This is a genomic window from Agromyces sp. NPDC055520 (assembly GCF_053619715.1).
In genome coordinates, this window is the sequence record NZ_JBSHJY010000005.1 from 42,228 (window position 1) to 98,818 (window position 56,591).

The 56,591-nt window shown below is 70.3% G+C and carries 55 protein-coding genes (1 of these 55 only partly in view); 16 read left to right on the top strand and 39 right to left on the bottom strand.

All coding sequences use genetic code 11. The features are described from left to right. Positions 1–211: 211 nt before the first annotated feature. Together ACWGST_RS04255 and ACWGST_RS04260 are read left to right on the top strand one after the other, a co-directional pair. On the top strand, positions 212–691 hold the full coding sequence (locus tag ACWGST_RS04255) for a hypothetical protein (RefSeq protein WP_452045399.1): 480 nt from the start codon (positions 212–214) through the stop codon (positions 689–691). After that, positions 688–1,254, top strand: a complete 567-nt coding sequence (locus tag ACWGST_RS04260; RefSeq protein WP_452045400.1) for a TlpA family protein disulfide reductase — start codon at positions 688–690, stop codon at positions 1,252–1,254. Before ACWGST_RS04255 ends, ACWGST_RS04260 begins: the two co-directional genes overlap by 4 nt. Positions 1,255–1,264: 10 nt before the next feature. Here the strand turns inward: ACWGST_RS04260 and dnaG are convergent, their stop codons facing one another. From dnaG to dusB, 3 genes are read right to left on the bottom strand one after another with little or no spacing between them, the layout of a single operon-like run. Next, entirely contained in the window at positions 1,265–3,163 is a 1,899-nt protein-coding gene (dnaG, locus tag ACWGST_RS04265) for a DNA primase (RefSeq protein ID WP_452045401.1), read from the bottom strand. 39 nt (positions 3,164–3,202) lie between these two features. Further along, positions 3,203–4,459 (bottom strand): deoxyguanosinetriphosphate triphosphohydrolase, encoded by a 1,257-nt coding sequence (locus ACWGST_RS04270; protein WP_452045402.1) that lies wholly within the window; start codon positions 4,457–4,459, stop codon positions 3,203–3,205. Between the two features lie 2 nt (positions 4,460–4,461). Next, positions 4,462–5,637: a tRNA dihydrouridine synthase DusB gene (gene dusB, locus ACWGST_RS04275; RefSeq protein ID WP_452045403.1), complete on the bottom strand. Its 1,176-nt coding sequence runs from the start codon at positions 5,635–5,637 to the stop codon at positions 4,462–4,464. 92 nt (positions 5,638–5,729) lie between these two features. Between dusB and ACWGST_RS04280 the strand changes: the two genes are divergently transcribed. Beyond that, the gene (locus ACWGST_RS04280) at positions 5,730–6,206 is read left to right on the top strand and encodes an aminoacyl-tRNA deacylase (RefSeq protein WP_452045404.1); all 477 of its coding nucleotides are present in this window, start codon (positions 5,730–5,732) and stop codon (positions 6,204–6,206) included. A gap of 34 nt (positions 6,207–6,240) precedes the next feature. Here the strand turns inward: ACWGST_RS04280 and ACWGST_RS04285 are convergent, their stop codons facing one another. Then, positions 6,241–6,396 carry a hypothetical protein gene (locus ACWGST_RS04285; RefSeq protein WP_452045405.1) on the bottom strand — a complete coding sequence of 52 codons (156 nt, stop codon included), beginning with the start codon at positions 6,394–6,396 and terminating at the stop codon, positions 6,241–6,243. Beyond that, complete coding sequence (locus ACWGST_RS04290; protein ID WP_452045406.1) at positions 6,393–7,073, bottom strand: DsbA family oxidoreductase; 681 nt, start codon at positions 7,071–7,073, stop codon at positions 6,393–6,395. The genes ACWGST_RS04285 and ACWGST_RS04290 overlap by 4 nt, the downstream gene beginning before the upstream one ends. A 231-nt stretch (positions 7,074–7,304) precedes the next feature. Here ACWGST_RS04290 and ACWGST_RS04295 point away from each other — a divergent pair, with 231 nt between their 5' ends. Both ACWGST_RS04295 and ACWGST_RS04300 read left to right on the top strand, forming a co-directional pair. Beyond that, on the top strand, positions 7,305–7,874 hold the full coding sequence (locus ACWGST_RS04295) for a PadR family transcriptional regulator (protein ID WP_452045407.1): 570 nt from the start codon (positions 7,305–7,307) through the stop codon (positions 7,872–7,874). 57 nt (positions 7,875–7,931) lie between these two features. After that, the gene (locus ACWGST_RS04300) at positions 7,932–9,641 is read left to right on the top strand and encodes an ABC1 kinase family protein (protein ID WP_452045408.1); all 1,710 of its coding nucleotides are present in this window, start codon (positions 7,932–7,934) and stop codon (positions 9,639–9,641) included. A gap of 31 nt (positions 9,642–9,672) precedes the next feature. Here ACWGST_RS04300 and ACWGST_RS04305 read toward each other — a convergent pair whose 3' ends face one another. Then, the gene (locus ACWGST_RS04305) at positions 9,673–10,479 is read right to left on the bottom strand and encodes an isoprenyl transferase (protein WP_452045409.1); all 807 of its coding nucleotides are present in this window, start codon (positions 10,477–10,479) and stop codon (positions 9,673–9,675) included. Continuing rightward, the gene (gene recO, locus ACWGST_RS04310) at positions 10,476–11,213 is read right to left on the bottom strand and encodes a DNA repair protein RecO (RefSeq protein ID WP_452045410.1); all 738 of its coding nucleotides are present in this window, start codon (positions 11,211–11,213) and stop codon (positions 10,476–10,478) included. The genes ACWGST_RS04305 and recO overlap by 4 nt, the downstream gene beginning before the upstream one ends. Positions 11,214–11,285: 72 nt before the next feature. Between recO and ACWGST_RS04315 the strand changes: the two genes are divergently transcribed. Further along, positions 11,286–11,978: a trimeric intracellular cation channel family protein gene (locus ACWGST_RS04315; RefSeq protein ID WP_452045411.1), complete on the top strand. Its 693-nt coding sequence runs from the start codon at positions 11,286–11,288 to the stop codon at positions 11,976–11,978. A gap of 19 nt (positions 11,979–11,997) precedes the next feature. Here the strand turns inward: ACWGST_RS04315 and leuA are convergent, their stop codons facing one another. From leuA to hrcA, 13 genes are all read right to left on the bottom strand, one after another. Further along, the gene (leuA, locus tag ACWGST_RS04320) at positions 11,998–13,773 is read right to left on the bottom strand and encodes a 2-isopropylmalate synthase (protein WP_452045412.1); all 1,776 of its coding nucleotides are present in this window, start codon (positions 13,771–13,773) and stop codon (positions 11,998–12,000) included. Between the two features lie 130 nt (positions 13,774–13,903). Further along, a complete protein-coding gene (locus ACWGST_RS04325; protein WP_452045413.1) occupies positions 13,904–15,301 on the bottom strand; it encodes an ABC transporter permease in 1,398 nt (465 codons plus the stop codon). Then, a complete protein-coding gene (locus tag ACWGST_RS04330) occupies positions 15,301–16,062 on the bottom strand; it encodes an ABC transporter ATP-binding protein (protein WP_452045414.1) in 762 nt (253 codons plus the stop codon). The genes ACWGST_RS04325 and ACWGST_RS04330 overlap by 1 nt, the downstream gene beginning before the upstream one ends. Positions 16,063–16,196: 134 nt before the next feature. Beyond that, on the bottom strand, positions 16,197–16,859 hold the full coding sequence (locus tag ACWGST_RS04335) for a response regulator (RefSeq protein WP_452045415.1): 663 nt from the start codon (positions 16,857–16,859) through the stop codon (positions 16,197–16,199). Continuing rightward, on the bottom strand, positions 16,856–18,046 hold the full coding sequence (locus tag ACWGST_RS04340; RefSeq protein WP_452045416.1) for a sensor histidine kinase: 1,191 nt from the start codon (positions 18,044–18,046) through the stop codon (positions 16,856–16,858). The genes ACWGST_RS04335 and ACWGST_RS04340 overlap by 4 nt, the downstream gene beginning before the upstream one ends. Before the next feature lie 113 nt (positions 18,047–18,159). Then, entirely contained in the window at positions 18,160–19,053 is an 894-nt protein-coding gene (gene era / locus ACWGST_RS04345; protein WP_452045417.1) for a GTPase Era, read from the bottom strand. Next, entirely contained in the window at positions 19,046–20,362 is a 1,317-nt protein-coding gene (locus ACWGST_RS04350) for a hemolysin family protein (RefSeq protein ID WP_452045418.1), read from the bottom strand. Before ACWGST_RS04350 ends, era begins: the two co-directional genes overlap by 8 nt. A 2-nt stretch (positions 20,363–20,364) precedes the next feature. After that, positions 20,365–20,826 carry an rRNA maturation RNase YbeY gene (gene ybeY / locus ACWGST_RS04355; RefSeq protein ID WP_452045419.1) on the bottom strand — a complete coding sequence of 154 codons (462 nt, stop codon included), beginning with the start codon at positions 20,824–20,826 and terminating at the stop codon, positions 20,365–20,367. Next, positions 20,823–21,842 (bottom strand): PhoH family protein, encoded by a 1,020-nt coding sequence (locus tag ACWGST_RS04360; RefSeq protein WP_452045484.1) that lies wholly within the window; start codon positions 21,840–21,842, stop codon positions 20,823–20,825. The genes ybeY and ACWGST_RS04360 overlap by 4 nt, the downstream gene beginning before the upstream one ends. 106 nt (positions 21,843–21,948) lie before the next feature. Further along, positions 21,949–22,311, bottom strand: a complete 363-nt coding sequence (locus ACWGST_RS04365; protein ID WP_452045420.1) for an HIT domain-containing protein — start codon at positions 22,309–22,311, stop codon at positions 21,949–21,951. 24 nt (positions 22,312–22,335) lie between these two features. Continuing rightward, positions 22,336–23,070, bottom strand: coding sequence for a 16S rRNA (uracil(1498)-N(3))-methyltransferase (locus ACWGST_RS04370; protein WP_452045421.1), 735 nt, complete (start codon positions 23,068–23,070; stop codon positions 22,336–22,338). Positions 23,071–23,083: 13 nt separating this feature from the next. Further along, a complete protein-coding gene (gene dnaJ, locus ACWGST_RS04375) occupies positions 23,084–24,184 on the bottom strand; it encodes a molecular chaperone DnaJ (protein WP_452045422.1) in 1,101 nt (366 codons plus the stop codon). 52 nt (positions 24,185–24,236) lie between these two features. After that, entirely contained in the window at positions 24,237–25,259 is a 1,023-nt protein-coding gene (hrcA, locus tag ACWGST_RS04380; protein WP_452045423.1) for a heat-inducible transcriptional repressor HrcA, read from the bottom strand. A gap of 188 nt (positions 25,260–25,447) precedes the next feature. Here hrcA and ACWGST_RS04385 point away from each other — a divergent pair, with 188 nt between their 5' ends. Both ACWGST_RS04385 and ACWGST_RS04390 read left to right on the top strand, forming a co-directional pair. After that, positions 25,448–25,837 (top strand): DUF4870 domain-containing protein, encoded by a 390-nt coding sequence (locus tag ACWGST_RS04385; RefSeq protein WP_452045424.1) that lies wholly within the window; start codon positions 25,448–25,450, stop codon positions 25,835–25,837. Positions 25,838–25,985: 148 nt separating this feature from the next. After that, positions 25,986–26,372 carry a DUF4870 domain-containing protein gene (locus ACWGST_RS04390; RefSeq protein ID WP_452045425.1) on the top strand — a complete coding sequence of 129 codons (387 nt, stop codon included), beginning with the start codon at positions 25,986–25,988 and terminating at the stop codon, positions 26,370–26,372. On the opposite strand, the gene hemW is transcribed toward ACWGST_RS04390, so the two are convergent. The 3 genes from hemW to lepA are packed head-to-tail and all read right to left on the bottom strand — an operon-like array spanning position 26,356 to position 30,163. Then, positions 26,356–27,621, bottom strand: coding sequence for a radical SAM family heme chaperone HemW (hemW, locus tag ACWGST_RS04395; protein ID WP_452045426.1), 1,266 nt, complete (start codon positions 27,619–27,621; stop codon positions 26,356–26,358). The two genes, ACWGST_RS04390 and hemW, sit on opposite strands and share 17 nt — an antisense overlap. Before the next feature lie 2 nt (positions 27,622–27,623). Then, positions 27,624–28,265: a DUF1990 family protein gene (locus ACWGST_RS04400; RefSeq protein WP_452045427.1), complete on the bottom strand. Its 642-nt coding sequence runs from the start codon at positions 28,263–28,265 to the stop codon at positions 27,624–27,626. Between the two features lie 44 nt (positions 28,266–28,309). Continuing rightward, positions 28,310–30,163, bottom strand: a complete 1,854-nt coding sequence (lepA, locus tag ACWGST_RS04405) for a translation elongation factor 4 (protein WP_452045428.1) — start codon at positions 30,161–30,163, stop codon at positions 28,310–28,312. Between the two features lie 79 nt (positions 30,164–30,242). Between lepA and ACWGST_RS04410 the strand changes: the two genes are divergently transcribed. The 4 genes from ACWGST_RS04410 to rpsT all read left to right on the top strand — a co-directional run bounded on the left by ACWGST_RS04410 (position 30,243) and on the right by rpsT (position 33,360). Next, on the top strand, positions 30,243–31,514 hold the full coding sequence (locus tag ACWGST_RS04410) for a sensor histidine kinase (protein WP_452045429.1): 1,272 nt from the start codon (positions 30,243–30,245) through the stop codon (positions 31,512–31,514). Next, complete coding sequence (locus ACWGST_RS04415; RefSeq protein WP_452045430.1) at positions 31,511–32,134, top strand: response regulator; 624 nt, start codon at positions 31,511–31,513, stop codon at positions 32,132–32,134. The genes ACWGST_RS04410 and ACWGST_RS04415 overlap by 4 nt, the downstream gene beginning before the upstream one ends. A 3-nt stretch (positions 32,135–32,137) precedes the next feature. Next, positions 32,138–32,968 (top strand): alpha/beta fold hydrolase, encoded by an 831-nt coding sequence (locus ACWGST_RS04420; RefSeq protein ID WP_452045431.1) that lies wholly within the window; start codon positions 32,138–32,140, stop codon positions 32,966–32,968. Positions 32,969–33,099: 131 nt separating this feature from the next. Further along, positions 33,100–33,360 (top strand): 30S ribosomal protein S20, encoded by a 261-nt coding sequence (gene rpsT / locus ACWGST_RS04425; protein WP_452045432.1) that lies wholly within the window; start codon positions 33,100–33,102, stop codon positions 33,358–33,360. Positions 33,361–33,784: 424 nt separating this feature from the next. On the opposite strand, the gene holA is transcribed toward rpsT, so the two are convergent. The 11 genes from holA to ACWGST_RS04480 form a co-directional block, all read right to left on the bottom strand. Next, positions 33,785–34,837, bottom strand: coding sequence for a DNA polymerase III subunit delta (gene holA, locus ACWGST_RS04430; RefSeq protein ID WP_452045433.1), 1,053 nt, complete (start codon positions 34,835–34,837; stop codon positions 33,785–33,787). A gap of 26 nt (positions 34,838–34,863) precedes the next feature. After that, a complete protein-coding gene (locus ACWGST_RS04435) occupies positions 34,864–37,314 on the bottom strand; it encodes a ComEC/Rec2 family competence protein (RefSeq protein ID WP_452045434.1) in 2,451 nt (816 codons plus the stop codon). A 1-nt stretch (position 37,315) separates the two neighbouring features. Beyond that, entirely contained in the window at positions 37,316–37,987 is a 672-nt protein-coding gene (locus tag ACWGST_RS04440) for a ComEA family DNA-binding protein (protein ID WP_452045435.1), read from the bottom strand. Positions 37,988–38,113: 126 nt separating this feature from the next. Then, positions 38,114–38,767, bottom strand: a complete 654-nt coding sequence (locus ACWGST_RS04445; RefSeq protein ID WP_452045436.1) for a response regulator transcription factor — start codon at positions 38,765–38,767, stop codon at positions 38,114–38,116. Beyond that, positions 38,764–39,816, bottom strand: a complete 1,053-nt coding sequence (locus ACWGST_RS04450; protein ID WP_452045485.1) for a sensor histidine kinase — start codon at positions 39,814–39,816, stop codon at positions 38,764–38,766. Before ACWGST_RS04450 ends, ACWGST_RS04445 begins: the two co-directional genes overlap by 4 nt. Positions 39,817–39,965: 149 nt before the next feature. After that, positions 39,966–42,539 carry a leucine--tRNA ligase gene (gene leuS, locus ACWGST_RS04455; protein ID WP_452045437.1) on the bottom strand — a complete coding sequence of 858 codons (2,574 nt, stop codon included), beginning with the start codon at positions 42,537–42,539 and terminating at the stop codon, positions 39,966–39,968. 74 nt (positions 42,540–42,613) lie between these two features. After that, positions 42,614–44,056, bottom strand: a complete 1,443-nt coding sequence (gene pabB, locus ACWGST_RS04460) for an aminodeoxychorismate synthase component I (RefSeq protein ID WP_452045438.1) — start codon at positions 44,054–44,056, stop codon at positions 42,614–42,616. Positions 44,057–44,065: 9 nt separating this feature from the next. Further along, the gene (gene cydC, locus ACWGST_RS04465; RefSeq protein ID WP_452045439.1) at positions 44,066–45,778 is read right to left on the bottom strand and encodes a thiol reductant ABC exporter subunit CydC; all 1,713 of its coding nucleotides are present in this window, start codon (positions 45,776–45,778) and stop codon (positions 44,066–44,068) included. Further along, on the bottom strand, positions 45,771–47,471 hold the full coding sequence (gene cydD, locus ACWGST_RS04470) for a thiol reductant ABC exporter subunit CydD (RefSeq protein ID WP_452045440.1): 1,701 nt from the start codon (positions 47,469–47,471) through the stop codon (positions 45,771–45,773). The genes cydC and cydD overlap by 8 nt, the downstream gene beginning before the upstream one ends. A 10-nt stretch (positions 47,472–47,481) precedes the next feature. Then, entirely contained in the window at positions 47,482–48,486 is a 1,005-nt protein-coding gene (gene cydB / locus ACWGST_RS04475) for a cytochrome d ubiquinol oxidase subunit II (protein WP_452045441.1), read from the bottom strand. 11 nt (positions 48,487–48,497) lie between these two features. Then, entirely contained in the window at positions 48,498–49,910 is a 1,413-nt protein-coding gene (locus tag ACWGST_RS04480; RefSeq protein WP_452045442.1) for a cytochrome ubiquinol oxidase subunit I, read from the bottom strand. Between the two features lie 116 nt (positions 49,911–50,026). Here ACWGST_RS04480 and ACWGST_RS04485 point away from each other — a divergent pair, with 116 nt between their 5' ends. From ACWGST_RS04485 to ACWGST_RS04495, 3 genes are all read left to right on the top strand, one after another. Beyond that, on the top strand, positions 50,027–50,401 hold the full coding sequence (locus ACWGST_RS04485) for a BlaI/MecI/CopY family transcriptional regulator (protein ID WP_452045443.1): 375 nt from the start codon (positions 50,027–50,029) through the stop codon (positions 50,399–50,401). 36 nt (positions 50,402–50,437) lie between these two features. Further along, positions 50,438–51,373 (top strand): M56 family metallopeptidase, encoded by a 936-nt coding sequence (locus ACWGST_RS04490; protein ID WP_452045444.1) that lies wholly within the window; start codon positions 50,438–50,440, stop codon positions 51,371–51,373. A gap of 84 nt (positions 51,374–51,457) precedes the next feature. Next, the gene (locus tag ACWGST_RS04495; RefSeq protein WP_452045445.1) at positions 51,458–52,219 is read left to right on the top strand and encodes a DedA family protein; all 762 of its coding nucleotides are present in this window, start codon (positions 51,458–51,460) and stop codon (positions 52,217–52,219) included. Here ACWGST_RS04495 and ACWGST_RS04500 read toward each other — a convergent pair. From ACWGST_RS04500 to ACWGST_RS04520, 5 genes are all read right to left on the bottom strand, one after another. Next, entirely contained in the window at positions 52,216–53,142 is a 927-nt protein-coding gene (locus ACWGST_RS04500) for an ABC transporter substrate-binding protein (RefSeq protein ID WP_452045446.1), read from the bottom strand. The genes ACWGST_RS04495 and ACWGST_RS04500 overlap by 4 nt on opposite strands. Then, on the bottom strand, positions 53,139–53,882 hold the full coding sequence (locus ACWGST_RS04505; RefSeq protein ID WP_452045447.1) for an ABC transporter permease: 744 nt from the start codon (positions 53,880–53,882) through the stop codon (positions 53,139–53,141). The genes ACWGST_RS04500 and ACWGST_RS04505 overlap by 4 nt, the downstream gene beginning before the upstream one ends. Then, the gene (locus ACWGST_RS04510) at positions 53,879–54,565 is read right to left on the bottom strand and encodes an ABC transporter permease (RefSeq protein WP_452045448.1); all 687 of its coding nucleotides are present in this window, start codon (positions 54,563–54,565) and stop codon (positions 53,879–53,881) included. The genes ACWGST_RS04505 and ACWGST_RS04510 overlap by 4 nt, the downstream gene beginning before the upstream one ends. Next, positions 54,562–55,374, bottom strand: coding sequence for an ABC transporter ATP-binding protein (locus tag ACWGST_RS04515; protein ID WP_452045449.1), 813 nt, complete (start codon positions 55,372–55,374; stop codon positions 54,562–54,564). The genes ACWGST_RS04510 and ACWGST_RS04515 overlap by 4 nt, the downstream gene beginning before the upstream one ends. Positions 55,375–55,479: 105 nt before the next feature. Then, a complete protein-coding gene (locus ACWGST_RS04520; RefSeq protein ID WP_452045450.1) occupies positions 55,480–56,154 on the bottom strand; it encodes a TetR family transcriptional regulator in 675 nt (224 codons plus the stop codon). Between the two features lie 105 nt (positions 56,155–56,259). Here ACWGST_RS04520 and ACWGST_RS04525 point away from each other — a divergent pair, with 105 nt between their 5' ends. Next, positions 56,260–56,591 carry the 5' portion of an App1 family protein gene (locus tag ACWGST_RS04525; protein ID WP_452045451.1) on the top strand. It continues 727 nt past the right edge of the window, so only the first 332 of its 1,059 coding nucleotides appear in the window; the start codon lies at positions 56,260–56,262; its stop codon lies off the right edge, out of view.

The window sequence follows — 56,591 nt, forward strand, 5'->3', positions numbered from 1 at the left end:
TAAACATTCGTCGCCTGCGTATTTTGTTTATAACACACTGGCGATGGGGGCGCGGGCAACGGTACAAACCCGTTCCGCGTCGCCCCGGTTCGGCGTCACTGCCGCAAGCCGGCACGAACCGCCGCTCCAGTACCAGAACCAGACCAGAACCAGTACCAGAACGAATGACCACGAACGACGCCCGCCGCACCGACGGGCACCAGGAGGCGCCATGACGTTCCGGCCCGCCCACCGCGCATCGCTCTGCGTCGCGCTGCTTCTGCCGATCGCGGCACTCACCGCGTGCGCATCCGCCGGCAACCCTGACGACGGGATGCAACTCGTCGTCCGCGACGGCCACCTGCGAGAGCTCGGCGCCTCGTGCGCCGGCGCACGGCCGTTCCTCGAGTTCCACAAGGGCGCCGAGCTCGCACTGCTCGACGACGGCGGCCTCGAGGTGTTCACCGCCGTGCTCGACGACGGCGAAGCCGTGAAGATCGACGACATCGACTACGGCAGGGCCCCGCGCATCCCGACATTCTGCCGATTCCAACTCGGTGAGGCAGCACTCGACGATGCCGAGACCTACAGTGTGAGCATCGACGGACACGTCGTCGCCGAGCACCGTGCAGACGACGGGGCGACCATGATCTTCGTCCCGGCGCTCGCCACGGTCGCCCCGGTCGCCCCGACCATCGAAGGAACAGAATGACCATCGCCCGATCCGCCGCGGCGCTGATTGCGACCGCCGCGCTTGCGTTCACCCTGGTCGCATGCGCCTCCGAACCCCGAGGCGGCGCCGATCGACTCCCCGGCCCGCTCCCCGAAGGCGCCTCGTACTCCCCCGCCACCGAGAGCCCGGCCGCGCCATCCCTCGACGGCACCCTCGTCGACGGCACCTCCGTCGACCTCGACACGCTCGCAGCCGGACGGCCGCTCATCGTGCAGTTCATGACGAGCTGGTGCTCGAACTGCGCCGATCAGCAGGAGGTGATCTCGAAGATCGCCTCGGAGTTCGGCGACTCGATCGCCATCGTGCACGTCTCCGGCGACCGTGACACCGAGGCGCTCAACGACTTCCTCGACGGCAAGCAGGTCCAGAACCCGGTGATCATCGATCCCGAGATGCAGATCTGGCGCTCGTTCGCGGTGACCGAGCCCCCGATGACGGCACTCATCGATTCCGAGGGCCACCTCGTGAAGCTCTGGCCCGCCGGCGCCGACGCCGAGAAGATCCGCGAAGAACTCGACCGAATCATCGTCAGCGTCGGCTGAACGTCGCCGCCTATTCGGCCCTGAGCGCCCGACGCTCGGTCTCGATCTCGACGAGCGCCCGCTGCAACGCTGCATACGCCGCGACATCGGCCCGGTCGGTACGCTGCAGCCTGCCGAGCAGTTCGGACTTCTGGCGCAGCAGCTCGCGGTCGACGAGCGCACTCACCACGCCCCGCACGTAGACCTCGAGCTCGCCCTCGCTGCGCTGCGGCACAGGCGCGACCGCGAGTTGCTGCACGAGTCCGGCGAAGGGCGCCGGCACCTCGGCGATGATGCGGTCGACGCGCACGACGGGGTCGTCGGAGGCCAGCACCGACGCGATGCCGTCGCGGATCACCGCGAGCGAGGGGTTGCCGAAGCGGCAGTCGATCGCATGGCGCAGCAGCTCGTCGCCGAGCGCGTCGGGATACTGCACCATGACCTGCAGCGCATCGCGCTCGAGACGGGTCGCGGGGTCGTTCGGCAATTGCGTGATCGAGAACGGGCGCTCGGGTGCGTCTGCCGCGTCGCTCCGGCCCGCTCCTGCGGTCGTTGCGCCGCCTGCGGTGACGGATGCCGCGGGGCGCGCGCCCCCCGCCTCGCCCGACTTCGGCCGACTCGACGCCGAACGCACGGCGCGCGTGACCTCGCCGAGCTCGACGCCGAGCATTCGGGCGAGCTCGCGGGTGTACCCGGGCCGCATCGCCGGGTCGCGGATCTCGGCGACCACCGGCGCCGCGGCCCGCAGGGCAGCGACACGGCCCTCGACGGTCTCGAGGTCGTAGCGGGCCAGCGTGTGCTTGATGACGAACTCGAACAGGGGCGTGCGCGACTCGATGAGCGTGCGCACGGCGGCGTCGCCACGGGCCAGGCGCAGATCGCAGGGGTCGAGACCGTCGGGGGCCACGGCCACGAAGGTCTGGGCGGCGAAGCGCTGCTCTTCACCGAACGCGCGCATCGCCGCCTGCTGGCCGGCCGCGTCGCCGTCGAAGGTGAAGACGACCTCGCCGCCCCCCGAGTCGTCGCCGAGCACTCGGCGCAGCACCTTGATGTGATCGACGCCGAAGGCGGTGCCGCAGGTCGCGATCGCCGTCGTGACCCCCGCGAGGTGGCAGGCCATCACGTCGGTGTACCCCTCGACCACGACGACCCGCTGGCTCTTCGAGATGTCGCGCTTGGCGAGGTCGAGCCCGTAGAGCACTTGCGACTTGTGGTAGATCGCCGTTTCGGGGGTGTTCAGGTACTTGGGGCCCTTGTCGTCGTCGAGCAGGCGTCGCGCGCCGAAGCCGACGGTCTGGCCCGTGACGTCGCGGATCGGCCACACCAGTCGGCCGCGGAAGCGGTCGTAGACGCCGCGGTCGCCCTGCGAGACGAGGCCGGATGCCGCGAGTTCATCTGTCGTGAATCCCCGACCCTTGAGGTGGTCGGTCAGTGCGTCCCAGCTCTTCGGCGCGAAGCCGACCCCGAAGCGACGGGCGGCCTCGGCGTCGAAGCCGCGCTCGCCGAGGAACCGGCGGCCGACCTCGGCGTCGGGCGCGCTGAGACGCTCGACGAAGAACTCGGCGGCCGCCTGGTTGGCGGCCAGCAGCCGGGCCCGGTTGCCGTGATCGGAGGCCTGCCCGCCGTCTTCGTAGTGGAGCTCGAAGCCGATGCGGCCCGCGAGACGTTCGACCGCCTCGGTGAACGAGACGTGGTCCATGCGCTGCAGAAAGGTGTAGACGTCGCCCGACTCGCCGCAGCCGAAGCAGTGGTAGTAGCCGAGGCCCGGTCGCACGTGGAAGCTCGGGCTGCGTTCGTCGTGGAAGGGGCAGAGGCCCTTCATCGAACCGACGCCGGCCGACTTCAGGCTGACGTGTTCGCCCACGATGTCGGCGATGTTCGTGCGGGCCTTCACCTCATCGACATCGCTCTGTCGAATTCGGCCCGCCATGGCCCTCATCCTACGTTCCTTCCAGCGGCCGGCGGCGGCTCACGGCTGCACGAGCCGCTCGTGCCAGGCGAGCGCCGATTGGTCGGTGAGACTCGCGACCTGGTCGACGACGACGCGCTTGCGCTCCGCGTCGTCGCCCGCCGCGCGCCAGTCTTCGGCGAAGCCCGCGTCGAGGTGGCGGTCACCGCCGGCGAGCAGCACGTCGGCGAGCGAGGCCAGCACCTCGCGCTGCTGGTGGTAGATCGGCTGGCGGGTGTTCTTCGACATGACGTACGCCGCGACGATTCCCTTCAGCACCGCGATCTCCGCCTGGATCTCGCGCGGCACGATCACGTCGGCGTCGAAGCGGATGAGGCTCGCGAGCGGGAACGCCGCGCGGGTCGCCGCCGTCGCGGCACGCGCGAACCGGCCGATGAGCTGGCTCGTGAGGTTCTTCAGCCGCCCCTGGTCGAGCCGAGAGCCGCTCCACGTGTCGAGCCAGCCGTCGAGCGAGTCGAGGCGGTCGAACGCGGCGATGAGCTCGTCGTGGGTGATCGCTCCCCCGATCCACTCGTACATCGAGCCGACGAGGCTCTCGTGGTCGACGCGCGCGCCGAGCGCGGCGACGTCGATGTAGCCGCCCACGATCGCGTCTTCGAAGTCGTGCACCGAGTAGGCGATGTCGTCGCTGAGGTCCATGACCTGCGCCTCGATGCAGAGTCGCCGCTCGGGAGCGCCCGCCCGCAGCCAGCGGAACACCGCGGTGTCGCTCTGGTAGAACCCGAATTTGGCGCGGCCCGACGGGTCGGCCACGCTCGTCGCCTCTGGCCACGGGTACTTGCAGCTCGCGTCGAGGCTCGCGCGAGTGAGGTTCAGGCCGTAGCTGCGCCCGTCGGCGCCGAACACCTTGGGTTCGAGCCGCGTGAGCAGGCGCAGGGTCTGCGCGTTGCCCTCGAAGCCGCCGATGTCGGCCGCCCAGACGTTGAGCGCCTTCTCGCCGTTGTGCCCGAACGGCGGGTGCCCGAGGTCATGGGCGAGGCACGCGGTGTCGACGACGTCGGGGTCGAGCCCGAGGCTCGCGGCGAGCTCGCGGCCCACTTGCGCGACCTCGAGCGAGTGCGTGAGGCGGTTGCGCGCGAAGTCGAGCCCGGCCGCCGGGCTCAGCACCTGCGTCTTCGCCGCGAGTCGGCGCAGCGCGCTCGAGTGCAGCAGCCGGGCACGGTCGCGCGCGAAGTCGCTTCGCCGCGAGGAGTGCTCTTCGGGAAGCCACCGTTCGGTGTCGGCGGCCCCGTAGCCGCCGAAGAGTGGTTCGCGCACGCTCAGCCGCCGCTCGTGTCGAGTTCGGCGTCGACGAGGGTGACGCGGTCGTGCCCGACGAGCTCTTGCGAGTCGAGCCAGCCGTCGGGTAGCGCGGGCCGCTTCGGGGTGCCGGCCCGCCCGCGCGGCCCCTCGGCCCCCTCACCCGGGTAGGGCATCGACCAGTCGAGCGTGCCGAGCAGCTCGTCGAGCTGTGCGAGCGACTCGACGGTCGCGAGTCGGGCGCGCAGGTCGCCGCCCACGGGGTACCCCTTGAAGTACCAGGCGACGTGCTTGCGGATGTCGCGGCACCCGCGCTCTTCGCTGTCGAAGAAGTCGGTGAGCAGCTCGGCATGGCGACGGAAGGTCTGCGCGACCTGGCCGAGCGACGGGCGGAACGGGGTTCCGGTCCCTGAGCCTGTCGAAGGGCCGCGGAACGCCGCGGCGAGATCGCCGAAGAGCCACGGGCGGCCGAGGCATCCGCGCCCGACGACGACGCCGTCGCACCCGGTCTCTGCGACCATGCGCAACGCGTCGTCGGCCGACCAGATGTCGCCGTTGCCGAGCACGGGTACGCTCGTGACCGTCTCTTTGAGCTTCGCGATGGCCGACCAGTCGGCCTGGCCCGAGTAGAACTCCGACGCCGTGCGGGCGTGCAGGGCGACCGCGGCCGCACCTGCCCCCTCGGCGATGCGGCCCGCCTCGAGGTAGGTGAGGTGATCGGCGTCGATGCCCTTGCGCATCTTCACGGTCAGCGGGATGTCGCCGGCGGCGCGCACCGCTCCCTCGACGATGTCGCGGAAGAGCCCGGTCTTCCACGGCAGCGCGGCTCCCCCGCCCTTGCGGGTGACCTTCGGCACGGGGCATCCGAAATTCAGATCGATGTGGTCGGCCCGGTCTTCGGCGACGAGCAGGGTGACCGCCTCGGCCACGGTCTTGGGATCGACGCCGTAGAGCTGGATCGACCGCGTCGTCTCGGACTCGTGGTGGGTGATCAGGCGCATCGACTCGGGTGTGCGCTCGACGAGCGCGCGCGAGGTGATCATCTCGCTGACGTAGAGGCCGGCGCCGAACTCGCGGCAGAGGCGGCGGAAGGCCGTGTTCGTGATGCCCGCCATGGGGGCGAGCACGACGGGCACATCGAGGTCGAGCCCGCCGATCGTCAGCGGGCCCGCGGGAATCGTGGTGGTGGAGGACATCACCCCGATTCTCCCAGAGTTCTGGGCCCCCGCGCCCGGTTCGCGCCGAGCGCACCTAGGATTTCGAGAAAGACGAGGCTGTGGAGGACGAGATGACGGAGCTCACGGGCGCAGACCGAGTGCGAGCGGATGCCGCGGCGCGCGGCCTCGACATCGAGATCATCGAGCGCCCGGCGGCGCGAAGCCTCGAGGAGGCGGCGGAGCTCATGGGCATCACGCCGGCCGACATCGTGAAGTCGCTCGTCGTCAAACGCAGCGACGGCGCGTTCGTGTTCGCCCTCGTACCCGGTGGCCGGAAGATCTCGTGGCCGAAGCTGCGCGCGCTGCTCGGGGTCAACAAGCTGCAGCTGCCCGACGCCTCGCTCGCGCTCGCCGCGACGGGCTACGAGCGGGGCACGATCACGCCGCTCGGCTCGACCACGGCGTGGCCGGTCGTCGCCGACGCGTCGATCGCCGGCCGACGGGTGTCGATGGGCGCGGGCGAGCACGGCCGCAGCCTGTTCGTCGACGCCGACCGGCTCGTCGAGGCGTTCGACGCGACCGTGGCCGACATCTCGGACCCCGAGTAGAGGGTTCGCAGGTCTCGATACGGCGGTGGCGCGCCTACTCGGTCACCGGCTGCGCCGGTGACTCGGGGATGTAGCAGACGTCGCCCTCGCAGACCATGGCCGACGGGTCGCCCGTGATCATCGCGAACGGCGCGGGCGCCGCGGCATCCGTCGTCGTATCGCTCTGCATCTCGCTGTCGGCGCCGCTCACGCCACGGCCTCGCGCTCGCCGGCGACCTGCGTGAGCGCCTGTGCGAAGACCTCTGCGGGCTGCGCGCCCGAGATGCCGTACTTGCCCTCGATGACGAAGAACGGCACGCCGTTGATGCCGTAGGCCTGCGCCTGGGCGATATCGGCCTGCACGTCCGCGGCGAAGCGGCCCGATTCGAGCGCCTCGCGCGCCGCATCGGCGTCGAGGCCGATCTCGGCGCCGAGTTCGACGAGCTCGTCGATGCGGCCGACGTGGCGGCCCTCGGTGAAGTAGGCGCGCAGCAGGCGCTCGGTGAGCTCGAGCTGCAGACCCTGCTCCTTGGCGAAGTGCAGCAGTTCGTGCGCCTTCAGCGTCTTGGTGTGCTGCAGTGCGTCGAAGTCGTAGTCGAGCCCGGCTGTCGCGGCGACACCCGTGACGTGCTCGAGCATCTGCTGCACGCGCTCGGCGGGCATGCCCTTGTGCTTGGCGAGGAAGTCGATCTCGCTGCCCTCGAAGTCGACCGGCGTGTCGGGTGCGAGCTCGAAGGAGTGGTACGTGATGTCGACCTCGGGCGCGTCGGCACCGAGCGAGGCGATGCCGCTCTCGAGGTGGCGCTTGCCGATGTAGCACCATGGGCACGCGATGTCGGACCAGATGTCGATCTTGATGGGGTCGCTGTTGATGGGGTCACTCTGCATGGCTTCGCTCACGATATATGCGAACGGATGCTTCGGCTGCCGTATTCCCGTCTGCCGCCGCACTCACGAGTTGCACGACGAATCGCCCGCCGCGCCGCGACGCCCTCGCGTGTCGCGATGCTCGTCGTGCAACCCGTGGACCCCCACCCACCTCCGACCAACGAGCCCTTCCCACGAGATGCCGAACGATATATCGTTGAGTATCGTTCGTTTGCACCTCGGGAGGTCGTCATGAACGGATCAGGCTCCACAGGAGACTTCGGCGCAACCGGTTTCGCGGGCGACGGGCCCGCTGCCGCGATCTGGGAGGCGATGCAGCAGTTGCGCTCGTCGTTCGAGCAGCGCCCCGGCCCGACCCGCATGGCGCGTGGTGACGTGCGCGCGGCCGTGCTGGCGCTCCTCAGCGAAGAGCCGATGCACGGCTACCAGATCATCCACGAGATCGAGGAGCGCAGCGGCGGCAGGTGGAAGCCGAGCGCGGGGTCGGTGTACCCGACGCTGCAGTTGCTCGCCGACGAAGGCCTCATCACCGCCGAAGAGCTGCGGGGGCGCAAGACCTATTCGCTCACCGACGCGGGCCGCGACGAAGCAGCCGCCGGTGCCGACCGCCCGGCACCATGGGCGGCAGTCGGGTCGCACGGTGGCGCAGGCCAGCACCGCGCCCTCTCGAAAGCGGGCGTCGAGCTCGCCGCCGCGGCCGCGCAGATCGCGCGCAGCGGCACGCCCGAGCAGGCCCGACGAGCGGTCGAACTGCTCGATGAGACTCGGCGCGGGCTCTACTCGATCCTCGCCGAAGGCTGAATCCAGGTGCAGGGCGCCGCCCGGCCCGGGAGTGCGCACGCGAGCGAGCACGCGAACGTGAACGCACGCGTGACCGCCGACGTGAACGCGCGCGCGCGATCGCGCCGCATTCTGCGTTTCGCCTCACGTCATCTCGCCGCGATCTGGTGGTTCGAGCTCGTACTGCCCCGCATCGGGCTCGGCCGCGTCGCCGAGCGCTCGCGAGCCCGACGGATGCGCGGCATCGCGCAGCAGTTCCGCGTGCTCGCGGTCGAGCTCGGCGGGCTCATGATCAAGGTCGGTCAGTTCCTCTCCTCGCGCCTCGACGTGCTGCCGCCCGAGATCACCGCCGAACTCGAGGGTCTGCAAGACGAGGTGCCGGCCGAGTCGTTTCCGGCGATCCGCGCCCTCGCCGAGGCCGAGCTCGGCGCCTCGCTCGAGCAGGTGTTCGCCGCGCTCGACGAGACCCCGGTCGCCGCCGCCTCGCTCGGGCAGGTGCATCGCGCGCGGCTCGCCGACGGTGACTCTGCCGACACCGGGCTCCTCGATGTCGTGGTCAAGGTGCAGCGGCCGGGCATCGATCAGGTCATCGCGGTCGATCTTGCGGCGCTCCGCCGCATCGCCGGCTGGGTGCAGCGCGTGCGCATCGTGTCCGATCGGGTCGACGCGCCGGCGCTCGTCGAGGAGTTCGCCGAGACCAGTCTCGAAGAGATCGACTACCTGCACGAGGCCGCGAGCTGCGAGCGGTTCGCCGAGGCCTTCGAGGGCGACGCCCGTGTCGCCGCGCCTGCGATCGTCTGGGAGCGCACCACCCGGCGCGTGCTCACGCTCGAAGACGTGACGGCGATCAAGATCAACGACACCGCCGCCCTGCGAGCGGCCGGCATCGCACCCGCGGAGGTCGCCCAGGTCTTCGCCGCGAGCATGTTCGAGCAGGTGTTCACCCACGGTTTCGTGCACGCCGACCCGCACCCCGGCAACATCTTCGTGACCCCGCGCTCGAGTGGCGCGGGCCCGGCAGCCCCGCCCTGGCGCCTCACCTTCGTCGACTTCGGCATGATGGCCGAGGTGCCGCCAGAGCTTCGCGGGGGCCTCCGCACCCTCGTCATCGCCGTCGCCGCGCGCGACGGCGGCGGCATGATCGACGCCGCGCAGCAGATCGGCGTGCTGCTGCCCTCGGCCGACACCGGCGAACTCGAACGCGCGCTCACCCAGCTCTTCGCGCGGTTCGGCGGCCTGGGCTTCGCCCAGCTGAAAGACGTCGACCCGCACGAGCTCAGGGACTTCGGCGACGAGTTCGGCGACGTCATGCGTTCGTTGCCATTCCAATTGCCCGAGCGGCTGCTCCTGCTGTTCCGCTCGCTCGCCCTGACCTCGGGCATGTGCAGCGCGCTCGACCCCGACTTCAACGTCTGGGAAGCCGTCGAACCCTACGCCACGAAACTCCTCGACGAAGAGCGCGGCAATCTGATTCAGGATGTCGCGGCGCAGGCCGCGACGAACGCCCGACTCGTCTGGCAGCTGCCGAACCGCATCGATGCGCTCATCACCAAGGCCGACGAGGGCAGGCTGTCGTTCGACACGTCACGGCTCGAACGACGCATCGACCGCCTCGAGGGGCTCGCTCGCCGCATCGTCTCGGGCGTGCTGTTCACGGCGCTGCTCATCGGCGGCGCCTTGCTCACGACGCCGAACCCTGTGCTCGGCACGACCCTCGTGGTGCTCTCGGTGCTGCCGCTGCTGCATGCACTCTTCGCCGGCGCCTTCTCGCGGCGTCGGCGACGATAGCCGCCGGGCCGGCAGCGTACTCGACCTGCGCTCAGCCGAAGGTCGGCGTGTCGACCGCGCCGCCGAAGCGACGATTGCGCCCCGCATAGAGCTCGATCGCCTGCCACAGGTCGACTCGCGAGAAGTCGGGCCAGAGCGTGTCGAGAAACACCATCTCGGCGTACGCCGACTGCCAGAGCATGAAGTTCGAGGTGCGCTGCTCCCCCGAGCTGCGCACGAAGAGGTCGACGTCGGGCAGCTCGGGCACGTAGAGCCGCTTGGCGATGAGCTTCTCCGACACGGCCGACGGGCGAAGGCGACCGGATGCCACGTCGTCGGCGATCGACCGCACGGCGTCGGCGATCTCGGTGCGCCCGCCGTAGTTCACGCACATCGTGAGGGTCAGGGTGTCGTTGCCCGCCGTCAGCTGCTCGGCGAACTGCAGCTCTTTGATGACCGAGGCCCAGAGCCGCGGGCGACGGCCTGCCCAGCGGATGCGCACACCCCACTCGTTGAGCTGGTCGCGCCGACGGTGCAGCACATCGCGGTTGTAGCCCATGAGAAAGCGCACCTCTTCGGGCGAGCGCTTCCAGTTCTCGGTCGAGAACGCGTAGACCGACAGATGCTTCACGCCGGCCTGGATCGCCCCCGCGACGACGTCGAGCAGCGCGACCTCGCCCGCCTTGTGCCCCTCGATGCGCGTGAGCCCGCGGCGGTTCGCCCAGCGCCCGTTGCCGTCCATCACGATGGCGACGTGCTCGGGCACCGCGCCCTTCGGCAGGTCGGGCGGGTAGACGCCCGTCCAGTCGAGCGGCCGGTAGGGCTCGGCGTCGCGGTGGGTGAAGGGCTTCGGGCTCACTGGGCGGGCGTCTCTCTCGATACGTGCGGCAGCGAGCGGAGGCCCCGCTCGAGGTGCCACTGGGTGTAGGCGGCGATGATGCCGCTGGCCTGGCCGCGGTCACGGTCGCTCGACGCCTTCGCGAACGCCCAGTCGCCGGCGAGCAGCGCGCCGAGCAGGGCGACCGTAGAGCCGGCGATACGCGGCGTTCCCGGTGGGGCGCACTCGTCGCAGACGACGCCGCCGAGCTGCACGACGACCGCCGTGTGCTCGCCGACCCTGCCGCAGCGTGCGCAGTCTTGAAAGCTCGGTGCCCAGCCCGCGAGCGAGAGCGCCCGCAGCAGGTACGAGTCGAGGGTGAGGCTCGCGCCGTGCTCGCCGCGCGAGAGCGAGCGCAGGGCGCCGACGAGCAGCAGGTACTGCTGCAGCGACCCTTCGGCCTCGGTGAGCTTGTCGGCGGCCTCGACCATGGCGTTCGCCGCCGTGTAGGCCGAATAGTCTTGCGTGATGAGCGCACCGTAGGCGCCGAGCGACTCGGCCTGCGTCACGACGTCGAGGCTCCGGCCCTCGTAGAGCTGCAGGTCGGCGACCATGAACGGCTCGAGCCGCGAACCGAACTTCGAGCCGGTTCGCCGCACTCCCTTGGCGACGGCTCGGACCTTGCCGTGCTGCCGGGTCAGCAGGGTGACGATGCGGTCGGCCTCACCCAGCTTGTGGGTGCGGAGCACGACGGCTTCATCTCGGTACACGGGCACCCTTCATTCTCCCATCACGGCGGCCCGAGACATCCGTGATTCGGTGCGAGCCATCCGTGATTCACTGTCATCGTGGAAACCGCAGACTTCACGATCCCCCTCTGGCTCGACCTGACCGCCGTCGGGCTCGGCGGTATCCAGGGCGCCCTCTTCGCATCGGGCTTCCAGGGCGAACGACGACTCGACCTGCTCGGCGTGGCCATCGTCGGCATCGTGATGGGCTTCGGCGGCGGAATCATCCGCGATCTGCTGCTGAACCAGCCGATCGGCGCCCTGCAGAGCAATTGGTACCTCGTGACCGCGGTGCCCGCTGCGCTCCTCGGCATGTTGCTCGCCGCTCCCCTGCGGCGCCTGAACGGCGTCATCGTCGGGCTCGACGCCGTCGTGATCGGCATGTTCGGCGCGTTCGGCACGACCAAAGCGCTCGACCTCGGCCTGCCGACCCTGCCCGCCGTCTTCGTCGGCGTCGCCGCCGCGGTCGGCGGCGGCATCCTGCGCGACATGATCATGAGCCTGCCGGTGGCGATCATGCACGTCGGCTCGCTCTACGCGGTCGCCGCAGCGGCAGGATGTCTCGCGCTCGTCGGTCTCGACGCCTTCGGCGTGCCGCTGCTCATCGCGGGGTTGGTCTGCGTCATCGTGACGAGCGTGATCAGGTGGCTCGCGGTGATCTTCGACGTCTCGCTGCCCGAGCAGCGCATGCTCTACCGTCGCAAGGTCGCGACGGAGACCGGCGTGCTGCCGGTCGTCCGCCGCAGATCCTGACGCGGCCGTTCCGAGCGGATCAGACCGTGACGACCTCGCGCTCGGCCTCGGCCGGAGCGGTGTTGCGGAGCGCCCGGTTGACCGCGGACACGACCGCCTTCAGCGACGCCGTCGAGATATCGGCGTCGATGCCGACGCCCCAGAGCACGCGGCCCTCGACCTCGAGCTCGACGTAGGCCGCGGCCAGCGAGTTGCCGCTCGCCGCGAGCGTGTGCTCGACGTAGTCGCGGAGCTGCACGGCGACGCCCTCGGCACCCATGACGGCGAGGAACGCCGAGATCGGGCCGTTGCCGCTCGCGTCGGCCTCGAGGCGCTCGTCGCCGTCGCGCAGGCCCACCCGCACGTTGACGACACCGTCGAGCGCGCTCTCGGTGCGGAGCGAGAGCAGCTCGAACCGGCCCCACTTCTCGTCGGGCCGCTCGTGCGGCGCGGGCAGGTACTCGTCGTTGAAGACGCGCCAGATCTCGTCGCTCGAGACCTCGCCGCCCTCGGCGTCGGTCTTGGCCTGCACGACGCCCGAGAACTCGATCTGCAGGCGACGCGGCAGGTCGAGCGCGTGGTCGGTCTTCAGCAGGTAGGCGACGCCGCCCTTGCCCGACTGCGAGTTCACACGGATGACCGCTTCGTAGCTGCGGCCGAGGTCGCGAGGGTCGACGGGCAGGTACGGCACGGCCCACTCGAGTTCGCCGAGGGTGACACCGCGGCGCTCCGCCTCGGCGTCCATGGCTTCGAACCCCTTCTTGATGGCGTCCTGGTGCGAGCCCGAGAAGGCCGTGTAGACGAGGTCGCCGGCCCACGGGTGACGCTCGGGCACGGGCAGCTGGTTGCAGTACTCGACGGTGCGCTTGACCTCGTCGATGTCGGAGAAGTCGACCTGCGGGTCGATGCCCTGCGTGAACAGGTTGATGCCGAGCGCGACGAGGTCGACGTTGCCCGTGCGCTCGCCGTTGCCGAAGAGGCAGCCCTCGATGCGGTCGGCGCCGGCCAGGTAGCCGAGCTCGGCCGCGGCCACCGCGGTGCCGCGGTCGTTGTGGGGATGCAACGAGAGGATCACGTTCTCGCGATGGGCGAGATGCCGCGACATCCACTCGATCGAGTCGGCGTAGACGTTCGGCGTGGCCATCTCGACGGTTGCCGGCAGGTTGATGATGACCTTGCGCTCGGGCGTCGGCTCGAAGATCTCGATGACCTGGTTGCAGACGTCGACCGCGAACTCGAGCTCGGTGCCCGTGTAGCTCTCGGGCGAGTACTCGTAGTAGACCGTCGTGCCGGGGATCGTCGACTCCATCTCACGGCACTTGCGCGCGCCGTGCAGGGCGATGTCGACGATGCCCTGCTGGTCGGTGCGGAAGACGACTTCGCGCTGCAGGATGCTCGTCGAGTTGTAGAGGTGCACGATGGCCTGCTTCGCACCGGCGATCGACTCGTAGGTGCGCTCGATCAGGTGGTCGCGAGCCTGCGTCAGCACCTGGATGGTGACGTCGTCGGGAATCGCGTCGCCCTCGATGAGGCTGCGCACGAAGTCGAAGTCGGTCTGGCTCGCGCTCGGGAAGCCCACCTCGATCTCTTTGTAGCCCATCTTGACCAGGAGGTCGAACATGATGCGCTTGCGCTCGGGGCTCATCGGGTCGATGAGGGCCTGGTTGCCGTCGCGCAGGTCGACAGCGCACCAGCGCGGTGCTCGTTCGATGCGCTTCGACGGCCAGGTGCGATCGGGCAGGTCGACGCGGATCTGTTCGTGGAACGGGCGGTAACGATGCACGGGCATCGACGACGGCTGCTGGGTGTTCTGCATGGGGTGCTCTTCTCGCTCACGGATGGGTTTCAGCCGACGACGAACTCCGCAGCGAGGGAGGCCTGTGAACTAGGACTCGCTGCGGCAGCTAAGGAGAAGCAGGCCGTGAAGCACACGCCAAGGCTAACACCTAGTCCACCGCGAGGGCGACCACCGGCGCGACGCGCATCGCGCGACGGGCGGGGGCGATGGATGCCGCGAGCGTCAGCACCCCCGCGGCCACGAGCAACCCGCCGAACAGCCCCCACGGCACGCCCGGAAGCACGAACGTCGGCTCCCCCTGCGCGCCGCCGAGCAGTGCCTGCGCTCCCGCCCAGCCGTAGCCGAACCCGAGCACGATGCCCGTGACGGTGGCCGCGAGGGTGAGCGCCGCGCTCTCGACGACGATCATGCCGCGCAGCTGCCGACGATCGAAGCCGAGTGCGCGCAGCAGGCCCAGCTCGCGGCTGCGCTGCATGACGCTGAGCGAGAGGGTGTTCACCAGGCCGATCGCGGCGATGAGCGCGCTGAAGCCGATGAGCACCGTGAAGACGGCCACCGTGACGTTCAGCATCTCGTCGATGCCCGCGTACACCTCGGGCTGCGCCTCCTGCGCGGCGAGCAGCATCGCCCGGTACGACTCCATCGTCACCGAGAAGGTCGTCACGAGCGTGACGCCGATCACGAGGCCGATCGTCATGCGCGAGCTCCGCTCGGGGTGGCGCACGGCGTTCTCGGCGGCGAGGCGAGCGGCCGGCGAGCCGCCGAAGACGCGTCCGACGAGGCGCAGCACCGGCGGCATCACGACGTGTGCGCCGAGCACGATGCCCGTGAACGAGACGAGACCGCCCGCCATCGCGACGAGCACGCCGTACGGTTCGGTGAGGCCCAAGACCACGCCGACGACGAGCAGGGCGATGCCCACGACGAAGAGCGCGAGTGCCGTGATGTTGCGTCCTCGGCGGCGGCCGAGCTCTTCGCGGTCGTGCTCGTTGGCGTTGCCGATCGCCTGGATCGGTCGCACGCGCAGCACCCGGCGAGACCCGACCCACGAGGCGAGCCAGGTGGTGACGACGACCGCGATCGCCGGCAGCACGATCATGGCGTTCAGGTAGTCGTAATCGGCAGCCGGCATGAGGTCGTTCGCGACGGCGAATCTTTCGAGCCCGAACGCGATCGCGGTGCCCGCGACGACACCGATCGCCGCACCGACCACGCCGACCAGCAGTCCTTCACGGGCGATCTGCGCCCGCTGCGCCCGAGCGCTCGAGCCGATCAGGCGCAGCAGGGCGATGAGCCGGGTGCGGCCCGCCACGACGGTCGAGACGGTGTTGGCCGTCACGATCGCGCTCACGTAGACCGCGATCACGATGAAGACGACCGCGACGATGTCGAGCAGCAGGGCGACCGTGGCGCTCTCGCCGGTCACGTCGTCGGCGGCGATCGCAGCGGCGAGCAGCCCCGTGACATGCAGCAGGGCGACCCCGAACGTGCCTGCGAGAGCCGCGACGAGCAGGGTCGGCCACTGGTCCTTCAGCCGCGTGTGCATCAGGCCGCGACCTCCATCGAGAGCATGAACGACGAGATCTCCTCGGCGCTCGAACGCCCCGTGTCGCGCACGATGCGGCCGTCGGCGAGGTACAGGACGCGGTCGGCGTGGCTCGCGGCGACGGGGTCGTGCGTGACCATCGCGATCGACTGGCCGTAGCGCGCGCTCGCCGCACCGAGCAGGCCGAGCACCTCGCGCCCGGTGCGCGAGTCGAGGTTGCCGGTCGGCTCGTCGGCGAAGACGAGGTCGGGGCGGGTCGCGAGGGCACGGGCGATCGCCACGCGCTGCTGCTGCCCGCCCGAGAGCTCGTGCGGGCGATGCCCGATGCGGGGCCGCAGGCCGAGCGTGTCCAGCAGCTCGTCGATCCACGCCTGCTCGTCGCGGGTCGGGCGGCGCCCGTCGAGGTCGAACGGCAGCATGACGTTGCCGCGCACGTCGAGCGTCGGCACGAGGTTGAACGACTGGAAGACGAAGCCGACGCGGCGGCGCCGGAGCACCGTCAACGCCGAGTCGGAGAGCTCGGTGATGTCGGTGTCGCCGAGCCACACCTGGCCGCTCGTCGGCGAGTCGAGCCCCGCCATGATGTGCATGAGGGTCGACTTGCCCGAGCCCGACGGGCCCATGACGGCCGTGAACTCGCCGCGGCGAAGGCCGAGCGAGACGTCGTCGAGTGCGGTGACGGCGCTCGCGCCGGTTCCGTAGCGCTTGCCGAGTTCGGCGACGCGGGCGATCAGGCCGAGGTCGGAGGGTTGGATCTGCATGACGTCGACGCTACGGACGGCACGGGCGCCGAGGCATCCGGCCCTCGGATGGTTCGCCGTCATCCCAACGGATGACCTTCTCAGGAACCCTCCCCCGCCACCGACCGTTGCGGGTGCTCCTGAAACGAGAGGGTTCAGGGCAGGTCGTGCTCGTAGGCGAAGACGACGAGCTGCACACGATCGCGCAGCCCCAGCTTGGCGAGGATGCGGCTCACGTGCGTCTTGACCGTCGCCTCGGCGAGGAACTCGGAGGCCGCGATCTCGCCGTTGCTGAGCCCCCGCGCCGCGAGCCGGAAGATCTCCCGTTCGCGCGGGGTGAGCTCGGACCAGGCGGCAGGCGCCGGCCGCCGACCGCTTCCCTGCCCGACGTGCGCGAACAGCGCACGGGTCGCAGCCGCCGCGATCACCTGGTTGCCCTGATGCACCGTGCGCACGGCCGCGAGCAGGAACTCGGGGTCGGCGTCCTTCAGCACGAAGCCGCTGGCGCCCGCGCGGATCGCCCGCGCCGCGTTCTCGTCGAGGTCGAAAGTCGTCAGCACGAGGATTCGCGGCGGCGCGGCGCCGTCGCGCTCGGCCTCCGCGAGGATCTGCTCGGTCGCCGCGATGCCGTCCTGCACCGGCATCCGTACGTCCATGAGCACGACGTCGGGCCGCTCCCGTAGCGCGAGTGCGACGGCGGACGCGCCGTCACTCGCCTCGCCGACGACCATGAGGTCGGGTTGCGATTCGATGAGCATGCGCACACCGGCGCGGAACAAGGACTGGTCGTCGACCAGGGCAACACGGATGTCGCTCACACCGGCCTCCCCGATGTCGCCGGGATTCGCGCGATCAGACGGAACAGGCCGTCGTCGCCCGCCTCGACGTGGAGGGTACCGCCGGTGAGCTGCGCACGCTCGCGCATGCCCGGGATTCCGTGTCGGAAGGCGCGCGACTCGGGCGCCGCGGCATCCGCTCGTCTGCGGTTCACGAGTGAGACCGTGACGCCGTCGGCGTCCCAGGCCAGCTCGAGTTGCACGGGCGCGGCGGTGTCGCCGTGGCGGAGCGCATTGGTCAGGCCTTCCTGTGTGATGCGGTAGACCGCGATCTGGTGACCGGTGCCGAGCGGGAGCCGCTCGCCGGTCTCGGTGAAACGCAGGTCGAGCCCGGCCGCACGCACCTGGTCGAGCAGGCCGTCGAGGTCGTCGAGCACCGGTTGCGGCGCGTCGGCCTCGTCGTGGCGGAGCTCGGCCAGCAGCAGACGTACGTCGCCGAGGGCGCCGCGGGCGACCCCGGCGATCGTGCCGAGCGATTCCACGGCCGCCTCGGGCCGCGCGGCAGCGGCGAACCTGGCGCCGTCGGCCTGTGCGATCACGACCGCGAGCGAGTGGGCGACGACATCGTGCATGTCGCGGGCGATGCGGTTGCGCTCCTGCTCGACGACGTAGCGGTACTCGACGAGCTCGCGCTCGCGGTTGGCGGCGTCCTCGCGGCGCCGCACCTCGCGCGTGTCGCGCACGGCACGAACGAGGAGCCCGGCCGTCCACGACAGCACGAGCACCGCGATCGATGCGACGAACAGCACCGTCGTGATGATCACCGTCGACGCGGCGTCGCTCGGGTTGGCGAACCCCGTCTCGAAGAGCGGTTTCACGATCGCGAGGTACCCGGTTGCGAACAGGGCACCGACCCCCGCCGACGCGAGGCCCAGCCACTTGACCAGACGACCGCCGTGCGCGGCGGTCGAGTAGAGCACGCCGAACACCGCGACGTCGTAGAGCTGCAGGTCGCGAAGCAGCAGCATCTGCGTGAGCGCGCCGCCCCATGCGAGCCCCAACGACCAGCCCGGCGAATACCGGCGCACCGCGAGCGCTGAACCGAAGAGCCCGAGGGCGACGAGGTCGGCCCAGTTGCCGAGCAGGGCGAACGGAAGGCAGGCCAGGGCGAACACGCCCGCGAGCACGATGTCGGTCGTGAGTTTCGCGCGGCTGATCGTGGTGGGCACCGATCCACCGTACGCGCTCGAGTGCGGGCCGGCCTCGGTCAACGGCCGGAATCATCCTCGAGTCGTACACCGCGCCAGGCGGCGGGCGACCGCAGCAGCGGCGCGCGGCCGCCTCAGAACCCGAGTCGACCGAGCTGTTTCGGGTCGCGCTGCCACTCCTTCGCGACCTTCACGTGCAGTGCCAGGTGCACCTTGCGACCGAGCAGTCCCTCGATCTGAGCTCGGGCCGTCGTGCCGACCTCGCGCAGGCGCGAACCGCCCTTGCCGATGATGATGCCCTTCTGGCTGTCGCGCTCGACGTAGAGGTTCGCGTAGATCTCGAGCAGGTCTTTGTCTTCGCGCTCGATCATGTCATCGACCGTGACCGCGATCGAGTGCGGCAGCTCGTCGGAGACGCCCTCGAGCGCCGCCTCGCGGATGAACTCGGAGATGCGTTCGCTCGTGTCCTCGTCGGTCAGCGTCTCTGCCGGGTACAGCGGCTGGTCGGACTCGGGCAGCAGCACGAGCAGCTCGTCGACGAGCACGTCGAGTTGATCGCCGCGCGGAGCCGACACCGGGATGATGGCCGCCCACTCGCGAAGCTCCGAGACGGCGAGCAGGTGCTCGGCGATCTTCGCCTTCGACGCCGCATCGGTCTTCGTGACGATGGCGACCTTCTTGGCCCGCGGGTACTGATCGAGCTGCTCGTTGATGAACCGGTCGCCCGGGCCGATCGGTTCGTTCGCCGGCACGCAGAACGCGATGACGTCGACATCGCCGAGGGTCGACTGCACGAGCGAGTTGAGTCGTTCGCCGAGCAGGGTGCGCGGCCGGTGCAGGCCGGGTGTGTCGACGAGGATGATCTGGCCGTGTTCGCGGTGCACGATGCCGCGGATGGCTCGGCGCGTCGTCTGCGGCTTCGAACTCGTGATCGCGACCTTCTCGCCGACGAGGGCGTTGGTGAGCGTCGACTTGCCGACGTTCGGCCGCCCCACGAACGAGACGAATCCGGCACGGTACTCAGCCACGGGTGTTCCTTCCATCGGTGTCGCTCGACTCGAACGCGCTCTGCACGTCGATGAGCGCCTGGTCGCGCTCGACGAGGATCGTCGAGATGCGCTTGCGCCGGCCCTCGGTGCGCTCGGCCTCGAGCACGAGGCCTGACACGGTGACCCGTTCGCCGGGCTGAGCGAGTCGGCCGAGCTCTTTCGCGAGCAGACCGCCGGCCGAGTCGACGTCGTCGTCTTCGATGTCGAGCCCGAAGAGTTCACCGAGCTCGTCGATCGGCAACCGCACGTTCACGCGGAACCGCCCGCCACCGAGGTCTTCGACCTGTGCCGCCTCGCGGTCGTATTCGTCGGCGATGTCGCCGACGAGCTCTTCGATGACGTCTTCGAGCGTGACGAGACCGGCGATGCCGCCGTATTCGTCGACGACCATCGCGAGGTGGTTCGACTCGAGCTGCATCTGCCGCAGCAGCGCATCGGCCTTCATCGACTCGGGCACGAAGAGCGCAGGGCGCACGAGCTCGCCGACCGTGAGCCCCTCGGCGTCGAGCGGCCGTTCGAAGCCGAGTCGGGCGAGATCGCGCAGGTAGAGCACGCCCGTGACGTCGTCGGCGTCGCGTTCGATCACGGGGATGCGCGAGTAGCCGGCCTTCAGGAACAGCGCCATTGCGCTCGGCAGGTGCGCCGCGGCCTCGATCGTCACCATGTCGGTGCGCGGCACCATGACCTCGCGCACGACCGTGTCGTTGAACTCGAAGATCGAGTGGATGAGTTCGCGGTCGCCCTCTTCGAGCACGTCGAGCTCGGTGGCCTCATCGACCATGCTGAGCAACTGCTCTTCGCTCGCGACGCCGGCGAAGCGGATGCGACCTGGCGTCACGCGGTCGCCGAGCGAGACGAGCGCGCCCGCGAGCGGGCCGAGCAGCACGCGCAGGAAGTGCACGAGCGGTGCGGTGAGCCGCAGCACGATCTCGGCGTTGACCCGGCCGACGCTGCGGGGGCTCGCGCCGACGAGCACGAACGAAACGACCGTCATGATGAGCGCGGAGTACAGCAGCACGAGCCACACATTGTCGAGGAACGAGGCGAAGGCGAGCGTCACGAGCACCGCAGCGGTCGTCTCCGCGATGATGCGCACGAAGTTGACCGCGTTGACGTGGGCGCCGGTATCGTCGGCGATCGCGAGCAACGAGCGCCGGGCGCGCGACTCGAGGGCGAGCTCGGTCAGGTCGGCGCGCGAGGTCGAGGCGATCGCCGAGTCGACGGCCGCCATCAGTCCGCCGAACGCGACGAGCACGACGGCCGCGCCGAGGAAGAGCCAGGGCTGCATGGTCAGCGGCGCCGCTCCTGCATGGAGAATCCGACCAGGATGTCGCGCTGCACGCCGAACATCTCTTTCTCTTCGTCGGGCTCGGCGTGGTCGAAGCCGAGCAGGTGCAGCAGGCCGTGGGTCGTCAGCAACAGCAGTTCGTCGCCGAGCGGATGCCCCGCGGTGCGTGCCTGCGCCTCGGCGACCTGCGGGCACAGCACGATGTCGCCGAGCAGCCCGGCCGGGCTCGGCGCGTCGTCGGTACCGGGTCGCAGCTCGTCCATGGGGAAGCTCAGCACGTCGGTCGGGCCTGGCTCGTCCATCCACTGCACGTGCAGTTGCTCCATGGCGCCCTCGTCGACGAGCACGATCGCAAGCTCGGCATCGGGGTGCACGTGCATCGCGTCGAGCGCGTACACGGCGAGGCGCTGCAGAGCCGCCTCGTCGACCTCGATCGCCGACTCGTTGTTGATCTCGATGCTCATGCCTTGCCCTTTCTCGGCAGGTGGTCACGGGGGCCGGCACTGCCGCGGCGTTCGGCGCGATTGGCGAACTCGCGCGCCTGATCGCGCTCGAAGCGCTGCGCCTGTTGGCGCGCGTCGTACTCGGTGTAGGCGTCGACGATGCGGCCGACGAGGGTGTGGCGCACGACGTCGTCGCTCGTGAGGCGCACGAACTCGATGTCGTCGACGTGGTCGAGGATGCGGGTGACGAGCCGCAGGCCGCTGGACCCCGTGGGCAGGTCGACCTGGGTGATGTCGCCGGTGACGACCATGCGCGAACCGAAGCCGAGGCGGGTGAGGAACATCTTCATCTGCTCGGGCGTCGTGTTCTGCGCCTCGTCGAGCACGACGAACGAGTCATTCAGAGTTCTGCCTCGCATATATGCCAGCGGGGCCACCTCGACGGTGCCCGAGGCGAGCAGCTTCGGCACGAGCTCGGGGTCCATCATCTCGTTGAGCGCGTCGTAGAGCGGGCGCAGGTACGGGTCGATCTTGTCGGTGAGGGTGCCGGGCAGGAAGCCGAGGCGTTCGCCTGCCTCGACGGCCGGGCGGGTCAGGATGATTCGGCTGACCTCTTTGCGCTGCAGCGCCTGCACGGCCTTGGCCATGGCGAGGTAGGTCTTGCCGGTGCCGGCGGGGCCGATACCGAACACGATGGTGTGCTCGTCGATCGCGTCGACGTAGCGGCGCTGACCCTCGGTCTTCGGCCGGATCGTCTTGCCGCGGCTCGAGACGATGACCTGCCCGAGCAGCTCGGACGGCTTGGCATTCGGATCGGCGTCGAGCATGCGGGCCGAGCTCCTCACTTCGGTCGGGGTGGGGTCTTGCCCGTTGCGCACGAGCTCGAGCAGTTCTTCGATCAGCCGGCGCACGTGCATGCGGCCCTCGTCGTCGCCGCGGATCGCGATCTCGTTGCCGCGCACGTGCACCTGCACGCCGGGGTACTCGCGCTGCACCTGGGTGAGCAGCCGGTCTTGCGGGCCGAGCAGGCGCACCATGGCGATGCCGTCGACGCTCAGCCGCTCTTCATCGAGCGCGCGTGCGTCGAAGACGGATTCATCGACCGGCGCATCGTCGAGGCGCTCGTCGTTCTCGGCGTACGGCTCACTCTCGGGCAAGCGTGGCCTCCTCGAGGCCGCCGGCCAGCATGTGCGCGTGCACGTGGAAGATCGTCTGGCCGGCTTCGGCACCGGTGTTGAAGACGAGACGGAATTGGCCGTCGGCGAGCTCGTCGGCAACCCCGCGTGCGACGTCGACGAGTTCGGCGAGCAACCCCGGGTCACCGGCGGCGAGCTCGACGACATCGCGGTACTCCCCCGACTTCGGGGTCACGACGACGTGCACGGGCGCTTTCGGCGCGATATCGCGGAAGGCGATGACGCGCTCGGTCTCGGCGACCACGCTCGCGGGGATCTCACGGGCGGCGATGCGCTCGAAAAGGGTCGGTTCTGCGCGAGAGGCGGTCATGACTCCATCGTAGCGACGGATGCCTCACCACCGCCCGAGGGCGGCGTTCAGCACAGCGATCGCAGCCGGGCCCGCGGTCGAGGTGCGCAGCACGGACGCCCCGAGACGCACGGGTTCGGCGCCGGCGGCGACGAGGCGCTCGATCTCGGCCGGTGCGATGCCGCCCTCGGGGCCGACGACGAGTGCGAGATCGCGGCCGTCGGGTCGGATGTCGGTGAGCAGTGCCGTCGCGGTCGGCTCGAGCAGCAGCATCCGCTGGCTGTCGAGGCGCTCGGCGAGCTGCGCCGTCGTCGTCACCGCGGCCACCGACGGCAGCCACGCTCTGATCGACTGCTTGACCGCCTCGCGCACGATGGTCGCCCAGCGCTGGCGGCCCTTCTCGGCCTTCGGCCCCTCCCAGCGGGAGACCGAGCGGCTCGCCGCCCACGGCACGATCGCGTCGACGCCGAGTTCGGTCGCGGCCTGCACGGCGAGTTCGTCGCGGTCGCCCTTCGCGAGTGCCTGCACGAGGGTGATGCGCGGCGACGGCGGCTCTTCGACGAGCACGTCGTCGACCGTGAGTTCGAGCTCGCGGGCCTCGGCCCTGGCGACGACACCGTGCACGAGCGTGCCGCGGCCGTCGCCGATCGCGATGCGCTCGCCCGCTCGCACCCGCGAGACGGTCACGGCGTGTCGCGCCTCGTCGCCCGTGAGCGCCACGGTCACGCCGGGCCGGACGACCGCGAGGTCGAGCGATTCGTCGAGGTAGAGGTGGCTCACGGGCCCAGACCGCCTAACCGAGGAACCGGTCGCGCAGACGGGCGAAGATGCCCTGCTGGAAATGGCTGAGCTCGGGCGCGGGCGACTTCTTCGCCGCTGCGAACTGCTGCATGAGGTCGCGCTCCTTCGACGAGAGCTTCGTCGGCGTGACCACCTGGATGCCGACCTTGAGGTCGCCGCGGCCCGAGCCGCGAAGCCGCGAGACGCCGCGGTCTTTCACCGTGAGGATCTCGCCGCTCTGCAGGCCCGGCTTGAGCTCGATCTCGACGTCGCCGTCGAGTGCGGGAACCGTCGCGTGCGTGCCGAGGATCGCGTCGGTCATCGAGACCTCGAGGGTGCACAGCAGGTCGTCGCCGTTGCGGCTGAAGACGTCGTGGTTCTTGACCTTGATCTCGAGGTAGAGATCGCCGTTCGGGCCGCCGGCGGGCCCGGCCTCGCCCGAGCCCGGCATCTGCAGGCGCACGCCCGTGTCGACGCCGGCGGGGATGTCGACCGGCACCGTGCGACGGGCGCGCACGCGGCCCTGGCCCTGGCAGGTCACGCACGGCGTCGCGATGACGGTGCCGTAGCCGCGGCAGGTGCCGCACGGGCTCGACGTCATGACGTTGCCGAGGAGCGAGCGCACCGAACGCTGGATCGAGCCGGTGCCGTGGCAGATGTCGCACGTGACGGGCGAGGTGCCGGGCTGGCAGCACGAGCCGTGGCACGTCTCGCACGTGACGGCGGTGTCGACCTCGATGTCGCGGTGCGTGCCGAAGATGACCTCGTCGAGACCGACCTCGACGCGAAGCAGGGCGTCTTGCCCGCGTTCGCGGCGCGAGCGCGGCCCACGGCTCTGCTGCGCGCCGCCGAAGAAGGTCTCGAAGATGTCCCCGAACCCGCCGAAGTTCTGACCGCCGCCGAAGCCGCCCTGGTCGCCGAGGTCGTACTGCTGGCGCTGCTTCGGGTCGGACAGCACGTCGTACGCGTGCGTCACGGATTTGAAGCGTTCGGATGCCTCGGCGCCCGGGTTGACGTCGGGATGCAGTTCGCGCGCGAGGCGACGGTACGCCTTCTTGATCTCGTCGGGAGTGGCGTCATGGGAGACGCCGAGGACCTCGTAGTGGTCTGCCACGGAGGGCTTGTCCTTTCGATTGCCACCGGTCGCGTTCGCCGGGCGGCGGGGTTCAGTTCTCGCCGAGCGTTCGGGAGAGGTAACGGGCGACGGCGCGTACCGCCGCCATGCTGTGGGAGTAGTCCATGCGGGTGGGGCCGACGATGCCGAGCCGCGAGATGTCGCGGCCGGGGATCGCGAAGGCGCTCGACACCACCGAGGTCTCACCGAGGCCGAACGAGGCGTTCTCACGACCGATCCGCACCGTGACGGCGTGCTCGTCGCTCGCCATCTCGCCGAAGAGCTTGAGCAGCACGACCTGCTCTTCGATCGCCTCGATGACGCCGAGGATCGAACCGGCGAAGTCCTGCTCGGTGCGCACGAGGTTCGCCGCACCGGCGACCACCAGGCGATCCTGGCGCTGGGCACGCGCCTGCTCGGCGAGGGTCACCGCGAGCGTGTGCAGTACCGCGGCGTGGTGCCGGTCGACATGGTCGATCTCGCCCGACAGCGCGTCCGCGGCATCCGACATCGACCGGCCGCCGGCGATCTCGTTCAGCCGCGCGCTCAACGACGAGAGCGTCTCGTCGTCGACGGGCTGCTCGAGCTCGGCGAGGCGTTGCTCGACCTGCCCCGAGTCGGTGATGAGGATGCAGAGCACGCGATCGGGTGCGAGCGAGATGAGCTCGACGTGGCGCACGCGGGCGCTGCCGAAGCTCGGGTACTGCACGACCGCGAGCTGACCCGTGAGCTGGGCGATGAGTCGAACCGTGCGCGCGAGCAGTTCGTCGAGATCGCTCGACTCGCCGAGGAAGGTCTCGATCGCCTGCCGCTGCGCCGAGGTCAACGGGCGCACCTCGGTGAGCTGGTCGACGAAGACGCGGTAGCCCTTGTCGGTGGGGATGCGGCCCGACGAGGTGTGCGGAGCCGCGATGAGCTCCTCCTCTTCGAGCAGCGCCATGTCGTTTCGGATCGTCGCCGCCGACACGCCGAAGGCATGGCGCTCGACGATGGACTTCGAGCCCACGGGTTCGCGCGACGCGACGTAGTCCTGCACGATCGCGCGCAGCACCGCGAGGCTGCGTTCGGAGACCATGGCCCTCGCTTCCCTCAGCCGCTTAGCACTCGTTCTGACTGAGTGCTAATCATATCGCGACATCCCGACACGATGCCGTTGCCAGCGCCGGGCGGCGACGATACCGTATGCGTATCCCGCGAGTCACCCCCCGGCAGCGATACCCGTCGCGCGAAACGCGGTTCATCAGAACCCGAAAGGCACGCACTATGACCGACCCCAACACTCCTGACCCCGCCCAGCCCGTCCCGCCGCAGCAGCCGGCCGCCGCCGCACCCCTCTCGCAGGAGCAGGACGTGCAGTGGGGCTCCTTCGCCCACCTCGGCGGCGTGCTCGGCTTCCTGCCGTCGCTCATCATCTGGCTCGTCTTCAAGGACCGCGGCTCGTTCACGAACACCGAGGCGAAAGAGGCGCTGAACTTCCAGATCACGATCCTCTTCGTCTACGTGATCGGGTACATCCTGGCGTTCATCTTCATCGGACTCCTGCTCGTGTGGGCCGCGTGGATCGTCAGCGTCGTGTTCTCGATCATCGCCTTCCTGAAGGCGAAAGACGGCCAGCACTACCGCTACCCGTTCGCCGTGCGCCTCATCAAGTAACGAGTCGCGAAGCGAGCAGGCACCGAGCACGCCGGGAGAATTCCTCACCCGGCGTGCTCTTCTGTGCCAGCATGGAGTGTTTCGACGCCCTTCGTCGGGCGTCGAGACCGAACCCTCGCCCCCCGGGCGACCCGACCAAGGAGACACCATGTCCGATGCCACCCCGCCTCCCCCGCCGCCGGTGAACCCCTACGAGCAGCCGAGCCAGCAGCTCAGCCCGGCCGACGAGAAGCTCTGGGCGACGCTGATCCACATCGGCGGCATCTTCTTCAGCTTCGTGCCCGCGCTCATCGGCTACCTGATCCTGAAAGACAAGGGTCCGTTCGTTCGAGCGCACACGGCGACCGCGCTGAACTTCCAGATCACGATGACGATCGCGCTCGTCGTGGGTTACGTGCTGACGATCATCGTCATCGGCATCTTCATCATCCTCGCCGTCTACGTGGTCATCATCGTGTTCAGCATCATCGCCGCGGTGAAGGCCAACCAGGGCCAGCCGTACACCTACCCGATGTCGATCAAGTTCGTGAGCTGACACCCGGCCCAGCGAACTCCGACGCGTCGTCGAGCAGCCGCCTGACCACGGCGTCTGCGAGCAGCCGCCCTCTTCTGGTGAGTGTCACCACTCCCGAGAGGGCGGCTTTCGCGTCGACCAGACCGTCGGCGATGAGCCCGGCGACCGCGTGACGACCACCGGCGTGCAGCGACGCCACGGCGATGCCCTCGCGGATGCGAGTGAGCAGCAGCACCCGCTCGACCTCGCGCGTCGGCGCATCGAGCGTCTCGCGGCCGACGGCGGGCGAGGCGCCCGCGGTCACGCGGTCGGCATAGGCCGAGGGGTGCTTCGCGTTCCACCAGCGCACGCCGCCGACGTGGCTGTGCGCGCCGGGGCCGACGCCCCACCAGTCGTCACCCCGCCAGTAGCCGAGGTTGTGCCGTGACCGGTGCGAGGCATCCGTCGCCCAATTGCTGACCTCGTACCATTCGTAACCGGCCGCACCCAGCAGCTCGTCGGCGAGCTCGTACATGTCGGCCTCGAGGTCGTCGTCGGGTTGCGCGAGTTCGCCGCGCCGGATCTGCCGCGCGAGCTTCGTGCCGTCCTCGACGATGAGCGCGTACGCGCTCACGTGGTCGGGCTGTTCGATGACGACCGCCTCGACGCTGCGGCGCCAGTCGTCGATCGACTCGCCCGGCGTGCCGTAGATCAGGTCGAGACTGACGTCGAGGCCGGCGTCGCGCGCCCAGCGCACGACGAGCGGCACCCGAGCCGGGTCATGCGTACGATCGAGCGCGGCGAGCACGTGCGGTACAGCCGACTGCATGCCGAACGAGACGCGCGTGAAGCCGCCCTCGGCGAGACGCACGAGGTCGTCGGGCCGCACCGAGTCGGGGTTCGCCTCGGTCGTGACCTCGACGCCCGACTCGAACCCGAACTCCTCGCGCACTGCCGCGAGCATGCGCACGAGATCGGCCGCCGGCAGCAGCGTCGGCGTGCCGCCGCCGAAGAACACCGTCGACGCCGGTCGCGACGGCACCGCCGATGCCTCGAGCATGCGCCGCGACATCCGGATCTCGGAGATCGCGTGGTCGGCGTAGTCGACCTGGCGCGCACCTCGCAGCTCGTCGGAAGTGTAGGTGTTGAAGTCGCAGTACCCGCAGCGGACTCGGCAGAACGGCACGTGCACGTACACGCCGAACGCGCGGTCTGCGGCGCCGACGGCCGCAGAGGCCGGCAGCAGTCCGTCGGCGGGCGCGGGGTCGCCGAGCGGCAGAGCGGATGCCACGACTAGGCGCCGCCCGCCGGGTGCAGTGCCCGCAGCTCGCGCTTGGTGAGCTCGCGGCGACGCTTGCGCACCCCTGGACCGCCGACCGTGCTCGTGGTCGCGAGCAGTGAACGAATGGTCAGCCAGACGGTGTCGCCCTCGCGGCGCTCGAGGATGAACGACTCCTCGCCGCTCTCCGGGCCCTCGGCGGTCGTGCCGTAGGCGAAGCCGATGCGGTCGGGCTCATCGATCACGTAGACGACGAGCACGGGCGTCTTCGCGACGCCGAAGCGGCGCTTGCGCTCGAGCGTGGCCGTCATGCCCGCGGCGATGTAGGGCGTGCCGTCGGCGCCGAAACGCTCCTCGATGCGCGGGGCTGGCTGGTCGGCGAGGGGCGCGCCCTCGGCGTCGTAGACGATGCCCGGGTACTGGGCGCCCGTGCCGGTCGAGATGTCGGCGACCTCGAAGCCCGAGCCGCGCTGGATGCCCCACGTCATGAGCGCCTCGGCCGAGCGCTCGAAACGTTCGACGCCCGAACCGAGCCGCACCGAGTCTTCAGCGGGCCGGTAGCCGGCCGGCGGGTATCGCAGCAGATCGGGCGCGAGCGTCGCCCCGATGGCGCCGTAGGTGACCGATTGGTCGGTGAAGGTGCTTCGGCGGGTCATGCTTCGATTCTACGGACGGAGGCTGTGACGGCTCTGGCCGCGGACTACTTCTTGTCTTTCTTCTCGACGTCACCCGAGAGCGCGGCGATGAACGCCTCTTGCGGCACCTCGACGCGGCCGACCATCTTCATGCGCTTCTTGCCCTCCTTCTGCTTCTCGAGGAGCTTGCGCTTGCGGCTGATGTCGCCGCCGTAGCACTTGGCCAGAACATCTTTGCGCATGGCGCGGATCGACTCGCGCGCGATGATGCGAGCGCCGATCGCGGCCTGGATGGGCACCTCGAACTGCTGGCGCGGAATGAGTTCGCGCAGGCGCCCCGTCATGAGCACGCCGTAGGCGTAGGCCTTCTCGCGGTGCACGATCGCGCTGAACGCGTCGACCTGCTCGCCCTGCAGCAGGATGTCGACCTTCACGAGGTCGGCGGCCTGGTCGCCGGTGGGCTCGTAGTCGAGCGAGGCGTAGCCGGCGGTCTTCGACTTCAACTGGTCGAAGAAGTCGAACACGATCTCGCCGAGCGGCATGTTGTAGCGGATCTCGACACGATCTTCGCCGAGGTACTCCATGCCGATGAGGGTGCCGCGGCGCGACTGGCAGAGTTCCATGATGGTGCCGACGTAGTCTTTCGGCGCGAGGATCGCGGCGCGCACCATGGGCTCGCGCACCTCGGTGATCTTCGCCCCGGTCGGGAACTCGCTCGGGTTCGTGACCGTGACCGTCTTCTTGTCTTCCGTCGTGACCTCGTAGACCACCGACGGCGCGGTGGCGATGAGGTCGAGGCCGAACTCGCGCTGCAGGCGCTCGGTGACGATCTCGAGGTGCAGCAGGCCGAGGAACCCGCAGCGGAAGCCGAACCCGAGCGCGACCGAGGTCTCGGGCTCGTAGACGAGCGCAGCGTCCGACAGCTTCAGCTTGTCGAGCGCCTCGCGCAGTTCGGGGTAGTCGCTGCCGTCGATCGGGTACAGACCCGAGAAGACCATCGGCAGCGGCTCGGTGTAGCCCGGCAGCGCCTCGGCTGCGGGCTTCGCCGCGGTCGTCACGGTGTCGCCGACCTTCGACTGGCGCACGTCTTTCACACCCGTGATGAGGTAGCCGACCTCGCCGACGCCGAGCCCCTTCGAAGGCAGCGGCTCGGGCGCGCTCACGCCGATCTCGAGGATCTCGTGGGTCGCACGCGTCGACATCATCTGGATGCGCTCGCGCGGGTTCAGGTGTCCGTCGATCATGCGCACGTAGGTGACGACGCCGCGGTAGCTGTCGTACACGGAGTCGAAGATCATCGCGCGCGCCGGGGCGTTCGCATCGCCGACCGGCGAGGGAATGCGCTCGACGACCCGGTCGAGCAGGTCTTCCACGCCGACACCGGTCTTGCCCGAGACCTTCATCACGTCGTCGGGCGAACCGCCGATGAGGTCGGCGAGCTCTTTCGCGTACTTCTCGGGCTCGGCCGCCGGCAGGTCGATCTTGTTCAGCACGGGGATGATCTCGAGGTCGTTCTCGAGGGCGAGGTAGAGGTTCGCGAGCGTCTGCGCCTCGATGCCCTGCGCCGCGTCGACGAGCAGGATCGCGCCCTCGCACGCAGCGAGCGAGCGTGAGACCTCGTAACTGAAGTCGACGTGACCGGGCGTGTCGATCATGTTGAGCGCATATGAGGTGTCGCCCAGCTGCCACGGCATGCGCACCGCCTGGCTCTTGATCGTGATGCCGCGCTCGCGCTCGATGTCCATGCGGTCGAGGTACTGCGCGCGCATGTCGCGATCGCTCACGACTCCGGTGATACCGAGCATGCGGTCGGCGAGGGTCGACTTGCCGTGGTCGATGTGCGCGATGATGCAGAAGTTGCGGATCAGCGCGGGATCGGTGACAGCAGGCACCGGCGGGTTCATGGCTCTCGGGGACATCCTGTCGATTCTCCCATGACTTCGCTTCAGACTTTCGACGGATGCCTCGTGGCGCGCCTCCGGGCTACGCTCAGAGCAAATGGCGGTGATTCAGATTCCGAGCGAACGCGTCGCTCCTTCGGCCCTGCGGCCGGTCTTCACCGCGCTCCGACTCGGGCTGCACGTGCTCGTCGTCGGCCTCACCCTCTTCGTGGTCGTGCGGGCGCTGCTCGCCGACGCGCCCGATGAGATCGGGGTCACGGTGCTGGCCGTCGCGTTCCTCGCGTGCTACGGCGCGGGAGTCGCGGCGGCGCATCGCAACCTGCCGACGTGGGCGCGGGTGGTGTGGCTGCTCAGCCTGCTGGTGCTGTGGGTCGCGATGTCGGCGATGACACCGGATGCCGCGTTCCTCGCCTTCCCGCTCTTCTTCCTCGAACTGCACGTGCTCGCAGCCCCGATCGCCGTTCCCCTCGTGGTGGTGACCTTCGGACTGTCGGTCTGGGGCACCGCCACGCACCTGGGCTTCGAGGTCGGTTCGATCCTCGGCCCGCTCATCAGCGCCGGCGTCGCGATCGTCATCGGGCTCGGGTATCGCGCGATGGCACAGGAGACGCAGGAGCGCCAGGCACTCATCCTCGATCTCATGGCGACGCGTGAGGAGCTCGCTGCGGCCAGCCGCGAAGCGGGCACGCTCGCCGAGCGCGAACGGCTCGCGAAAGAGATCCACGACACCGTCGCGCAGGGGCTCTCGAGCATCCAGATGCTGCTGCACGCCGCCGAGCGCGACATCGCCGACGAGCCCACGCGGGAGAAGTTGCGGCTCGCCCGCGAGACGGCTGCCCAGAACCTCGGCGAGACGCGCCGGTTCATCCGCGAGCTCGCCCCGCCCTCGCTCGACGCGCAGTCCCTACCCGCGGCGCTCCGGCGTCTCACAGAGTCGACGACCGAGCAGTCGATGCAGGCGGGCACGCCGCTCCGGGTCGAGTTCTCCACCAGCGGCGATCCGGTGATGCTCTCGATGGCGGCCGACGCGGCGCTGCTCCGCATCGCCCAGGGTTCGCTCGCGAACGTACTGCAGCACGCGAACGCGACGCACGCCTCGGTGACGCTCAGCTACCTCGGCGACGAGATCGCGCTCGATGTCGTCGACGACGGCGTCGGGTTCCGCACCTCGACGGCCGGCGGCAGCACGGAACACGACGGCGACGGCGGTATCCACGAGGGCGCCGATGCGCGCCTCCGCATCGCCGACGGCTTCGGCCTGCGCGCGATCCGGCAACGTGCCGCGGCCCTCGGCGGCCACGTCGACATCGAGTCGGCTCCCGGCGACGGCACCGCGGTGTCGGTGCGCATCCCGGTGGTGATGCCGTGATCCGCATCCTGCTCAGCGACGACCACCCCGTCGTCCGCGCCGGTATCCGCGCGATGCTCGAGAGCGAACCCGATCTCGACGTCGTCGGCGAGGCGACGACGGCCGAAGACGCGGTACGCCTGGCCGCGGCATCCGGTGTCGATCTCGTGCTGATGGACCTGCAGTACCCCGGCGCGATGCAGGGAGCCGAGGCGACCCGGCGCATTCGCTCGCGGCCGGGCGCGCCACGCGTGCTCGTGCTCACGAACTACGACACCGACGCCGACATCCTCGGCGCGATCGAGGCCGGGGCGAGCGGCTACCTCTTGAAGGACGCGCCGCCCGCCGAGCTCATCGCCGCCGTGCATGCGGCGGCGGTCGGCGACTCCGCCCTCGCTCCCGGGGTGTCGTCGCGACTCGATGCCTCGCTCGCGAGCGTCGAGCGGCTCACCGTGCGCGAGGCCGAGGTGCTCTCGCTCGTCGCCGAGGGCCGCACCAATCGCGAGATCGGCCGCGCCCTCTACCTCAGCGAGGCGACCGTCAAGTCGCATCTCGTGCACATCTTCACGAAGCTCGGCGTCGGTTCGCGAACCGCCGCGGTCGCGAGGGCGCGCGAACTGGGCGCGATCAGGGCGGGCTGACGGATGCCTCGTGCTCGCGTCGTGCTCGTCCACGGCCTGCGCACCTCGTCGTCGATGTGGCGCAGGCAGCTCGAACTGCTCGGTGCGCACGACCTCGAGGTCGTCGCGATCGACCTGCCAGGTCACGGCAGTCGCATCGGCGAGCCGTTCTCGGTCGACGCGGCACTGCACCTGATCGACTCGGCGTTGAATCCTCTGCCCGGCGGCGCTCGCGTCGCCGACGACATGACCGGTGTGCGCGAGGCTGCCGGCGCGCGCGAGGCTGCACACGCGACCCCGCGGCTGCTCGTCGGGCTGAGCCTCGGCGGGTACCTGTCGATCGAGTTCGCCGCGTGGCATCCCGACCGTCTCGACGGGCTCGTCGCAGCGGCATGCAGCACCCGGCCGCGCGGGGCGCCCCTCGGCGGATACCGCCGACTGGCCGCGGCGATCGGGCGGATGCCGGATCGCGGACGGTGGCTCAACGATGCGATGGCACGGCTCATGCTCCCGCGCAGGGCGGCCGACGACGTGCTCGCGGGCGGCGTCGCACTCGACGTCATGGCGCCGGCGCTCGAGGCGGTCGGCCGTCTCGACCCGGAAACCGCCCTCGCGACGGTCGGTGTGCCGGTCTGGCTCGTCAACGGCCGCTTCGACCACTTCAGACTCGACGAACGGCGGATGCTGCGGGCCGCCCCCGACGCCCGCCTCGCGATCGTGCCCGGTGCGACGCACCTCGTGAGCCTCGTCAAGCCCGACGAGTTCGCGGCGATCGTGCTGGGCGCCGTCGCCGAACTCGACCGGCGGGCGACGGCACGAGTTCCCCGGGCAACTCGCAGCTACGGGCGTTGGTGACGCACCCGCCGAGCTGGTATCGTTGCCTGTTGGCTTGCGTGTGGGTCCCACCCCGCACGATTCGCCGGTGAGGCCCCTCTACCTTTCCCGGCACATCCGGTACCCGCACAAGAACGAAAGACGAACTCCACGTGGCAAACATCAAGTCGCAGATCAAGCGCAACCGCACGAACCTCAAGGCGCAAGAGCGCAACAAGGCCGTCAAGAGCGAGCTGAAGACCTTCATCCGCAGCGCGAAAGACGCGATCGCGACAGGCGAGAAGGAGAAGGCGACGACCGCCCTCCGCGCCGCGACCCGCAAGCTCGACAAGGCCGCCAGCAAGGGCGTCATCCACAAGAACCAGGCCGCGAACCGCAAGTCGGCTCTCGCGAAGCAGGTCGCCGCGCTCTGACGCGAACACGCACTCGATGACGGCCCCGGCGCATTGCGCCGGGGCCTTCGTCATGCCCGGAGCATCCGTGCGCAGCGCCTGTTGCGGCGAGCGGGCAGTTGATGCCGCCTCCCGCCGGCACACGCGGCATCAAGTGCCCGTTCGACAGGTTCGACGGGTTCGAGGGGGTCGAGGGGGTCGAGGGGGTCGAGGGGGTCGAGGGGTTCGACGGGTTCGAGGGGTTCGAGGGGCGCCATCGTGCCCGAGCTGACGCAGGCCCGCCCCTACCCTGCTCGAACACAATCCGACGAGCGGGCAGTTGATGCCGCCTCCCGCCGGCACACGCGGCATCGAGTGCCCGTTCGACCGGGGATGAGTGGCTCGGGCGCCTCGTTGCGGCGCATGGGGCATCGAGTGCCCGTTCGACCAGGGGTATGAGGGCTGCTCAGGCGCGGCCGCGCGAGGCGATGACGCCGACGAGGCGCTCGAGGGCGAATACGGGGTCGCGTTCGGCGCCTTTGACGGCGGCGTCGGTCGCGGCGAGCGCCTCGATCGCGCGGCCGAGTCCCTCGTCGGTCCAGCCGGCGAGATCTCGCCGGGCACGATCGACCTGCCAGGGGGCGAGGCCCAGCGATCCCGCGAGTTGCGCTCCCCCGCCGCGGGTACCCGAAACCTTGGCCATGGTGCGCAACTTCATGGCGAACGCGGCGACCATCGGCACGGGGTCTGCACCGCTGTCGAGCGCGTGCCGCAGTGCGACGAGCGCCTCGCCGTGCCGCCCTGCGATCGCGGCGTCGGCCACTGCGAAGGCGTTGGTCTCGACGCGGCCGCCATAGTAGCGGGCGACGACGGCCTCGGTGATGTCGGCCGGAGCGTCGGCGAGCAACTGCCGGCACGCCGCCGAGAGCTCGCGCAGATCGTCGCTGAACGCCCCCACGAGGGCGCGAAGAGCGCCGGGGCTGATCTTGCGGCCGGCGGCGCGGAACTCGGCCGCCGCGAAGTCTTGCTTCTCGGCGTCTTTCTTGAGTTCGGCGCACACGATCTCGATGCCGTCGCCGCGGCCGGCACGAATCGCGTCGAGCAGCTTCTTGCCGCGCACACCAGTGCGATGGCGCAGCACGAGGGTCGTCGACTCCGCCGTCTGATCGAGGTAGTCGAGTGCGTCGAGCAGAAAGTCGTCGCTCGCGCGCTCGACGCCGCTGACCCTGATGAGTCGGGGCTCGCCGAACAGCGATGGGCTCGCGAGCGTCATGAGTTCGCCGCGTCGATAGCCGTCGGCTTCGAGGTCGGTCACCTCGAGGGCCGGGTCTTCGGAGCGCAGGAAGTCGCGCAGCATCGTGATCGACCGCTCGGCGAGCACGTCTTCAGCGCCCGTCACGAGCACGATCGGCGCCGGCCTGATCGCGTGCCACGCGAGTTGCGGAATCGCCGTCTTCGTCTTGGGCGATGCGCCAGCGCGCGAGCCCTCTGTGCGCGATGCAGCTGTGCGCGATGCCACCGCACCTCCCCTTCGTCACATCGAGTCTATGGGGCGGGGCCGACACCGCCGGCTGCGCCCGGGTCGCCGCGCTCGCTCCAGACATCGAAGCCGGCGCCGTCGGCGGTCAACAGCACGGTGCCCGATCGATCCGTGCGCACGACCGCGGCGCCGTGGGCGCGCAGCATCTGCAAGGCGCGATCGGTTGGATGGCCATACCCGTTGTCGGCGCCGACGCCGATGACCCCGACCGCCGCGCTCAGCTGCTCGTAGAGTCGCTCGCTCTGGTCGGCGGAGCCGTGGTGGGCGACCTTCACGAGATCGGCGCGGCCCACCGCGGCGGAGCGGAGCATGCGCGCCTGCGCCTCCTCGCCGAGATCACCGAGGAAGACACCGCGGTAGCCCGGCGCCGTGACATCGAGCACGACGCTCGCGTCGTTGCCGGGCTCGACGCCCGCCTTCGGCCAGAGCACGCGCCACCGGGCGTCGCCCAGGGTGCCGCCGTACCCTGCGACGACCTCGACGGATTCGGCACCACCGGCGACCAGCGGATCCAACGCGCGACTCGATCGACCGCCGTCGAGCGGACCGTGCAGCACGGTGTCGACGATGCCCGCGACCGCCGAAACTCCCCCGACATGGTCGGCATCCCAGTGGGTGAGCACGAGCACATCGAGGCGGTCCACGCCGAGCAGCGCGAGGCACCGCGAGAGCGCGGCCGGCTCGGGCCCTGTGTCGATGAGCGCGGTCGCCTCGGCCGAGCGGATGAGAATCGCATCGCCCTGCCCGACGTCGCAGTCCGCGACATCCCATTGTGCGGGCCTCGAGGCGGCCGTGACGAGTGGGCGGCCCGCGAAGAAGCCGACCGGCACGGCCAGTGCGACGAGCAGCACCGCTGCGGCCGCCCGCCGAAGACGAGGCCGTCGCCGCGACCCGAACGCGAGCCAGAGCACGATCGCCGTGCACGCCGCGAGCAGCAGCGCCCCCGGGGCATCCGGCAGCCATTCGAGACGCGCGGCGGGCAGCGCCGACGAGGCCCGCGCGAGCACTGCGATCCACGATGCCGGCACCCACGCGAGCTGCAGGCACGCGTACCCGACCGACGGCAGCACGGGCAGCAGCAGGCATCCGATGAGGCCGATGACCGTGCCGACGGGCGCGGCCGGCGCCGCGAGCAGGTTCGCCGGCACGCCGTAGAGCGCGAGTGCCGGGTCGAGCAGCACGAGCACCGGCTGACAGGCCAGTTGCGCCGCGAGCGGCACGCCGATCACGGCGGCGATGGGCACGGGCATCCAGCGGGCGAGCACGACGGTCAGCGGCCGTGCCAGCAGCAGCAGGCCGGCCGTCGCGAACACCGACAGGGCGAACCCGTAGTCGCGGGCGTACCACGGGTCGACCGCGATGAGCACGACGATCGCGAACGAGAGCGCCGCGATGCCGCCGCCCGGGCGCCCTGCCGCGATCGCGACGAGCACGACCACCGCCATCGCCGCCGCGCGAACGACGCTCGCCTCGGGCGTCACGAGCACGACGAACCCGGTCAGCGCCGCGAGTGCGATGACGACGCGCAGCAGCCGGGGCAGGCCGAGCAGTGCGGCGAGGGCGAAGGCGGCGGCCGTGACGATGGCGCAATTCGCCCCGGAGACCGCGGTCAGGTGACTGAGCGACGAGGCCTTCATCGCCGCGTCGAGGCTCTCGTCGACGGCGCTCGTGTCGCCGATCGCGAGGCCGGGCACGAGTGCGCCGCCGTCGCCGCCGAGCGCGCTCGCGGCCCCGGCGAAGCCGATGCGCAGCGGCACGGTCCAGCCGAGCCAGGCCGGTGGCGGCCCGGCCGAGCGGATGTCGCCGACCGCCGTCAATCGGAACGCCGCACCGTCTTCGGCCGGCAGTGGCTTCACTCGCGCAGTGAAGCCGACGCGGGAGCCGAGCTGCAACTGTTCGGCGGGGAGCCGCAGCGCGGTCGTCACCGACACCGGCCGAACCGGAGCGCCGTCGACGATGACGACGAGTGCCTCGACCCTCAGCGGCGGGGCGTCGCCCCCGGCGAACCAGCTCGTGCGCATCGCCCGCGGTGCCCCGGTCAGGTCGATCACGACCTCGGCGGTGCGATGGGCGGTGGCCGCGGCTGCAAGGCGTGAGTCCTCGCGCGCACCCAGCCCGATCGCCGCGGCACTCGTCGCCAACGCGCCGGCCGAGAGCACGACGAGCAACGTCGCCGCCGCCCGCACGATCGGGCGGCCGACCCCGCGCGCATCCGCGGCACCGCCGACGGCGGCAGCATCAGCGACGGCACCACCCGCGACAGCCTGGACGGCAGGTGCCTGACGACCGCGTTCACGCAACGGCCCGGTGACCGCGACGACGGCCGCGATGCCGGCAAGCCCCCACAGACCCCACGCGGCGACCGCCGCCGCGGCATGCCCGCCCGGGAGCCCGATGGCACACCACGCCGCCAGCCATGCGAAGCCTGCGGGCGCAAGCAGTCGAAGGTCGCGCATCTCAGAGCGCCACAAGCGGTTCGAGGCCCGCGAACACCGCGTCGCCGATGCCCGCCACGTCGAGCAGTTGGTCGATCGAGGTGAACGGTCCGTTGGCGTCGCGCCAGTCGATGATGCGCTGCGCGAGCGCCGGGCCGATGCGCGGCAGAGTGTCGAGTTCGGCGAGCCCCGCGGTGTTGAGGTGCACGAGGCCGCCGGCACTCGAGTTCGGAGCGCCACCGCCGGCCGCGGCGGGCGGCCCGGGCGGCGCCTGGCCGAGCACCGGCACGGCGAGTTGCTCGCCGTCGACGACCGGCCGTGCGAGATTCACCCCGGCCGGATCGGCCTCGGCCGTGAATCCGCCGGCCGCCGCGACGGCATCGACCACCCGGGCGCCCGCACCGAGCTCGACGAGACCCGGCTTCGCGACGGCGCCGAGCACGTGCACCAGCACCGACGGCGCCCCCACCGTCGATGACGGGTCGGTCGAGGCATCCGCACCCTGCCCGGCGGCCGGATCGATGCGCGACTGGGCGCCGCCGCCGCTCGCGTCGAACGACATGAGGGCGGCGACCGCAACCGCGAGCACGAACAGCACCACTGCCGCGCCGACGGCCACGCGCACGCGCGGGCCGGCACGCCGCGCCGACGGGTCGAGCACGGCGAGCGGGTCGTCGGCATCGCGTGCGGGCATGCCAGCACGCTAGAACGGATGCTGCAGCGAAGAACCGCGATCGCAGCGATCGGTGGACTGGGCGCGGAATTCACACCCTGTCGAGGAGGAGTCGCGACCGCGTCGAAGCTCCGGTGAGTACGCGCATCATGAGGCTCCGATCGAGTCGGGCCCTGGAACCGGGCGGGTGTCGGCGATCTCGCCGAGCAGCCGGGCGCGCCGCACGGCATCGGTGCGCGAGGTCGCGCCGAGCTTGGCGAAGATGTGGGTGTTGTGCCGCTTCACGGTGCCGATCGAGATCGAGAGCCGCTCGCAGATCGCCTGATTCGACAGACCGTCGACGATGAGCGCCAGCACCTCGCGCTCACGATGCGAGAGCACCGAAGCGGATGTCGCGTGCTGAAGCTCGGTGCGGTGCGTGATGCCCCTCGCGGCCTGGTGCACGGCTGCGAGCAGCTCGGCCGAGGTGGCGGACTTGGAGACGAACGCACTCGCCCCCGCCGCGAGCAGGTGGGCGGCGAGCACACGGTCGCGATGCATCGTGACGATGACGATGCGGGTGCCGGGTGCTTCGGCGAGCACGCGGGTGATGGTGGAGAGCACAGGGACGCCGGGCATCTCGACGTCGAGCATCAGCACGTCGGGACGCGCTGCGATCGTGGCGGCGATCGCGCCGGCACCGTCGGATGCCTCGCCGACGACGTCGATGCCGGCCCCGGTCGTGAGCATCGCGCGCATGCCGTCGCGGAAGAGGTCGTGGTCGTCGGCGATGACGACCCGGATCGCACCGCCCTGGCTCATGCGTGCCGCGACGTGACGAAGGGAAGCGCGAGTCGAAGCCCGGTGCCGCCCGGCTCGTTCAGGAACTCGACCGCCGCGCCGATCAGCGCAGCGCGTTCCGCGATGCCCCGGAGCCCGAGCGACGACGCCCGGAGTTCGCCGTCGGGGTAGCCGTCGCCGTCATCGGCGACGGTGATCGTGATCTCGACCGGCGACCATTCGAGGCGCACGGCGACGGCCGTGGCGCTCACCGCGTGGGTGCGAGCGTTGCGGGTCGCCTCCATGACGATCGTGAAGAGCTCCTCCTTCACGAGGGCGGTGATCGGACGGGGTTCCCCGGTCTCGAGGGCGTGCACGGGAAGCACACCGACGCCGCCGGTCGCGTAGGCGTACTCGTCGATCGCCTCGAGCAACGATCGGTCGCCGACGAGCGAGCGGAGGTCGAGCGCGAGGTCTTGAGTGTCGGCCAGTGCGGCCCGGAGGATGCGCATGGCTCGCGTGACCGAATCATCCGGTCGTGCCGCATTCGCGATCTCGAGGCGCTGCAGGCCCGCGGCGATGCCGTGCGCGATGCGGTCGTGCAGCTCACGGGAGATGCGCTGCCGACTCTCGTGCTGCGACTGCTGCAGGCGCGCGCGCAGCACCTCGACGTACGCGATCGCGCCCGGAGGGAAGCGTCGCCAGATCGCGTGGTGCAGCGCACCGGCCACGTCGAGCTCGCGGCCGGGGCGGCCATCGGATGCCACGCGGGACACGATCATCGGCAGGGCGATCGAGAAGAGCAGCTCGGCCGCCATGAGCGGCTCGGCCGGATCCATCTGCGCCGCCGCCGACCGGCGGCCGTGCGAGCTGAATTCGGGAACATCGCCGTACTCGACCGAAACCGCCGGCAGGTCGACCTCGCCCTCGATCGCTTCGAACGTCTCGGCGACGATCGCTCGCGCCTGGAATTCGAGGCCGCCGTCGACGAACGAGTCGTTCGCCAGCAGGCTCCCGCGAGCGGTGAGCTGCACCCGCAGCTCTTCGAGCACCTCGTCGGCGACGGCCTGCACTCCGCCGGGTCGTGTCATGTCGAGCACTCCTGCCTCCTCAGCATCGCGCCCCACGGTATCCGCCGGCACTCACGTGAACAATGCTTCACGTGGTCGCACCGCGAAGATACGACCAAAGGCGTACCCGCCGGCCGCGCAGGTGCTCGCGCCCGCGCGGCCGAGAAGGATCAGCCCTTCGTGGCGATGTTGACGAGTCGCGGGGCCCGAACGATCACGTTCACGATCTCGCGCTCGCCGACCGCACGCGCGACCGCAGCCGAGGCGCGAGCCATCGCCTCGAGTTCGTCGACCGTGACTTTCGGCGACACCTCGAGACGATCGCGCACCTTGCCGTCGACCTGCACGATGGCCGTGACCGACTCCTCGACGAGCAGCGCCGGGTCGGCCTTGCGCCATGTCACGAGCGCGACGGTCGGTTCGTAGCCCAGGCGCTGCCACATGTCTTCGGCGGTGAACGGTGCGAACACGTCGAGGATCATCGCCGTGACCTCGGCCGCCTCGCGCACCGCGGCATCGCCGGCGCCCGCACCGGAGTCGATGGCCTTGCGCGTGGCGTTCACGAGTTCCATGAGTCGAGCGACGACGACGTTGAACTTGAACGCCTCGACGAGGGCGGGGGCATCGGCGAGCAGACGGTGCGTGACGCGGCGCAGCGCCGCATCGCCCGTCTTCCAGTCGACGTCGGGGCTCGACGTGACCTCGCCCGAGATGCGCCAGGCGCGGGCAAGGAACTTCGCGGCGCCGACCGGCGAGACATCCGCCCAGTCGATGTCGTCTTCGGGCGGCCCGGCGAACGCCAGCGTGACGCGCAACGCGTCGGCGCCGTGCGCTTGCAGCTCGCTCGCGAACTCCACGAGGTTGCCCTTGGACTTCGACATCTTGTGGCCGTCCATGATGACCATGCCCTGATTGAGCAGCGACGTGAACGGTTCGGTGTAGCTCAGGTAGCCGAGGTCGAAGAGCACCTTCGTGATGAAACGCGAGTACAGCAGGTGCAGGATCGCGTGCTCGACGCCGCCGACGTACTGGTCGACGGGCGCCCACTTCTCGGCCTCGGCGGGGTCGAAGGCCCGCGTGTCGTCGTTCGGGTCGAGGTAGCGCAGGTAGTACCACGAGCTGTCGACGAACGTGTCCATCGTGTCGGAGTCGCGGCGGGCGGCACCGCCGCACTTCGGGCACGCGACATTGACCCAGTCTTCGGCGGCGCCGAGCGGACTCGTGCCCTTGGGCTTCAGGTCGAGCCCCGCGGCATCCGGCAGTCGCACCGGCAGTTCGGACTCGGGAACCGGCACCTCGCCGCAGTCGGCGCAGTGGATGATCGGGATCGGCGTGCCCCAGTAGCGCTGACGTGAGATGAGCCAGTCGCGCAGGCGGTAGTTCTTCGCGGCACGGCCGGTGCCGCGTTCGCCGAGGATCTCGATCGCTCGGCGGATCGCGTTCGACTTCGAGAGCCCGTCGAGCGGGCCCGAGTTGATGAGTCGCCCGTCGCCGGTGAGCGCGACGCCGGTGTCGACCGGGTCGAGCAATGGCAGATCGTCGGGCAGCATCGGGTCGCCGTGCTCGTCGAGCGGGATGACCGGGATCACGCCGGTGACCGGGGCGTTGGTGTCGACGACGACGCGAACGGGCAGACCGAAGGCGCGCGCGAAGTCGAGGTCGCGCTGGTCGTGCGCCGGCACCGCCATGATCGCGCCGTGGCCGTAGTCGGCGAGTACGTAGTCGGCGGCCCAGATCGGCAGGCGCTCGCCGTTGACCGGGTTGACCGCGTAGCGCTCGAGGAAGACGCCGGTCTTCGGCCGGTCGGTCGCGAGCCGGTCGATGTCGCTCTCGCTGCGCACCGAGTCGACGTAGTCCTGGAAGCGCGTGCGCACCTCGGCGGAGGCGCCGCTCGCGAGCTCGGAAGCGAGGTCGGAATCGGGCGCGACGACCATGAAGGTCGCGCCGTAGAGGGTGTCGGGGCGCGTCGTGAAGACGGGGATGCGCTCGGCGCGCCCCTCGATCTCGAACTCGACGTCGGCACCGGAGGAGCGGCCGATCCAGTTGCGCTGCATCGACAGCACCTTCGACGGCCACGCGCCCTCGAGCTGGTTCAGGTCGTCGAGCAGGCGGTCGGCGTAGTCGGTGACGCGGAAGTACCACTGCGTCAGCGCCTTCTTCGTGACGACGGCGCCGCAACGCTCGCAGTGCCCGTCGACGACCTGCTCGTTGGCGAGCACGGTCTGGTCGTTGGGGCACCAGTTGACTTGGCCGGCCTTGCGGTAGGCGATGCCCTGCTCGTAGAGCTTCAGGAACAGCCACTGGTTCCACTTGTAGTACTCGGGGTCGCTCGTGTGGAGCTCCCGCGACCAGTCGAACGACGGCGCGTACTGGCGGAACGAGCGCTTCTGCTGCTCGATGTTCGCGTAGGTCCACCCGCGGGGGTCGATGCCGCGCTTGATGGCGGCGTTCTCGGCAGGCAGGCCGAACGAGTCCCAGCCGACGGGGTGCAGCACGTCGAAGCCCTGGTGGCGCCAATAGCGTGCCACGGTGTCGCCGTAGCCGAACGCCTCGGCGTGACCCATGTGCAGGTCGCCCGAGGGGTACGGGAACATGGAGAGCACGTATTTGCGCGGCCTCGTATCGCCGGGGAGTCCGGCACGGAACGGCTCGGACTCGTCCCACACGGGAAGCCACTTCGCCTGCAAGGCGGAGAAGTCGTACGCGCCGGCGTCGGTGTGCGCTGGGTCCTGGTCGTGTGCCACGTGACTCTCAATCGTGTGTCGCTGGGAGGGCGTCGGGCGCGCCGGATCACGGCGCACTCGGATATCAAGCCTACTCACTCCGGGGCGGGCGGTTCCGCGCCGAGCACCGCGAGCAGCGCCCGCGCCTTGACCCGGGTCTCTTCGACCTCTTCGACCGCGACCGAGAGCGCCGTGATGCCGCCGCCAGTGCCGACCGAGGCGCCGCGCGGCGTGAGTACGATCGAGCGGATCACCATCGCGAGATCGGCGCCGCCGTCGACGCCGAGATAGCCGAACGCGCCCGAGTACACGCCGCGCGGCCCCCCCTCGAGCCCGTGCAGGATCGTCATGGCGCTGCGCTTCGGCGCCCCCGTCATCGAGCCGGCGGGGAACGCCGACTGCACCACGTCGAGTGCGGTGAGCGGATGCCGCAGCCGCGCGGTCACCGTCGAGACCAGTTGATGCACGTGGGCGTACTCCTCGACGTCGAGCAGCACGGGCACCTCGACCGTGCCGAGCTCGGCGATGCGACCGAGGTCGTTGCGCATGAGATCGACGATCATGAGGTTCTCGGCGCGCTCCTTGTCGCTCGCGAGCAGTTCAGCGCGAAGCGCCGCGTCGCGCACCGGGTCGGCGTCGCGCGGCCGGGTGCCCTTCATGGGCTTCGTCGAGACGACTCCCCCGGGCTCGACGACGAGGAACTGCTCGGGTGAGGCACTGAGCAGTGCGGTCTCGCCGAACCGCAGGTATCCGCCGTGGTGGCTCGGGCTCGAGGTGCGGAGCGCCAGGTAGGCGGCAGCCGGGTCGGGATGCACATCGATGTCGACCCGGTTGGTGAGGCAGAGTTGATACGCGTCGCCGCGCACGATGGCGGCCTGGCACTCGCCGATGAGCTGCGCGTAGCGTTCGGCGTCGTGCCGCCATCGGGTCGGCGCTTCGGTGCCGCGGGCGTCGCTCGCCGGCTCGGTCGGCGCATTCGGCGTGGTGGATGCCTCGTCGATCTCGTCGATCGCGCGGGCGAGTTGCGCGGCCCAGACGGCGCCCGGCGTCGCTGCGGCGGCATCGTCGGCCAGCCAGACGAGCCGCACCGACCGCGTCGCGTGATCGAACACGATCGCCCGGTCGACGAAGAGGAACGCGGCGTCGGGCGTCTCCGCCTCGGCGATCGGCACCCCCTGCAGGTGTGCGCCGAGTTCGTAGCCGAACCAGCCGAACCAGCCGAGCGGGCAGGCCTGGTCGCCCCGTTCCACGCGCCGCGCGGTCAGCACCTCGCCGAGCACGTCGAAGATCGAACCCGCCGCGGCCGTCGGTACCGCGTCGTCGCTCATCGGCCGCGCCCGCGCGACCGTCCCGCGGTGCACGTCGGCCGTCACGAACGCGGTGCCGGGGTGCGCAGCCGCGAGCACACTCGACCCCGACGCGGCATCCGCCCCGCCGTCGAGCCACACGACGTGCGTCGAATCGGCGTACAGGGCGCGGAAGACGACGTCGGGTTCGCGCCACCCTGGCACGACGAGCTGACGGACGCGACGCGGCATCCTCTCAGCCTAATTCGCCGGCAGCCGGCCGTCTTCGATCGTCACGACGCGATCGACGAGGGCGGGGTCGACGGGGGCGTGCGAGATGAGCACGACGCTGCCGCCCGCGCGGCTCGCAGCATCGGTCAGGTCGCGCAGGAGCGCATCGGCCCGCTCGGGGTCGACGCTCGCGGTCGGTTCGTCGAGCACGAGCACCGGGAACCCGGAGAGCATCGCCCGCGCCAGCGCGAGGCGCTGCGCCTGACCGCCCGAGACGAGCGCGCCGCGCTCGCCGACCTTCGCGTCGAGCCCGCCGCGTTCCTCGACCCATTCGCGCAGACCCACCCGATCGAGCACCTCGAGCAGTTCATCGTCGCTCGCGGTGTCGCGGGCGAAGATCAGGTTCTGCCGCACGTCTTCGTCGAAGAGCCAGGGCCGCTGTTCGACGAGACCCACGATGCCGCGGACGTCGGCGGGGTCGAGCTCTCGCGCCTCGACGCCGCCGAGTCGGTACGAGCCGGCGTAGTCGAGAAAGCGCACGAGCACGTGGGCGAGCGTCGTCTTGCCCGCACCGGACCCGCCGCGCACGAGCAGGCGCTCGCCCGGCGCGATCGAGAGGTCGACCCGAGTCAGTGCCGCCCCCCTGCCGTCGTCGGTCGCGGCAGTGCCGGCGGCGGTCGCGAGCACCGGCCAGCTCGCCTGCACGCCGCGCAGCTCGATGAGCGGCGGCGCATCACCGGCCGGAGGCGCTGCCGGCGATTCCGGCGTGATGGGGATGCCGACCGGGATCGAATCGGGCACGGCACCGGCGACCCGGGCGGCACTGGCACGAGCGAGACGCAGCGACGACGCAGCGAGCGGCACGGCCGTCGCGACCTCGGCGATCGCGAGCGGCACGAGGCAGAGCACGGCGAAGGTCGGGCCGTCGATGCGACCGCCCTGCAGCAACGGCACTGCCGCGGCGAGGCTCGCGGCCACCGCGAACCCGCCGACCGCGCTCATCGCCGCCGCCGCGACGCCAGTGGCCGCCGCCCGCGTTCGTGTCGCTCGCGCATACCGGGCGCCCAGTTCGTCGATGCGGCGCCGCCCCGCGACCGCCGCGCCGAACGCCACGAGCACGTCGAGCGCCTGCACGTGCTCGACGATCGCCGCCTGCAGCCCACCCCGAAGCGGCGCGGTGGTCTGCTCGGCGCGCGCGACCGCCCGCTGCTGCACGATGAGCGCGGCACCGATGCCGACGACGAGGCAGACGAGCACCGCGATGGCCGACTCCGGTGCGATGAACCAGATGCCGACGACGGCCGCCACGAGTACGATCACCGCGCTCACGAGCGGCTGCACCGCGCGCAGCGGCACGTTCTGCAGCTCGTCGACGTCGCTCACGAAGCGGTCGAGCAGATCGCCGCGACGCGTCGCCGCCAGGCCGTCGGGCGCGATCGGCAGCATGCGCTCGAAGACGTTCGCACGAATCGACGCGAGCTGCCGGAACGAGGCGTCGTGCCCGCTCAGCCGCTCGAGGTAGCGGAACACCGAGCGGCCGAGCGCGAACGCCCGCACCCCGACGATCGCCACCGACAGGTACAGCACGGGCGGCTGTTCGGCCGCGCGGGCGATCAGCCAGGCTGAGCAGGCGAGCAGCACGATGCTCGACCCGGCCGAGCCGATGCCGAACAGCACGGCGGGCAAGAGCCGGCCGAGGCTCGGGATGGCGCGGCGCAGCATGGCGTTGGCGGCGTCAGACATGCACGGGCTCCAGCTCGATGACGCGGTCGGCACGGGTGGCGAGCGCGGTGCGGTGGGTCGAGACGACGATGATGCGGCCCTCGGCGGCGAGTTCGGCGAGGGCGTCGCCGAGTGCGGCTTCACGAGGGGCGTCCTGCGCCGAGCTCGGTTCGTCGAGCAGCAGCAGCCGGGCGTCGCGCGCGAGCAGACGATGGATCGCCCTCGCGGTGGCGACGCGCTGCGCCTGACCGCCCGAGAGGCCGGCGCCGCCCGGCCCGAGCAGCAGGCCCTGGTCGAAGTCGACGCCCGCGAGGAGGCAGGCACGAGCGCAGAGCTCGGGGTCGGCGTCTTCGTCGCCGAGTCGCACGTTCGCGGCGATCGTGCCGGCCAGAAGCGCCGGCGACTGCCCCGACCACGCGATCCTCGCCCGGCCGTCGGCGCCGGCCGCAGTGCCGTCGGCGGCGCCGAGCGCGAGCCCCTCGAGCCGCGCCACGCCCTCGAGGGGTGCGAAACCGAGCAGGGCTGCGAACAGGCTCGACTTGCCCGATCCGCTCGGCCCGGTGATCGCGACGACCTCGCCGCGTGCTGCGTCGAGGTCGAGCCCGTCGAGCACGACCCGGTCGCTGCGCATCACCCGGATGTCGCGGAGATGCAGTCCCGCCGCGGCATCCACCGTCTCGTCGGCCGGCGCGACCGACGACGCGGCCGAGGCGGACGACGCGCCCGACGCGGCCGTTGCACCCGTCGGCCCCCGGCCCGCCCGCTCGGCCGCCTCGAGCAGGTCGAACGCGTCGACCGACGCGGCGACCCCCTCGGTCGAGGCGTGGAAGGCGGCGCCGACGTTGCGCAGCGGCAGGAACACCTCGGGCGCGAGCACGAGCACGAAGAGCCCGGCGACGAGCGTCATGTCGCCCGCGACGAGCCGCAGCCCGATCGAGACGGCGACGAGCGCCACCGAGAGGCTCGCGGCGAACTCGAGGGTGAAACCCGAGAGGAACGTGATGCGCAGCACCTTCATGGTGTGCGAGCGATAGTCGTCGGTGACCGCCCTGATGCGGGCGGTCTGGCGCTCGGCCCGGCGGTAGAGCAAGAGGGTCGACAGCCCGCCGACGACCTCGAGGAACCCGCGCGAGAGCGTCGCGAGACTCTGCCACTGACGTCGCTGCACGGCCTCGGTGGCCATGCCGATGAGCGCCATGAACACGGGCACGAGCGGCAGCACGATCACGAGCACCAGACCCGACAGCGGATCGGCGATCCACGCCATCGCGATGAGGATCGGCGTCACGACGATCGTCGACACGAGCTGCGGCAGGTACTGCCCGAAGTACGCGTCGAGCGCGTCGAGGCCGGGGCCGAGGAGGGTCGCGATGCGCGCCGTCGAGAAATCGGGCAGTCCCTCGGGCGCCGCCTCGAGGGCCGTGAGCAGTTCTCCCCTCAACTCGGACTTCACCCTCGTCGCACCGGCTGCACCCACGACATCCCACAGCCAGGCGGCGAGAGCGCGAACGGATGCCGCGGCCACGAGCATCCCGATGAGCAGAGCTGCGTCGGGCAGCGACCCGCCGTCGATGAACCCCGTCACGAGCGACGCGAGCGCCCACGCGAACGTGACGATCGCCGCGCTCTGCACGAGGGCGAGCGCCCCGCCCGCGGCGAGGAAGCCGCGGGCGGAGCGGGAGCGGCGGAGCAGCCGGGGATCGAGTGGTTTCATGCGGGCGACCTCAGTGCGCTGCCGCCTCGATCGTGGCGCGCGAGATGCGCTTGCGGAACACCCAGTACGTCCACCCCTGGTACAGCAGCACGAGCGGCAGGAAGACCACCGCGACCCAGCTCATGACCGTGAGCGTATACGTCGTGCTCGAGGCGTTGACGATCGTGAGGCTGTTCGCCGGGTCGTTCGAGGCCGGCATCACGTCGGGGAAGAGCGCCGCGAACAGCGCGAAGACCGCGGCGGCGACGGTGATGGCGAGCAGCGTGAAGGCGATGCCCTCCGCTCCGCGCAGGTTCGCGATCCAGCCGCCGATGAGGGCGACCGCGGCGGCGGCCGCGAGGATCCAGAACCAGAGCGTGCCGAACGCGAATCCGGTCCAGAGCAGGAACGAGGCCGCGACGACGATCGTGATGAGACCCGACTTGGTCGCGAGCCTCCTCGCCCGCTCGCGCAGTTCGCCCTCGGTCTTCAGCGAGGCGAACACCACGCCGTGCGTGAAGAAGAGCAGCAGCGTCGTGAGACCGCCGAGCAGCGCGTACGGGTTCAACAGGTCGAAGAGCGTGCCCGTGTAGTTGTGGTCCGCGTCGAGCGGCACACCCTGCACGATGTTGGCGAACGCGACGCCCCAGAGCAGTGCCGGCACGGCCGAGCCGACGACGATCATGCCGTCGAACCACTTCTTCCACTGCGACTCGGGCCGTTGGTGACGGTACTCGAACGAGACGCCGCGGGCGATGAGCGCGAGCAGGATGAGCAGCAAGGCCAGGTAGAACCCCGAGAAGAGCGTGGCGTACCACTCGGGGAACGCCGCGAAGAGCGAGGCTCCCGCGACGATCACCCACGTCTCGTTCAGGTCCCAGACCGGGCCGATCGTGTTGATGAGCACCCGGCGGTCGGTGTCGTCCTTTCCGAGGAACGGAAGGGACATGCCGACGCCGAAGTCGAAGCCGTCGAGCACGAAGTAGCCGACGAACATGAAGGCGACGATCCAGAACCAGAGCACGGTGAGATCCATGGGGTGTCCTCCTAGTAGACCGTCGCGGCCGGCTCGACGCGGCCGGTTTCGGGATCGGGTGCGCCGAGCTCGGGCGGCCCGGTCTTGATGGCCTTGATGATGAGGCGCACCTCGACGACGGCGAGGATGCCGTAGATGAGGGTGAACGCCACGAGCGAGATGAGCACGTCGAGGCCGGTCACGTTCGGCGAGACCGCCGATTCGGTCGGCAGCAGGCTGAACACGATCCACGGCTGCCTGCCCATCTCGGTGAAGATCCAGCCGACGATCATGGCGGCGAGCGAGAGCGGGAAGCTCCAGACGGCGACCTTCCAGACCCACGCCTGCTTCGGCAGACGCCCCTTGCGGGTGACCCAGAGACCGACCATGGCGATGAAGACGTGCAGCAGGCCGAGGCCCATCATCCATCGGAACGACCAGTAGGTCACCCAGATGATGGGCGTGTAGTCCCCGGGCCCGTAGAGCGACTGATACTGCGCCTGCAGGTCGTTGATGCCCTCGACGCAGCCGTCGAAGGTGTGCGTGGAGAGCAGCGAGAGCAGATAGGGCACGCGGATCGAGAAGAGCTCGGTCGTGCCGTCGGGTGTGCCGAGGGTGAACAGCGAGAACGAGGCATCCGCCCCGCATGCGGTGTCGTACATCGCCTCTGCCGCCGCCATCTTCATCGGCTGCGTCGCCACCATGGCGAGGCTCAGCTGGTCGCCGAAGATCGTGGTGAGGATGCCGGAGCCCACCATGACCCAGAGGCCGAACTTCAGCGCGGGGCGCATCGAGTCGAGGTGCTGGTTGCGGGCGAGGTGCCAGGCCGCAGCGCTGATGATGAGGCCGGCCGCCACCATGAAGCTCGCCGCGATCGTATGCGGGAAGGCCGCGAGCGCCACGGGGTTGGCGAGCAGCGCACCGATGTCGACGAGCTCGGCCCGGCCCTTCTCGGCGTTCATCTCGTAGCCGACGGGGTTCTGCATGAAGGCGTTCGCCGCGATGATGAAGTACGCCGAGACGATCGAGCCGATCGCCGTGCACCAGATGGTCGCGAGGTGGATGCCGCGGGGCAGCTTGTCCCAGCCGAAGATCCAGAGGCCGATGAAGGTGGCCTCGAAGAAGAACGCGAGCAGGCCTTCGAGCGCGAGCGGGGCGCCGAAGACGTCACCGACGAAGCGCGAGTACTCCGACCAGTTCATGCCGAACTGGAACTCCTGCACGATGCCCGTCACGACGCCCATCGCGAAGTTGATGAGGAAGATCGTGCCGAAGAACTTCGTGATCTTCAGGTACTCGAGCTTGCCGGTGCGGTACCACGCGGTCTGGAAGACGGCGGTGGAGGTCGCGAGGCCGATCGTGATCGGAACGAAGAGGAAGTGGTAGACGGTGGTGAGCCCGAATTGCCAACGGGCGAGCAGCAGCGGATCCAGCAGCTCGTTCACGAATGGATTCCCCTTTCACATGGCGATCGCGTGGTGATTTGCAGTTTCTTCTACGCATTGTAGAACGTTTTTCTACGGCGCGTAGAACATGCCGCGATCTCGGGTATTCTGGATGAATGGCGAGTCTTGGCGAACTGGAGCGCTCCGTGATGGAGGTGCTGTGGTCGCGCGATGCCGCACTCACCGCGAACGAACTGCGCGACGCACTCGCCCTCAGCGAGAGCGAGCCCGGGCGCGCCGTCGCGACGACGACGGTGCTCACCGTGCTGTCGCGACTCGAGCGCAAGGGATTCGTGACCCGAGCGCGCGACACCCGCCCGCACCGCTACCGTGCACTGCTCACCCGTGAAGAGCACACCGCAGAGCTCATGCACGAGGTGCTCGACCGCGCGAGCGACCGCGACGCGGCGCTCGCCCGCTTCGTCGGCACCGTGAGCGCCGGCGAGGCCGCGACGCTGCGGCGACTCCTCGACGACATCTCGCGGCCCTGATCGCGGCCGCCCAGTGACCATGCCGGCCTTCTGATCATGCTCGCCGTCGCCGCCCTGCTCGGCGCGTTCGCGCTGCTCCTCGCCTGGCCGATCCCCGTCGTGCTCTCGCGGGCGTCTTGGCCCGCCCGCTCACCGGCGATCGCGCTCGCGCTCTGGCAGGCGATCGCACTCGGCGGAGGCCTCTCGATGATCGGGTGCCTGCTGGTCTTCGGCGCCTCCCCGGCGGGCTCGCTCATCGGCGCCGCGCGAGCGCTGCTCCCCCACCTGTTCACCGGGCCGATTCCGCCCGAGTTCGGCGTCGTGCACCTCGCCGCCCTCACGCTCGCGGCCGGGCTCGCACTCCATCTCGCCCTGAACCTCGCGCTGACGGCGGTGCGCGCCGAGCGCGAGCGCCGCCGTCAACACCAGCTCATCGACCTGCTCAGCGACCCGATGCCGGGCCAGCCGAGAACCCGCGTGCTCGCTCACCCGGTGCCGCTCGCCTACTGCGTTCCGGGGATCCGGACCGCGACGGTGCTCACCGACGGACTCATCGACGCGCTCGACGAGGGCGAGCTGCGCGCCGTCATCGCGCACGAACGAGCGCACCTCGACCAGTTGCACCACCTCGTGCTGCTCGCGTTCCGCGCCTGGCACAGCGCGTTGCCCTGGTTCCCGATCGCCAATCGCGCCGAGCGATCGGTCGCGCTCCTCGCCGAGATGCTCGCCGACGACCGGGCCAGACGCGAAGCCGACGACGATTCGCTGCGCCGTGCGATGCTGCAGGTCGGCAGCGGCGGCGAGCCCGGGGCGTATGCCGACTCCGGCGGCGTCGTGCCCGACGTCACGATGCTCGAGGCCAGGCTCGCGCGCCTCGACGAGCCGCGGCCGCTCTCGACGCCGATGACCGGTTCGGCCGTCGTCTGGACCGCCGCGCTCATCGTGGCCGTGCCGATCGTCTCGCTGCTCGCGACGATCGGTGCGGTCGCCTGACCCCGACCACCGTCGGGTCCGCCGCGCCGAACCTCATCCCGTGGTCGGATTCCGGTGTTCACCGCGCATCGCTACGCTCGAACGATGAACGAGATCCTCGACTGGATCCTCGACGCCGTTCAAGCCGTCGACCCGATCGCCCGCACACTGCTCGCCGGGCTCGGAATCCTGCTCGAGACCTCGGTGCTCATCGGCCTCGTCGTGCCCGGCGACACGATCGTGCTCGTCGCCTCGACGGCCGTCGACGGGCTCGGCGAGTACTTCGCCCTCACGCTCGCGGTCATCGCCGGCGCTCTCGCGGGCGAGAGCATCGGCTTCGCGCTCGGACGTTGGTTCGGCCCGCACATCCACCGCTCGTGGGTCGGGCGCAGGATCGGCGACGAGAACTGGGCCCGCGCCGCGCGCTACCTCGAACGTCGCGGCGGCCCCGCGGTCTTCATCTCGCGGTTCCTGCCCGTGCTGCACTCGCTCATTCCGCTGACCGTCGGCATGAGCACCATGCGGTACCGCAGGTTCATGGCCTGGACGGTGCCCGCGTGCGTCATCTGGGCGTTCGCCTACGTCACCGTCGGGTGGCTCGCGGCCGGCAGCTACCGCGAGCTCAGTCGCGGACTGCATTGGGCCGGCTACCTGTTCGTCGGCGTGATCGCCCTGTTCCTCGCGGCGGCGTGGGGGGTCAAGAAACTGCTCGTGCACACCGAGGCCAAGCACATGACGGCGACGGATGCCTCGGGGCAGGCGTCGTCAGCCGCGGTGACCGGCGCACTCGACGACCACGAGGGGCCGGACGCCGCGGCATCCGCCCCCTCGAAGCGCGACGCGGATCGCGACGCGACGGGTCGTTAGAACAGCGCCTTCTCGGCGAGCCAGTCCTTCGCGATCTGCTCGGCCGATTGCTGCTCGTCGACGCTCGACGAGTTGAGCGCGACGAGGTCTTCGGCGGTGAGCGCCGCGCTCACGGTGTCGATGACGCCGGCCATCTCTTCGGTGACCTTCTCGCTCACGACGGGTACGACGTGCGAGGCCAGGAAGAGGCCCTCGGGGTCGTCGAGCGTCACGAGGTCGCTCGTCGCGATCGCGGGGTTGGCGCTGAAGATGTTGACGAGCTGCACTTGACCGTCTTCGAGCGCCTTGAGCGTCAGCGGGCCGCCGTTGTCTTCGATCGGGGTGAAGCCGACGTCGACGCCGTAGACCGATTTCAGCCCCTCGGGACCGTACGGGCGCGTCTCGAGCTCGGAGTTGCCGCCGAGGGTCAGCGGCGTCGTGACCTTGGCGAGGTCGGCGAGACTCGCCACCCCGTTGGCCTCAGAGAACTCCCTGGTGACGTTGTACGAGTCCTGATCGGTCGCGGGCGACTGATCGAGCACGCGCAGTCCCTTCGGGAGCGCGGTGTCGAGTTCGGCGTAGACGTCGTCGCTCGTCGTCGCCGTGGTGTCGGGCACGTAGTACTGCAGCAGGTTGCCCGTGTACTCGGGGAAGACGTCGATCTGGCCCGCCTCGATCTCGGGCATGTAGACCTCGCGCACCCCGATGCGGAACTGCCGATCGACCGTGAAGTCGTTCTGCTCGAGCGCCTGAGCGTAGATCTCGGCGATGATCTCGTTGGAGTAGTAGTCCTGCGAACCGACGACGATCGTCTCGGACGACGCGCCGTCGGTCGCCGATCCGCTCTCCAGCGGATCGCCCGATGCACACCCTGCCAGGGCCACTGTCGCCCCGACCGCGACCGCTGCGAGCGCAACGAGCCGGCCTTCTCCTGTCGTGTTCATTCTCGATTCCCTTCGGTGACGGGTTGCCCCACGACCGCTCGAGACCGGGTCGGCCGCGAGCGGAGCTCTCTGGTTCTCGTCGCCCGCACACCGGCCGGCACGACGAGGCGCTGCGTGATCGCGAACACGCCGTCGATGACGAGGGCGAGCAGGATCACGAGAATCGACCCGCCGAGCATCTCGGCGTAGTCGCGTGTTCTCAGACCGGCGAAGATGAACCGGCCGAGCCCGAAGTCGGAGATGTAGGCGGCGAGGGTCGCCGTCGCGATGATCTGCAGCGTCGCCGACCGGATGCCGCCGACCACGATCGGCATGCCGAGCGGAAGCTCGACCTTGCCGACGATCTGCCTCTCGCGCATTCCCATCGCCCGTGCCGCGTCCACCGTGCGCCGATCGACTGATTCGAGGCCCGCGTATGCGCCCGCGAGGAGCGGGGGGATCGCGAGGATCACGAGCGCGATGATCGGCGCCCGCAGCCCGATGCCGAGCGCGAGCCCGAACAGGGTCAGCACGCCGAGCGTCGGCAGCGCGCGCAGTCCGCCCGACACCGTCACCGCGAACCCCTTGCCGCGCCCGGTGTGGCCCACGAGCACCCCGGCGGGCAGTGCGATGAGCGCCGCGATCACGAGCACGATCGCCGAGAGCACGAGGTGCTGGCCGATGCGCTCGGGAATGCTGCCGACACCCGTCCAGTTGGCCGGGTCGGCGAGCCACGCGACCGCCTCGAGCAGGAGGTTCATGCGGCATCCACCCGTTCGACGCGTTCCAGCGTGCGTCGGCGCAGTGCGCCGACCGGACGCCACCACGGCATGAGCAGGCGGCCGATCGCCACACTCCCGAGGTCGAGTCCGATCGCGAGCGCCATCGTCACGATGATGCCCGTGACGATCTCGGCCTGGATGCCCCGCTGAAGACCGTCGGTGAAGAGGCTGCCGAGGCTCGCCACCCCGATGACGGCGCCGATCGTGGCCAGACTCACGGTGCTCACGATCACGACGCGCAGGCCGGCGAGCAGCACCGGACCGGCGAGTGGCAGCTCGACCCTCCAGAAGCGGCCGGCCGGCGAATAGCCGATCGCCGTCGCCGACTGCCGCACGTCGGGTTCGACGGCGTCGAAGGCGTCTGCCGCGGTGCGCACGATCACGGCGATGCCGTACAGCGTGAGCGCGACGACGAGGTTGACCGGGGAGGTCGCGCGTTGACCCGTGAAGACCGGAAGGGCGATCAGCAGCGGCAGCGACGGGATCGCGTACAGCAGGCCGCAGAGCGCGAGCAGCACCCCTCGCGACCACCGGTGGTGATGTGCGAGCCATCCGATCGGCACGGAGACCACGAAGCTCAGTATGATCGCGGGCACCGACAATGCCAGGTGGACCAACGTCAACTCACCGATCAGGTCGAGATTCGACCAGAACCAGGTCACGAGGCGAGCACTCCGGCGGGGCGGCCGTCTGCGTCGACCACGATCCGCCGACCGTCGACCTCGGTCAGGTGCAGCGCGCGCTTGCCGCGGTCGGCGCCGACGAAGTCGGCCACGAAGCCGTCGGCAGGGTTCGCGAGGATCTCGGCCGGCGACGCGGCCTGCGAGATCTGCCCGCCCTGCTGCATGATCACCACCTGGTCGCCGAGCAGGAACGCCTCGTCGATGTCGTGCGTGACGAAGACGACGGTCTTTCCGAGCTCGCCCTGCAGCCGCAGCAACTCCTGCTGCAGTTCGGCCCGCACGATCGGGTCGACGGCCCCGAACGGTTCGTCCATGAGCAGGATGTTGGGGTCGACGGCGAGCCCGCGGGCCACGCCGACGCGTTGCTGCTGCCCGCCCGAGAGCTGGCTCGGGTACTTGTCGGCGAGCGAGGCGTCGAGTCCGACGGTCGCGAGCAGCTCGAGCGCCCGCGCGTACGCCGCCCGCTTCTTCTCGCCGCGGAGCAGCGGCACCGTCGCGACGTTGTCGATGACCGTGCGGTGCGGCAGCAGCCCGGAGTTCTGCATCACGTAGCCGATGCTGCGTCGCAGTGCCACCGGCTCGAGCGTCGCGACATCCGTGCCGTCGATCAGTACCTGCCCGCCCGTCGGGTCGACCATGCGGTTGATCATGCGCAGCAGCGTCGTCTTGCCCGAGCCCGAGGAGCCGACGAGGACCGTGGTCTTCCGAGGGGGGATGACGATGTCGACCCCCGCGACCGCGACGGTGCCGTCGGGGAACTGCTTGGTGACGCCACGGAACTCGATCATGCTGCCTCATTCCACGCCCGGCGTTCGCCGAACCGGCTTCCAGCCAAACACTGATCGCGCGCCGAGGCAACGAGCACGGGGCGGCGCGTCGTCTCGAAACGCGCGTCAGGCCGCGCTGCTGGCGGAGTCGCCCGTCGCCCGCGCCTCGCCGAGGTGCTCGGCGAGGTAGTCGTGCACGAGGCGCTTCGCCTCGGCCAGGTAGCGGTCGTCGCCGGTCTCGTCGCGTTCGAACGCCCGGCTGATGAGCGCGTCGCCGAGCTCGATCGAGACGCCGAGGCGGAACCGCAGCTCGGGCAGGTCGAGGTCGCCGCCGAACTCCGCCTCGATCAGGCGGGCGAGGCGGTGCGCGAGCTCGGGCTCGACATCGCCCTCGGGGGTCTCGCGACGCGCGGCGTGCACGACGCTGAAGCCGGGCTCGTCGCGGTACATCGCGGCGCACGCGTCGATCGCCATGTCCATGACGTGCCACCAGCTGACGAGGTCGACGCCGACCATGTCGTCGGCGACGCGCTCGCGGTATCGGCGCACCGAGCGCTCACGCAGGGCGTAGAGCACGGCGACGCGGTCGGGGAAGTAGCGGTAGACCGTCCCGATGGAGGCGCCGGCGCGCTCGGCGACCATCTGCGTGGTCAGGCGCTCGAAGCCGGACTCGTCGACGATCTCGGCGGCAGCGTCGAGCAGCGCATCGAGCCGCTGTGTGCTGCGTCGCTGGGTCGGCTCGGTTCGGATCGAGCGTCTCCGGCTCGGATCGGCCCCCAGGATCAGGTCGACATTCGGCACGGAACCTCCTCAGTTGCCCGTCCACTCTACCCGGAGCGGAACGCGTCATCCGACCATTCGCGGCCCGTTTCGCGACGCGATGTCGTCGCATGACAGACTGTGTGGATGCCGGCGAGCTCCCCCCTTCCGGCCGGACAACGCGAGCCACAGGTCCGGCACCGTGCCGCGCGCCTCGAAGACCGAATGCACGACATCCGCGAACGCTGGGCCAGGCGTCGCGGCCATGTGCCGACCGTCGTGCCGTACACGGGCTACGGTTCCACCGAGTGGGTGCGCGTGCTCTGCCGCGTGCTGCTCAGCAGGCCGGTCGATCCGAATGAGACGTCGAAGCGCCGACGCCGCCGGGGCGAACAGGGCATCCGCGGATGGCGCAGCTTCACGAGCGTGCCGGTTCGCGACGCACCGGTGGTGATCGAGATCGGCGGCGAACGCATCGA

Coding starts and splice junctions, on each gene's coding strand:
- ACWGST_RS04440 (WP_452045435.1), bottom strand. CDS start 37,987: ATGCCCGCACGCGATGCCGACGACCCGCTCGCCGTGCTCGACCCGTCG.
- ACWGST_RS04295 (WP_452045407.1), top strand. CDS start 7,305: ATGAACGGATCAGGCTCCACAGGAGACTTCGGCGCAACCGGTTTCGCG.
- dusB (WP_452045403.1), bottom strand. CDS start 5,637: ATGTCCTCCACCACCACGATTCCCGCGGGCCCGCTGACGATCGGCGGG.
- ybeY (WP_452045419.1), bottom strand. CDS start 20,826: ATGAGCATCGAGATCAACAACGAGTCGGCGATCGAGGTCGACGAGGCG.
- ACWGST_RS04410 (WP_452045429.1), top strand. CDS start 30,243: ATGGCGGTGATTCAGATTCCGAGCGAACGCGTCGCTCCTTCGGCCCTG.
- ACWGST_RS04365 (WP_452045420.1), bottom strand. CDS start 22,311: ATGACCGCCTCTCGCGCAGAACCGACCCTTTTCGAGCGCATCGCCGCC.
- ACWGST_RS04330 (WP_452045414.1), bottom strand. CDS start 16,062: ATGCAGATCCAACCCTCCGACCTCGGCCTGATCGCCCGCGTCGCCGAA.
- ACWGST_RS04350 (WP_452045418.1), bottom strand. CDS start 20,362: ATGCAGCCCTGGCTCTTCCTCGGCGCGGCCGTCGTGCTCGTCGCGTTC.
- ACWGST_RS04360 (WP_452045484.1), bottom strand. CDS start 21,842: ATGGTGCGCCTGCTCGGCCCGCAAGACCGGCTGCTCACCCAGGTGCAG.
- leuA (WP_452045412.1), bottom strand. CDS start 13,773: ATGCAGAACACCCAGCAGCCGTCGTCGATGCCCGTGCATCGTTACCGC.
- ACWGST_RS04325 (WP_452045413.1), bottom strand. CDS start 15,301: ATGCACACGCGGCTGAAGGACCAGTGGCCGACCCTGCTCGTCGCGGCT.
- pabB (WP_452045438.1), bottom strand. CDS start 44,056: ATGCCGCGTCGCGTCCGTCAGCTCGTCGTGCCAGGGTGGCGCGAACCC.
- lepA (WP_452045428.1), bottom strand. CDS start 30,163: ATGTCCCCGAGAGCCATGAACCCGCCGGTGCCTGCTGTCACCGATCCC.
- ACWGST_RS04390 (WP_452045425.1), top strand. CDS start 25,986: ATGTCCGATGCCACCCCGCCTCCCCCGCCGCCGGTGAACCCCTACGAG.
- ACWGST_RS04500 (WP_452045446.1), bottom strand. CDS start 53,142: ATGAACACGACAGGAGAAGGCCGGCTCGTTGCGCTCGCAGCGGTCGCG.
- ACWGST_RS04255 (WP_452045399.1), top strand. CDS start 212: ATGACGTTCCGGCCCGCCCACCGCGCATCGCTCTGCGTCGCGCTGCTT.
- cydD (WP_452045440.1), bottom strand. CDS start 47,471: ATGAAACCACTCGATCCCCGGCTGCTCCGCCGCTCCCGCTCCGCCCGC.
- ACWGST_RS04485 (WP_452045443.1), top strand. CDS start 50,027: ATGGCGAGTCTTGGCGAACTGGAGCGCTCCGTGATGGAGGTGCTGTGG.
- cydC (WP_452045439.1), bottom strand. CDS start 45,778: ATGTCTGACGCCGCCAACGCCATGCTGCGCCGCGCCATCCCGAGCCTC.
- ACWGST_RS04280 (WP_452045404.1), top strand. CDS start 5,730: ATGACGGAGCTCACGGGCGCAGACCGAGTGCGAGCGGATGCCGCGGCG.
- ACWGST_RS04450 (WP_452045485.1), bottom strand. CDS start 39,816: ATGACACGACCCGGCGGAGTGCAGGCCGTCGCCGACGAGGTGCTCGAA.
- ACWGST_RS04445 (WP_452045436.1), bottom strand. CDS start 38,767: ATGAGCCAGGGCGGTGCGATCCGGGTCGTCATCGCCGACGACCACGAC.
- ACWGST_RS04515 (WP_452045449.1), bottom strand. CDS start 55,374: ATGATCGAGTTCCGTGGCGTCACCAAGCAGTTCCCCGACGGCACCGTC.
- hrcA (WP_452045423.1), bottom strand. CDS start 25,259: ATGGTCTCCGAACGCAGCCTCGCGGTGCTGCGCGCGATCGTGCAGGAC.
- dnaG (WP_452045401.1), bottom strand. CDS start 3,163: ATGGCGGGCCGAATTCGACAGAGCGATGTCGATGAGGTGAAGGCCCGC.
- ACWGST_RS04290 (WP_452045406.1), bottom strand. CDS start 7,073: ATGCAGAGTGACCCCATCAACAGCGACCCCATCAAGATCGACATCTGG.
- ACWGST_RS04490 (WP_452045444.1), top strand. CDS start 50,438: ATGCTCGCCGTCGCCGCCCTGCTCGGCGCGTTCGCGCTGCTCCTCGCC.
- ACWGST_RS04400 (WP_452045427.1), bottom strand. CDS start 28,265: ATGACCCGCCGAAGCACCTTCACCGACCAATCGGTCACCTACGGCGCC.
- ACWGST_RS04495 (WP_452045445.1), top strand. CDS start 51,458: ATGAACGAGATCCTCGACTGGATCCTCGACGCCGTTCAAGCCGTCGAC.
- ACWGST_RS04260 (WP_452045400.1), top strand. CDS start 688: ATGACCATCGCCCGATCCGCCGCGGCGCTGATTGCGACCGCCGCGCTT.
- ACWGST_RS04385 (WP_452045424.1), top strand. CDS start 25,448: ATGACCGACCCCAACACTCCTGACCCCGCCCAGCCCGTCCCGCCGCAG.
- ACWGST_RS04505 (WP_452045447.1), bottom strand. CDS start 53,882: ATGAACCTCCTGCTCGAGGCGGTCGCGTGGCTCGCCGACCCGGCCAAC.
- cydB (WP_452045441.1), bottom strand. CDS start 48,486: ATGGATCTCACCGTGCTCTGGTTCTGGATCGTCGCCTTCATGTTCGTC.
- ACWGST_RS04435 (WP_452045434.1), bottom strand. CDS start 37,314: ATGCGCGACCTTCGACTGCTTGCGCCCGCAGGCTTCGCATGGCTGGCG.
- ACWGST_RS04420 (WP_452045431.1), top strand. CDS start 32,138: ATGCCTCGTGCTCGCGTCGTGCTCGTCCACGGCCTGCGCACCTCGTCG.